This window comes from Nocardioides guangzhouensis (assembly GCF_004519545.1).
Classification (GTDB): Bacteria; Actinomycetota; Actinomycetes; order Propionibacteriales; family Nocardioidaceae; genus Nocardioides; species Nocardioides guangzhouensis.
This window is the reverse complement of sequence record NZ_SDKM01000040.1, coordinates 1-42,315: the sequence shown is the minus strand read 5'-3', so window position 1 is coordinate 42,315 and position 42,315 is coordinate 1. Positions and strand designations below refer to the sequence as shown.

General features: G+C 70.3%; 40 protein-coding genes and 3 tRNA genes. 7 read left to right on the top strand and 36 right to left on the bottom strand.

Annotated features, from left to right (window positions below; all coding sequences use genetic code 11):
* Window positions 1-125: 125 nt before the first annotated feature.
* Entirely contained in the window at window positions 126-1,202 is a 1,077-nt protein-coding gene (locus EKO23_RS20730) for an acyltransferase family protein (protein WP_134720280.1), read from the top strand.
* On the opposite strand, the gene EKO23_RS20725 is transcribed toward EKO23_RS20730, so the two are convergent.
* The 16 genes from EKO23_RS20725 to rplJ all read right to left on the bottom strand — a co-directional run bounded on the left by EKO23_RS20725 (window position 1,102) and on the right by rplJ (window position 22,638).
* Window positions 1,102-1,983 carry a lysophospholipid acyltransferase family protein gene (locus EKO23_RS20725; RefSeq protein ID WP_134720278.1) on the bottom strand — a complete coding sequence of 294 codons (882 nt, stop codon included), beginning with the start codon at window positions 1,981-1,983 and terminating at the stop codon, window positions 1,102-1,104. The genes EKO23_RS20730 and EKO23_RS20725 overlap by 101 nt on opposite strands.
* 198 nt (window positions 1,984-2,181) lie before the next feature.
* On the bottom strand, window positions 2,182-6,054 hold the full coding sequence (locus tag EKO23_RS20720; RefSeq protein ID WP_134720276.1) for a DNA-directed RNA polymerase subunit beta': 3,873 nt from the start codon (window positions 6,052-6,054) through the stop codon (window positions 2,182-2,184).
* 93 nt (window positions 6,055-6,147) lie between these two features.
* Complete coding sequence (gene rpoB / locus EKO23_RS20715; protein WP_134720274.1) at window positions 6,148-9,666, bottom strand: DNA-directed RNA polymerase subunit beta; 3,519 nt, start codon at window positions 9,664-9,666, stop codon at window positions 6,148-6,150.
* Between the two features lie 271 nt (window positions 9,667-9,937).
* The gene (locus tag EKO23_RS20710; protein ID WP_134720272.1) at window positions 9,938-10,894 is read right to left on the bottom strand and encodes a J domain-containing protein; all 957 of its coding nucleotides are present in this window, start codon (window positions 10,892-10,894) and stop codon (window positions 9,938-9,940) included.
* Complete coding sequence (locus tag EKO23_RS20705; RefSeq protein WP_134720270.1) at window positions 10,891-11,490, bottom strand: hypothetical protein; 600 nt, start codon at window positions 11,488-11,490, stop codon at window positions 10,891-10,893. Before EKO23_RS20705 ends, EKO23_RS20710 begins: the two co-directional genes overlap by 4 nt.
* Window positions 11,487-12,782 (bottom strand): MCE family protein, encoded by a 1,296-nt coding sequence (locus EKO23_RS20700; RefSeq protein ID WP_134720268.1) that lies wholly within the window; start codon window positions 12,780-12,782, stop codon window positions 11,487-11,489. The genes EKO23_RS20705 and EKO23_RS20700 overlap by 4 nt, the downstream gene beginning before the upstream one ends.
* A complete protein-coding gene (locus EKO23_RS20695; protein ID WP_134720266.1) occupies window positions 12,779-14,155 on the bottom strand; it encodes an MCE family protein in 1,377 nt (458 codons plus the stop codon). The genes EKO23_RS20700 and EKO23_RS20695 overlap by 4 nt, the downstream gene beginning before the upstream one ends.
* A complete protein-coding gene (locus tag EKO23_RS20690; RefSeq protein ID WP_134720264.1) occupies window positions 14,152-15,273 on the bottom strand; it encodes an MCE family protein in 1,122 nt (373 codons plus the stop codon). Before EKO23_RS20690 ends, EKO23_RS20695 begins: the two co-directional genes overlap by 4 nt.
* 3 nt (window positions 15,274-15,276) lie before the next feature.
* Window positions 15,277-16,245 carry an MCE family protein gene (locus EKO23_RS20685; protein ID WP_134720262.1) on the bottom strand — a complete coding sequence of 323 codons (969 nt, stop codon included), beginning with the start codon at window positions 16,243-16,245 and terminating at the stop codon, window positions 15,277-15,279.
* Window positions 16,242-17,279, bottom strand: coding sequence for an MCE family protein (locus EKO23_RS20680; protein WP_134720260.1), 1,038 nt, complete (start codon window positions 17,277-17,279; stop codon window positions 16,242-16,244). The genes EKO23_RS20685 and EKO23_RS20680 overlap by 4 nt, the downstream gene beginning before the upstream one ends.
* Window positions 17,276-18,571 carry an MCE family protein gene (locus tag EKO23_RS20675; protein ID WP_134720257.1) on the bottom strand — a complete coding sequence of 432 codons (1,296 nt, stop codon included), beginning with the start codon at window positions 18,569-18,571 and terminating at the stop codon, window positions 17,276-17,278. Before EKO23_RS20675 ends, EKO23_RS20680 begins: the two co-directional genes overlap by 4 nt.
* A 7-nt stretch (window positions 18,572-18,578) precedes the next feature.
* Window positions 18,579-19,409, bottom strand: a complete 831-nt coding sequence (locus EKO23_RS20670) for an MlaE family ABC transporter permease (protein WP_134720255.1) — start codon at window positions 19,407-19,409, stop codon at window positions 18,579-18,581.
* 4 nt (window positions 19,410-19,413) lie between these two features.
* Window positions 19,414-20,199, bottom strand: coding sequence for an MlaE family ABC transporter permease (locus EKO23_RS20665; RefSeq protein ID WP_134720253.1), 786 nt, complete (start codon window positions 20,197-20,199; stop codon window positions 19,414-19,416).
* Between the two features lie 7 nt (window positions 20,200-20,206).
* On the bottom strand, window positions 20,207-21,163 hold the full coding sequence (locus tag EKO23_RS20660; RefSeq protein ID WP_134720251.1) for an ABC transporter ATP-binding protein: 957 nt from the start codon (window positions 21,161-21,163) through the stop codon (window positions 20,207-20,209).
* A 356-nt stretch (window positions 21,164-21,519) separates the two neighbouring features.
* Window positions 21,520-21,915, bottom strand: a complete 396-nt coding sequence (gene rplL / locus EKO23_RS20655) for a 50S ribosomal protein L7/L12 (protein WP_134720249.1) — start codon at window positions 21,913-21,915, stop codon at window positions 21,520-21,522.
* A 72-nt stretch (window positions 21,916-21,987) separates the two neighbouring features.
* Window positions 21,988-22,638, bottom strand: a complete 651-nt coding sequence (rplJ, locus tag EKO23_RS20650) for a 50S ribosomal protein L10 (RefSeq protein ID WP_134720247.1) — start codon at window positions 22,636-22,638, stop codon at window positions 21,988-21,990.
* A gap of 332 nt (window positions 22,639-22,970) precedes the next feature.
* Here rplJ and EKO23_RS20645 point away from each other — a divergent pair, with 332 nt between their 5' ends.
* Window positions 22,971-23,972: a DnaB-like helicase C-terminal domain-containing protein gene (locus tag EKO23_RS20645; protein ID WP_134720245.1), complete on the top strand. Its 1,002-nt coding sequence runs from the start codon at window positions 22,971-22,973 to the stop codon at window positions 23,970-23,972.
* 133 nt (window positions 23,973-24,105) lie between these two features.
* On the opposite strand, the gene rplA is transcribed toward EKO23_RS20645, so the two are convergent.
* The 5 genes from rplA to EKO23_RS20620 form a co-directional block, all read right to left on the bottom strand.
* On the bottom strand, window positions 24,106-24,828 hold the full coding sequence (rplA, locus tag EKO23_RS20640) for a 50S ribosomal protein L1 (RefSeq protein WP_134720243.1): 723 nt from the start codon (window positions 24,826-24,828) through the stop codon (window positions 24,106-24,108).
* Between the two features lie 147 nt (window positions 24,829-24,975).
* A complete protein-coding gene (gene rplK, locus EKO23_RS20635; RefSeq protein ID WP_134720241.1) occupies window positions 24,976-25,404 on the bottom strand; it encodes a 50S ribosomal protein L11 in 429 nt (142 codons plus the stop codon).
* 260 nt (window positions 25,405-25,664) lie between these two features.
* Window positions 25,665-26,576, bottom strand: coding sequence for a transcription termination/antitermination protein NusG (gene nusG, locus EKO23_RS20630; RefSeq protein ID WP_134720239.1), 912 nt, complete (start codon window positions 26,574-26,576; stop codon window positions 25,665-25,667).
* A gap of 58 nt (window positions 26,577-26,634) precedes the next feature.
* Window positions 26,635-26,877 (bottom strand): preprotein translocase subunit SecE, encoded by a 243-nt coding sequence (secE, locus tag EKO23_RS20625; protein WP_167880576.1) that lies wholly within the window; start codon window positions 26,875-26,877, stop codon window positions 26,635-26,637.
* A gap of 35 nt (window positions 26,878-26,912) precedes the next feature.
* Window positions 26,913-26,985, bottom strand: a tRNA-Trp gene (locus EKO23_RS20620).
* A gap of 162 nt (window positions 26,986-27,147) precedes the next feature.
* On the opposite strand from EKO23_RS20620, the gene EKO23_RS20615 reads away from it, so the two are divergent.
* Together EKO23_RS20615 and EKO23_RS20610 are read left to right on the top strand one after the other, a co-directional pair.
* A complete protein-coding gene (locus EKO23_RS20615; protein ID WP_217702729.1) occupies window positions 27,148-28,362 on the top strand; it encodes a pyridoxal phosphate-dependent aminotransferase in 1,215 nt (404 codons plus the stop codon).
* A 1-nt stretch (window position 28,363) separates the two neighbouring features.
* Window positions 28,364-29,416, top strand: a complete 1,053-nt coding sequence (locus EKO23_RS20610; RefSeq protein WP_134720233.1) for an adenosine deaminase — start codon at window positions 28,364-28,366, stop codon at window positions 29,414-29,416.
* A gap of 66 nt (window positions 29,417-29,482) precedes the next feature.
* Here EKO23_RS20610 and EKO23_RS20605 read toward each other — a convergent pair whose 3' ends face one another.
* The 7 genes from EKO23_RS20605 to EKO23_RS20575 all read right to left on the bottom strand — a co-directional run bounded on the left by EKO23_RS20605 (window position 29,483) and on the right by EKO23_RS20575 (window position 32,327).
* On the bottom strand, window positions 29,483-30,550 hold the full coding sequence (locus EKO23_RS20605; RefSeq protein ID WP_134720231.1) for a UDP-N-acetylmuramate dehydrogenase: 1,068 nt from the start codon (window positions 30,548-30,550) through the stop codon (window positions 29,483-29,485).
* Entirely contained in the window at window positions 30,543-30,926 is a 384-nt protein-coding gene (locus tag EKO23_RS20600) for a MaoC/PaaZ C-terminal domain-containing protein (protein WP_134720229.1), read from the bottom strand. The genes EKO23_RS20605 and EKO23_RS20600 overlap by 8 nt, the downstream gene beginning before the upstream one ends.
* Complete coding sequence (locus EKO23_RS20595) at window positions 30,923-31,321, bottom strand: FAS1-like dehydratase domain-containing protein (protein WP_134720227.1); 399 nt, start codon at window positions 31,319-31,321, stop codon at window positions 30,923-30,925. The genes EKO23_RS20600 and EKO23_RS20595 overlap by 4 nt, the downstream gene beginning before the upstream one ends.
* 21 nt (window positions 31,322-31,342) lie before the next feature.
* A complete protein-coding gene (locus EKO23_RS20590) occupies window positions 31,343-31,822 on the bottom strand; it encodes a group II truncated hemoglobin (protein ID WP_134720225.1) in 480 nt (159 codons plus the stop codon).
* Window positions 31,823-31,927: 105 nt separating this feature from the next.
* Window positions 31,928-32,098 (bottom strand): 50S ribosomal protein L33, encoded by a 171-nt coding sequence (gene rpmG / locus EKO23_RS20585; RefSeq protein WP_134720223.1) that lies wholly within the window; start codon window positions 32,096-32,098, stop codon window positions 31,928-31,930.
* A 31-nt stretch (window positions 32,099-32,129) separates the two neighbouring features.
* Window positions 32,130-32,203 (bottom strand) — tRNA-Met (locus tag EKO23_RS20580).
* A gap of 51 nt (window positions 32,204-32,254) precedes the next feature.
* Window positions 32,255-32,327 (bottom strand) — tRNA-Thr (locus tag EKO23_RS20575).
* Between the two features lie 36 nt (window positions 32,328-32,363).
* Here EKO23_RS20575 and EKO23_RS20570 point away from each other — a divergent pair.
* Window positions 32,364-33,170: a thioesterase family protein gene (locus EKO23_RS20570; protein WP_134720221.1), complete on the top strand. Its 807-nt coding sequence runs from the start codon at window positions 32,364-32,366 to the stop codon at window positions 33,168-33,170.
* 6 nt (window positions 33,171-33,176) lie between these two features.
* Here the strand turns inward: EKO23_RS20570 and EKO23_RS20565 are convergent, their stop codons facing one another.
* From EKO23_RS20565 to EKO23_RS20555, 3 genes are read right to left on the bottom strand one after another with little or no spacing between them, the layout of a single operon-like run.
* Complete coding sequence (locus EKO23_RS20565) at window positions 33,177-33,881, bottom strand: class III extradiol ring-cleavage dioxygenase family protein (RefSeq protein ID WP_134720219.1); 705 nt, start codon at window positions 33,879-33,881, stop codon at window positions 33,177-33,179.
* Window positions 33,878-34,738, bottom strand: coding sequence for a dihydropteroate synthase (gene folP / locus EKO23_RS20560; protein ID WP_134720217.1), 861 nt, complete (start codon window positions 34,736-34,738; stop codon window positions 33,878-33,880). The genes EKO23_RS20565 and folP overlap by 4 nt, the downstream gene beginning before the upstream one ends.
* Window positions 34,738-36,141 carry an amidase gene (locus EKO23_RS20555; protein WP_134720215.1) on the bottom strand — a complete coding sequence of 468 codons (1,404 nt, stop codon included), beginning with the start codon at window positions 36,139-36,141 and terminating at the stop codon, window positions 34,738-34,740. The genes folP and EKO23_RS20555 overlap by 1 nt, the downstream gene beginning before the upstream one ends.
* A gap of 75 nt (window positions 36,142-36,216) precedes the next feature.
* On the opposite strand from EKO23_RS20555, the gene EKO23_RS20550 reads away from it, so the two are divergent.
* Complete coding sequence (locus EKO23_RS20550; protein WP_134720213.1) at window positions 36,217-37,584, top strand: FAD-binding oxidoreductase; 1,368 nt, start codon at window positions 36,217-36,219, stop codon at window positions 37,582-37,584.
* Window positions 37,585-37,594: 10 nt separating this feature from the next.
* A complete protein-coding gene (locus tag EKO23_RS20545; RefSeq protein WP_134720211.1) occupies window positions 37,595-38,701 on the top strand; it encodes a pyridoxal-phosphate-dependent aminotransferase family protein in 1,107 nt (368 codons plus the stop codon).
* Between the two features lie 162 nt (window positions 38,702-38,863).
* On the opposite strand, the gene EKO23_RS20540 is transcribed toward EKO23_RS20545, so the two are convergent.
* The 5 genes from EKO23_RS20540 to EKO23_RS20520 form a co-directional block, all read right to left on the bottom strand.
* Window positions 38,864-39,454 (bottom strand): DNA-3-methyladenine glycosylase I, encoded by a 591-nt coding sequence (locus tag EKO23_RS20540; protein ID WP_134720209.1) that lies wholly within the window; start codon window positions 39,452-39,454, stop codon window positions 38,864-38,866.
* 107 nt (window positions 39,455-39,561) lie between these two features.
* Window positions 39,562-40,278 (bottom strand): flavodoxin family protein, encoded by a 717-nt coding sequence (locus EKO23_RS20535; RefSeq protein ID WP_134720207.1) that lies wholly within the window; start codon window positions 40,276-40,278, stop codon window positions 39,562-39,564.
* A 10-nt stretch (window positions 40,279-40,288) separates the two neighbouring features.
* Window positions 40,289-40,477 (bottom strand): DUF1918 domain-containing protein, encoded by a 189-nt coding sequence (locus EKO23_RS20530; RefSeq protein WP_134720205.1) that lies wholly within the window; start codon window positions 40,475-40,477, stop codon window positions 40,289-40,291.
* A 59-nt stretch (window positions 40,478-40,536) separates the two neighbouring features.
* Window positions 40,537-41,550: a pirin family protein gene (locus EKO23_RS20525; RefSeq protein ID WP_134720203.1), complete on the bottom strand. Its 1,014-nt coding sequence runs from the start codon at window positions 41,548-41,550 to the stop codon at window positions 40,537-40,539.
* A 21-nt stretch (window positions 41,551-41,571) separates the two neighbouring features.
* Window positions 41,572-42,147: a hypothetical protein gene (locus tag EKO23_RS20520; RefSeq protein WP_134720202.1), complete on the bottom strand. Its 576-nt coding sequence runs from the start codon at window positions 42,145-42,147 to the stop codon at window positions 41,572-41,574.
* Window positions 42,148-42,315 lie beyond the last annotated feature (168 nt).

The following is a 42,315-nucleotide window of genomic DNA, read 5'->3' as shown; positions in this document are numbered from 1 at the left end:
GATCGGATGCGAAAGTCCGCGCAGCAGGCGCCGACGTGGGCGACGTGCCCTTGAGCCCTCGGCACTGGTTGCCCGGTTGTCCGACGATTGGAGCCGCCGCGTGGCGTCTCGTTAACGTCGTTCGAATGCCCCGTGACCCCTGGCTCGACAACGTGAAGATGGTGCTGGTCACCTTCGTGGTGATCGGGCATGCCCTCGTGATGGTGCCGGACGACGGTCCCAACGGGCAGGTCTACGACTTCATCTACGCCTGGCACATCCCCGCGTTCGTGCTGGTGACGGGCTTCCTGTCGCGGGGCTTCGAGTGGAACCGCCGCTACCTCTGGTCGCTGTTCTGCACGATCGCGGTCCCCTACGTCCTCTTCGAGCTCCTGATGATGACGTACCGCACCTACCGCGGCGGCGAGGAGATCGGCGCCCCGATGTGGCTGAACCCGCACTGGCCCATGTGGTACCTCGCGGCGGTGTTCCTGTGGCGGCTGGCGACCCCGCTGCTCAAGCGGCACTGGGTCTCGATCCCGATCACCGTCGCGCTGAGCCTGGTCTTCCCGACCATCGGTGCGCACTGGACGTGGTACCTCGACCTCAACCGGACCGTCGGCTTCCTGCCGTTCTTCACCCTTGGCCTGTTCCTCTCCCCGGCAGTGCTCCGCGAGCTGCGCTCGCGCGGCGCAGCGGTCGCCGGGGCGGTCGTGCTGCTCGGCCTGTGGTGGCTGGTCGGCCACACCGACGCCTGGATCTCGTCGCGGTGGCTCTACTACTCCTTCCCCTACGACTCGGTGGACGCATCGCCCGAGCAGGGCACCGGCGTCCGCCTGGCGCTGATCGCGGTGAGCGCGGTCGCGGCGCTGGCGGTGCTCGCGGTGGTCCCGCGCCGTCGCACCCGGTTCACCGACATGGGCGCGGCCACCATGGTCGTCTACCTCGTCCACGGATTCGCGATCCGCGAGCTCGGCTACCTCGGGTACGACGAGTGGGCACGGTCCGCTGGCTGGTGGACGATCGTGCCGACGGTCGCGCTGGCGGTGCTGATCGCCGTGCTGCTCGCCTGGCAGCCGGTCGCGAACCGGCTCACCTGGCTGGTCGACCCGATCGGATCGGTCACGAGGCTGCGCCGGGCCCGGGCCGCGCGTCGTACGGCGGCGGAGGCTGCTCAGGACGCGGAGGCTGCGGAGCGCCCGCTCGAGAAGGTCCCGGCCTGACCCACGGCCCCCAGCTCGGCGGCACCGCACGGCGCGGAACGTCGTCCAGGGTGCGGGCCTCCGCGACGTCCGGGGCGTGGCCGCCGAGGTGCTGCGGGTACCACGGCGCCCGCTCCCCCGCCCGCGGCCGGTGCTCGGGCAGCCGCTGCACGTCCTCGAGCATCGCGGTCAGGACCTCCCCCAGCGAGCGGGTCCACGCGGTCAGGTCGTCGTCGGCCGCGACCTGCAGCGGGGCCCCGAACCGTACGTCGACCAGCCGGCCGCGGCGCAGGCTCGGCCAAGGTTCCCTCCCCGACTCGGTGCGCCCCACCGTCCAGATCCGCTGCCCTCCCCACATCGCCACCGGCAGCACCGGCACGCCCGTGTCCCGGGCCAGCGCCGCGACGCCGCGCATGAGCGGGCGCACGGCGTACGACCAGGAGATGCCGGCCTCCGGGAAGACCCCGACCGCCTCGCCCGACCGCAGCAGCCGGCGCGCGTGCAGGTAGGCGCCCGCCGGGGCCTCCCGGTCGACCGGCACGTGGCCCATCCGGTCCATCAGCCATCCGACACCGGGCGCCTGCCAGGCGTCGTGACGGCACAGGAACCGCACGTGGCGGTCCCGCTCGACGGCGGCCCGCGCGAGCAGCACGAAGTCGGCGTACGACGCGTGGTTGGCGGCGAGGAGCACCGGACCGTCGGTCGGCAGGTGACCAGAGCCCGCGACCCGGACCCGCACGTCAAGCACGCGCAGCACGCCCCGGCCGACCACGGTGGCGGCGCGGTAGACCCGGTCGCTCATGATGCCCGCACCCTCTCACGACGAAGGGCCCCTGCCGGCTGGCAGGGGCCCTTCATCTTCTACGTGTTCGTCTTCTACGTCTTCGTCAGTCGTGAACGACTCGGTTTCGAGACGCGTCGCGGGTCCCGCGCTCCGCGCGGGTTCCCGCCGACGCTCCTCAACCCGGTTCTTCCACCAGAACTGCGCGCTGGCGCGCGCTCAGTTCTGGTACGAACCGAAGTCGAAGTCGTCCAGGGCGACGGCCTGGCCGCCGGTGCTGCCGAAGTCGTAGTCGTAGGAGTCGTAACCGGTGACGGAGTACGCCGCGGCACGGGCCTCCTCGGTCGGCTCCACCCGGATGTTGCGGTACCGCTCGAGGCCGGTACCCGCCGGGATCAGCTTTCCGATGATCACGTTCTCCTTCAGACCGCGCAGGGAGTCGCTGCGGCCGTGGATCGCCGCGTCGGTGAGCACCCGGGTGGTCTCCTGGAAGGAGGCCGCCGAGAGCCACGACTCGGTCGCCAGCGAGGCCTTGGTGATGCCCATGAGCTCCGGACGACCCGAGGCCGGCCTGCCACCCTCGGAGAGCACCCGGCGGTTCTCCTCCTCGAAGAGGACCCGGTCCACCAGGTCGGACGGCAGCAGGTTGGTGTCGCCCGACTCGATCACGGTCACCCGGCGCAGCATCTGCCGCACGATGATCTCGATGTGCTTGTCGTGGATCGACACGCCCTGGCTGCGGTACACGGCCTGGACCTCGTCGACGAGGTGCTGCTGGGCACGGCGGACACCCAGGATGCGCAGGACCTCCTTGGGGTCCTCCGTGCCCTGCGTGAACTTGTCGCCCACGTCGACGTGGTCGCCGTCGGCGACCACCAGCCGCGAGCGGCGGCTGACGGGGTACTCCTTGACCTCGGAGCCGTCGTCCGGGGTGACCAGGATCTTCCGGGCCTTGTCGCCCTCCTCGATCTCCACCCGGCCGGCGACCTCCGAGATCGGCGCCAGACCCTTGGGCGAGCGGGCCTCGAAGAGCTCGACCACGCGGGGCAGACCCTGCGTGATGTCGTCCGCGGAGGCCACACCACCGGTGTGGAAGGTACGCATCGTCAGCTGCGTGCCGGGCTCACCGATGGACTGGGCGGCGATGATGCCGACCGCCTCACCGATGTCGACCAGCTTGCCGGTGGCCAGCGAGCGGCCGTAGCACTTGGCACAGGTGCCGGTGCGGGCGTCGCAGGTCAGCACGGAGCGGACCTTCACCTCGGTCACGCCGGAGGCGACCAGCTCGGCGATCTTGACGTCGCCGAGGTCCTCCCCCGCGGTGGCCAGCACCTCGCCGGTCTCCGGGTGGGTGACCTCGGTCGCCGCCGAGCGGGCGTACGCCGCGGTCTCGGCGTTGTCGTGCTTGACGACGGTGCCGTCCTCACGACGCTCACCGATGGTCTTCGGCAGGCCGCGCTCGGTGCCACAGTCGTCCTCACGGATGATGACGTCCTGCGACACGTCGACGAGACGACGGGTCAGGTAACCGGAGTCCGCGGTGCGGAGCGCGGTGTCGGCGAGACCCTTGCGGGCACCGTGCGTGGAGATGAAGTACTCCAGCACGGAGAGGCCCTCGCGGAAGTTCGCCTTGATCGGCCGCGGGATGATGTCGCCCTTCGGGTTCGCCACCAGACCACGCATGGCCGCGACCTGACGGATCTGCATCATGTTTCCGGAGGCACCCGAGTCGACCATCATGAAGATCGGGTTCGACTTGTCGAACGTCCCCTCCATGGCCTTGGCGACCTCGTTGGAGGCCTGCGTCCAGATCTCGATGAGCTCCTGGCGACGCTCGTCGTCGGTGACCAGACCGCGCTCGAACTGCTTCTGGACCTTCGCCGCCTGGGCCTCGTAGCCCGAGAGGATCTCGGCCTTCTCACCCGGGGTGACGACGTCCTCGATGGAGACCGTCACACCGGAGCGGGTCGCCCAGTGGAAGCCGGTGTCCTTGAGCGCGTCCAGCGACGCCGCGACCTCGACCTTGGTGTAGCGCTCGGCGAGGTTGTTGACGATCGTGCCGAGCTGCTTCTTGCCCACCTCGTAGTTGACGTACGGGTAGTTGGCGGGAAGCGTCTCGTTGAAGATCGCGCGGCCCAGCGTGGTCTCGACCACGAGGTCGTCGCCCTCGGCGTACCCCTCGGGCAGCGGGCCCTGGTCCAGCTTGCCGGGGATGCGCAGCGTGATCCGGCTCTGCAGCGAGATCTCGCCGTGGTCGAAGGCCATGATCGCCTCGGCCGGCGACGCGAACGCCCGGCCCTCGCCCGGCTCGCCCTCACGGTCGGTGGTGAGGAAGAACAGGCCGATGATCATGTCCTGCGACGGCATCGTCACCGGACGGCCGTCCGACGGCTTGAGGATGTTGTTCGTCGACAGCATCAGGATCCGCGCCTCGGCCTGGGCCTCGGCGGACAGCGGCAGGTGCACCGCCATCTGGTCTCCGTCGAAGTCGGCGTTGAACGCGCCGCAGACGAGCGGGTGGATCTGGATGGCCTTGCCCTCGATCAGCTGCGGCTCGAAGGCCTGGATGCCGAGGCGGTGCAGCGTGGGGGCACGGTTGAGCAGCACCGGGTGCTCGGTGATGACCTCTTCGAGGACGTCCCACACGACCGGGCGGGCGCGCTCCACCATCCGCTTCGCGGACTTGATGTTCTGCGCGTGCGACAGGTCGACGAGGCGCTTCATCACGAACGGCTTGAAGAGCTCCAGGGCCATCTGCTTGGGCAGACCGCACTGGTGCAGCTTCAGCTGCGGGCCGGACACGATGACCGAGCGGCCGGAGTAGTCCACGCGCTTGCCGAGGAGGTTCTGGCGGAAGCGGCCCTGCTTGCCCTTGAGCATGTCGGACAGGGACTTCAGCGGCCGGTTGCCCGGGCCGGTGACCGGGCGACCGCGGCGGCCGTTGTCGAACAGCGAGTCCACGGCCTCCTGGAGCATCCGCTTCTCGTTGTTGACGATGATCTCCGGGGCACCGAGGTCGAGCAGGCGCTTGAGCCGGTTGTTCCGGTTGATCACGCGGCGGTAGAGGTCGTTCAGGTCCGAGGTCGCGAACCGGCCACCGTCGAGCTGCACCATCGGGCGCAGGTCCGGCGGGATCACCGGGACCGCGTCGAGGACCATGCCCAGCGGGCTGTTGTTGGTCTTGCGGAACGCGTCGACGACCTTGAGGCGCTTGAGCGCGCGGACCTTGCGCTGGCCCTTGCCGGTGGCGATGGTCTCGCGCAGTGACTCGACCTCGGCCTCGATGTCGAAGGTCTCGAGGCGCTTCTGGATCGCCGTGGCGCCCATGTGGCCCTCGAAGTACTTGCCGAACCAGTTCTTCATCTCGCGGTAGAGCAGCTCGTCGCCCATGAGGTCCTGGACCTTGAGGCTCTTGAACGTCGACCAGACCTCCTCGAGGCGGTCGAGCTCGCGCTGCGCGCGGTCACGGAGCTGCTTCATCTCGCGCTCCGCGCCGTCCTTGACCTTGCGCTTCTGGTCGGACTTGGCACCCTCGGCCTCGAGCGTCTCCAGGTCCTCCTCGAGCTTGCGGGCGCGGTCCTCGATGGAGGTGTCGCGCCGGCCCTCGAGGCGCTTGCGCTCCAGGTCGACCTTCCCCTCGAGCGAGGACAGGTCGCGGTGGCGGGCGTCCTCGTCGACAGCGGTGATCATGTACGCCGCGAAGTAGATGACCTTCTCGAGGTCCTTCGGGGCGAGGTCGAGCAGGTAGCCCAGGCGCGACGGGACACCCTTGAAGTACCAGATGTGGGTGACCGGGGCGGCGAGCTCGATGTGGCCCATGCGTTCACGGCGCACCTTGGAGCGGGTGACCTCCACGCCACACCGCTCGCAGATGATCCCCTTGAAGCGCACGCGCTTGTACTTGCCGCAGTAGCACTCCCAGTCCCGGGTGGGACCGAAGATCTTCTCGCAGAAGAGGCCGTCACGCTCGGGCTTGAGCGTGCGGTAGTTGATGGTTTCCGGCTTCTTGACCTCGCCGTGGCTCCAGGTGCGGATGTCGTCCGCGGTGGCCAGGCCGATCTGAAGCTGGTCGAAGAAGTTGACGTCGAGCACTTGGCTGCTTCCCTCGATTGATTCGAATTCTTGGTGTCTGGTGGGGGCGGAGGCGGCGCCCGGCCTGCTCAGTGGCGGGCCGGGCGCCGGCGCTCACACCTCTTCGACCGAGCTGGGCTCGCGGCGGGACAGGTCGATGCCGAGCTCCTCTGCGGCGCGGAAGACATCCTCCTCCGCGTCGCGCATCTCGATGGTGGAGCCGTCCTGCGACAGCACCTCCACGTTGAGGCAGAGCGACTGCATCTCCTTGACGAGCACCTTGAACGACTCGGGGATGCCGGAGTCGGGGATGTTCTCGCCCTTGACGATGGCCTCGTAGACCTTGACGCGCCCGGGGACGTCGTCCGACTTGATCGTGAGCAGCTCCTGGAGGGCGTATGCGGCGCCGTACGCCTCCATCGCCCAGACCTCCATCTCGCCGAACCGCTGGCCACCGAACTGGGCCTTACCGCCCAGCGGCTGCTGCGTGATCATCGAGTAGGGGCCGGTCGAGCGCGCGTGGATCTTGTCGTCCACGAGGTGGTGCAGCTTCAGGATGTACATGTAGCCGACCGAGACCGGGTCCGGGAACGGCTCGCCGGAGCGGCCGTCGAACAGCGACGCCTTGCCGTTCTCCTTGACGGTGCGGACACCGTCGCGGTTCGGGATGGTCGCGCCGAGCAGACCGGTGATCTCGTCCTCGCGGGCACCGTCGAACACCGGCGTCGCCACCTTGGTGTCCGGCTCGGCCTTGTCCGCGTGGATGTCGATCAGCCGCTGCTTCCAGTCGGCCTTGCCCTTGTCCTCGTGCAGATCGATGTCCCAGCCCTGCTTGGCCAGCCAGCCCAGGTGCAGCTCGAGGATCTGGCCGATGTTCATGCGTCGCGGCACGCCCAGCGGGTTGAGGATCACGTCGACCGGGGTGCCGTCCTCCATGAACGGCATGTCCTCGATCGGCAGGATCTTCGCGATCACGCCCTTGTTGCCGTGGCGGCCGGCGAGCTTGTCACCGACGGAGATCTTGCGCTTCTGGGCGACGTAGACCCGCACCAGCTGGTTGACCCCCGGGGGCAGCTCGTCGCCGTCCTCGCGGTCGAACACGCGGACCCCGATGACCGTGCCGGACTCACCGTGCGGCACCTTCATCGAGGTGTCGCGGACCTCGCGCGCCTTCTCGCCGAAGATCGCGCGGAGCAGGCGCTCCTCGGGGGTCAGCTCGGTCTCGCCCTTCGGGGTGACCTTGCCGACGAGGATGTCACCGGTGGTGACCTCGGCGCCGATGCGGATGATGCCGCGCTCGTCGAGGTCGGCCAGCATCTCCTCGGAGACGTTCGGGATGTCCCGAGTGATCTCCTCGGGGCCGAGCTTGGTGTCGCGGGCGTCGACCTCGTGCTCCTCGATGTGGATCGAGGTGAGGATGTCCTCCTGCACCAGGCGCTGGCTGAGGATGATCGCGTCCTCGTAGTTGTGGCCCTGCCACGGCATGAACGCCACCAGCAGGTTGGTGCCCAGGGCGATCTCGGCGTCGTCCGTGCACGGACCGTCGGCGATCGGGCCGCCGGCCTCGACCCGGTCACCCTCGGCGACCAGCGGGCGCTGGTTGATGCAGGTGCCCTGGTTGGAGCGGCGGAACTTCGCCATGCGGTACGACGAGTAGGTGCCGTCGTCGTTCATCACCTCGACGAGGTCGGCGGACACGTCCTTGACCACACCGGCCTTGGTGGCGACGACCACGTCACCCGCGTCGACCGCGGCGCGGTACTCGATGCCGGTGCCCACCAGCGGCGAGTCGCTCTTGATGAGCGGCACGGCCTGGCGCTGCATGTTGGCACCCATGAGCGCGCGGTTGGCGTCGTCGTGCTCGAGGAACGGGATCAGGGCGGTCGCGACCGACACCATCTGGCGCGGCGAGACGTCCATGTAGTCGACCTCGCCGGCCAGGATCTCGGAGACCTCGCCGTGGCGCTGGCGGACAAGCACCCGCTCCTCGACGAACTTGTTGTTCTTGTCGAGGGCGGCGTTCGCCTGGGCGATGACGTACTTGTCCTCGTCGTCCGCGGTGAGGTAGTCGATCTTGTCGGTGACCTTGCCGTTCTCGACCTTGCGGTACGGCGTCTCGATGAAGCCGAACGGGTTGATCCGGCCGAACGACGCGAGCGAGCCGATCAGACCGATGTTCGGGCCTTCCGGCGTCTCGATCGGGCACATGCGGCCGTAGTGCGACGGGTGGACGTCGCGGACCTCCATGCCGGCGCGGTCACGGGACAGACCGCCGGGGCCGAGCGCGTTGAGGCGACGCTTGTGCGTCAGGCCCGCGATCGGGTTGGTCTGGTCCATGAACTGCGAGAGCTGCGAGGTGCCGAAGAACTCCTTCAGCGCCGCGACGACCGGGCGGATGTTGATCAGGGACTGCGGCGTGATCGCCTCGACGTCCTGGGTGGTCATCCGCTCGCGGACCACGCGCTCCATGCGGGCCAGGCCGGTGCGGAGCTGGTTCTGGATCAGCTCGCCCACGGTCCGCATGCGGCGGTTGCCGAAGTGGTCGATGTCGTCCTCGCGGACCTCGGTCTCCTTGCCGTCCGCGTCGATGACGACCTCGCCGGACGCGTCGACCAGCTTCTCGTCGCCGTTGTGCAGGCGGACGATGTAGCGGATCGCGGCGACGATGTCGGCGATGGTGAGCGTCTGGTGGTCGAACGCCTCGTGCAGGCCGAGCTTCTTGTTCACCTTGTAGCGGCCGACCTTGGCGAGGTCGTAGCGCTTCGGGTTGAAGTAGTAGTTGTTGAGCAGCGTCTGCGCGGCCTCACGCGTCGGCGGCTCGCCCGGGCGCAGCTTGCGGTAGATGTCGAGCAGGGCGTCGTCCTGGCCCTGGGTGTTGTCCTTCTCCTCGGTCAGGACGATCGACTCGTACTGGCGCAGCTCGGCCATCGTGGCCTCGTAGTCGTAGTCCTCGCCGGTGACCTCGGCGACGGCCTGCAGGGCCTTGAGGAGGACCGTGACGTTCTGCTTGCGCTTCCGGTCGAGCCGCACGCCGACCGTGTCGCGCTTGTCGATCTCGAACTCGAGCCAGGCGCCGCGCGACGGGATCACCTTCGCGGTGAAGATGTCCTTGTCGGAGGTCTTGTCGGCGGTGCGCTCGAAGTAGACGCCCGGGGACCGGACGAGCTGGGACACGACGACCCGCTCGGTGCCGTTGATGATGAAGGTGCCCTTGTCGGTCATGAGCGGGAACTCGCCCATGAAGACGGTCTGGCCCTTGATCTCACCGGTGTCGTTGTTGGTGAACTCGGCGGAGACGTAGAGGGGGGCGGAGTAGGTGAAGTCCTTCTCCTTGCACTCCTCCACGGTGTACTTCGGGTCGTAGAAGAGGGGGTTCTCGAACGAGAGCGACATCGTCTCGGAGAAGTCCTCGATCGGGGAGATCTCCTCGAAGATCTCGGTCAGACCGGACTTGGTGGAGACGTCCTCGCCGGCCTCGGTCCGACGCTGCACGTCGGACTGCCACTTCTCGTTGCCGACCAGCCAGTCGAAGCTGTCGGTCTGGAGAGCCAGGAGCTGGGGAACCTCGAGAGGTTCGTTGATCTTTGCGAAGCTGATGCGACGGGTGTTGCCAGAGGTGCTGCGCGCGGCCAAGAGTGTGTCCTTCTGGAGGTTCGCTCTGGGGAGGGCGCCCGCCAACCACTTACCGGCCACCGGACAGGCAGGAAGCATTTGAGGGCAGACGCAAAGAGGAAGCCTAACGCAGAACGCGCGGCAGCACAAACACGCGGCTGAGAATCTCGGGCATCGCGGTCAGTCGCTGGCGAAGATCATCACCCCCGGGGCCGCCGAGGTCAAGCAGAACCGCCGGAACGGCCGCCGGTCGCGCCCGGTCCCGGTGGTGACCGGGCGCGTCCGGGACGGTTCAGTCCGCCGCGCAGTCGGAGGCGCCGGAGGCGTCCGAGCCGTCCTCGGGGGCCGCCGTGGAGGTGTCTCCGGACGGGGTCTGACCGTCGGCCGCGGCCGAGATCTCGCGGGGGTCCCAGCCGTCGATCTTCTCGATCAGCCAGTCGCCCTCCCTCTGCACCATGGTCGCGGTGAAGGAGAGGGTGAGCTTCTGGGTCTGCTTGACGTTGCCGGCCTCGCTGTCGAGCACCACCAGCACGCCGACCCGCTGCCCGTCGTCGGAGACGCACGCGACCCCGGCGGTCGAGGACGTGGTCTTCGCGTAGCCCTTGGACTTCTCAAGGTTGGGTCCGATGGCCTTGGACCAGAGCTCGTCGTACTGCGCCTTCAGGTCACCGGTGAGCACGCGCAGCGCCCGGTCCTTGTCGCGGTCGGGATAGCGGTAGTCGTAGGTGAACACCAGCGGCACCGACGTCCGGGCCGCCGCGGTGGCCTCGTCGGCGGCATCGTCGGCGGCGACCGCGTCACTGCCGGTGACCTGGAGGTACGCCGCGGTGAGGGTCACCAGCAGAACCATCACCGCCAGGCCGGCCAGCAGCCAGCCCGGGACCCAGGGCAGGGTCCGCCCGGCCCCGGCGGTCGCCGGTACCCTCGCCGGCTCCGTCGCCGCGTCGTCGGCGGGCTCGTCCCCGCAGTCGTCGGCCTGCCCGGTGGCCGCCGCGTCTGCCGCGCTCGGGGACGTCGCGGCGGCCTCGGTCCGGGCCTCGTCGTCGCCCGAGACGCCGGCCGCGGCCAGCTCCGCGTCGTACGCCGTGCGGCGCTCGTCGTCGAGCAGCACCTCGGCCGCCTCGTTGTAGAGGCGGAACCGGCGGTCGCCCGGGTCCAGGTCGGCGATGGACTCCCGCCACGCCGTCCGGATCTGCTCCGTCGTCGCGGTCTCCTCGACCCCGAGGACGTCGTACCAGGTCGCGCTCATCGGCTGAACCTCGAGTCCACGTCGTTGCACTTCGCGACCTGCCACGAGCCGTCGATCCTCTGGAGGTCGACGAGCATCTGGAAGTCGCGCGGCTCGACCGCCTTGCCGTCGCGGCCGCCCGCGACCTGCCCGGACAGCACGACCACGGCCGAGTCGTCGTCGAGGGACTCCACGCCGGTGCGCTCGACCGAGGTGGTCATCGTGAACTTCTGCGCCGCGACCTGCCGGTCGAGGGCGGAGGCGTACTCCTCGAAGGTGACGCCGCCGCAGGTGAACCCGGTGGCGATCAGGGGTTCCACGCGCTGGCGGTACGCCGTGAGCACCTGCTTGCCGTCCAGGTCCTCCGGGGAGTAGCTCCCGAAGGCGGTCATCCACTCCTTGGCCCGGACCATGACGGTCTCGCGGACGCTCTGGTTGTTCGCGGCGGCACCACCGTCGCGGCCGGTCGCCGCGACCGCGAGCCAGACGACCGAGGCGACCAGGGCCACGGCCAGGACGCCGGCCAGGGCCAGGCGGAACCGGGGCGAGCCGGTGGGGCGGGCGCCGGTGTCATGGGCGGGGGTGGCGTTCTCGGAGGTCGGGTCCTCGGGGGTCACCTCGTCGTCCCGACGAGCGGCTGTAGCAGCAACCACTTCCACGCCTCCTCTCCAGTTGCGCGTGCCTCGGAGGTGGGAGTCACGCTGTCGGGGGTGGACGATCCGGACAGGCCGGACGCCCACGTGAACTTCTGGGTCTGCGGGTCGTAGTACCCGGCCACCGGGGCCCGGTAACCAGCCGGCGCCCGCGGGGCGTTCTGGGCCCCGCGCGCGTTGGACTGCGACGGCGGCTCGCTGCAGCGGGTGCCGACCTTCATCGGCCGGTTGCTGCCGTCGTCCGGCTCGCGCCGGTCGGTGCCCTCGTAGCCGCGGTGGCACAGGGTGTGGTCGGTCATCACCATGCCGAAGTGGGCGTCGTACTTGTGGGTGACCGGGTCCTTGGACACGACGCTGAAGCCGCCCTCGACGACGTACGGGTAGAGCACGAGGATCTGCTCGACCCCGTCGAGGTGCTTGACCACGACCTCGCCCGTGGTCACCAGGTTGTTGATCAGCGAGGAGAGGTCGACCTCGTTGTCCTCGATGAACCGGCGCAGCTCGTTGGCGGTGACCGACCCGGAGTCGATGACCTTGCGGAGGTCGGGGTCGGAGGCGGCCAGGGTCCCGCTGAACTTCGCCAGGTCGCGGGTGAAGCTGCGGATCGACGAGGCGGTGTCGAGCTGGGTGCGCAGCACCGTGTTGCTCTCGTGGATCAGGTCGGTGGTCATCTCGAAGTTGTCGTTGGCGGTCTGGATGAACGAGTTCGAGGTGTCGATGATCTGCCCGAGGTCGTCACCGGTGCCGTCGAAGGCGAGGCCCATCTCGGTGACGACCTTCTTCAGAGACTCCCGGTCGACCGACGACGTGGTCGTCGAGAGGTCCTCGAGCAGCGTGGCGGTCGGGAGCGGCGTCGTCGTGTCCTCGCGGGCGATCTCCGAGCCGTCCTGGAGGAACGGGCCCTCGGCGGTGCGGGGCTGGAGCTCGACGTACTGCTCGCCGACCGCGGACCGGTTGCCGACCACGGCCTCGGTGTCGCTGGGGATGTCGTCCCACCCGTTGTCGATCGCGAGCAGCACGTCGACCCCGTCGTCGGTGACCTGGAGCTTCTCGACCTCGCCCACGGTGACGCCGCGGTAGGACACCTCCGCGCCGGCGAAGATGCCGCCGGAGTCCTGGTAGTGGGCCACCACGGTGTAGTGGTCGTCGAAGAACACGCGGTCGAGGCGGGCGTAGCGGGCACCGACGTAGGTGCAGCCGAGCAGCGTGATGATCACGAAGACCACCAGCTGGACCTTGGTACGGCGGGTGATCACTGCGCCACCCCCGGCATCAGCAGGGCCACCAGTATCGGGTTCCAGGTGTCCATCATCCGGCTCATCGAGACGTTGCCGTCGCCGAGCGCGGCCGGGCGGCTGAGGCCCAGGCCGAGGTCGGGCAGCGAGGTGGGCAGCGGCAGCGGGTTGTCGCCGCCCCCGCCACCACCGGGGCACAGCCCGGGCAGCGGGACGCTCTTGCAGACCCGGTCGACGACGACGTCGGGCAGTCCCCGGCAGTTCTCGACCGTCGGGTCGTCCAGGCACTTCTGGATCGCCTTGACCGCCCCGTCGCAGAGCTTGTCGAGCGGGGGCAGCGGGCCGTCGTCGGGGATCTGGCCGAGCGGGATGCAGGCCTCGCTCGGGTCGGGGATCGGTCCGGCCTGCTTCCCGACGTCGATGTCGAGCTTGATCGAGAGGTTGGTGTAGTCGCCCATGTGCAGGTTGCGGGCCACCTCCGGGTCGCGACCGACCACCTCGTCGACGAAGGGGTAGGTCAGGAACACGTTGAACGACTTGGCGAAGTCGTCGCCGGTGGCGGCGAGGTTCGTCAGCACCGGCTGGAGCTGGGTGAGCGCGTCGATCGTGGCGGTCTTCGACGCCCGGATCACGCGGGTGCCGACGTTGCCGAGCTTGCCGAGCGCCTTCAGCATCTTGATGAGGTCCGCGCGCTGGCTGTCGAGCGAGTCCAGGGCACCCGGCAGGTCGTCGAGCGCGGAGGTGATCGCCGGCTTCTGCGCGTTCGCGGCCCTGGCCAACCGGTCCAGCGACTCGATCGCGGTGACGATGTCGGCCTTGTTGTCGTCGAGCTGCCGGGTGAAGACCCGCAGCTGGGTGAGCACCGAGCGGGCGCTGCCCTCACGTCCCTCGAGCGCCTTGTTGAGCTCGCTCGAGATCGTCTTCAGCTGGGCGACGCCGCCGCCGTTGAGCAGCAGGCTGAGCGCGCCGAGCACCTCCTCGACCTCGGGGTTCCGGTTGGTCGAGGACAGCGCGATGTCGTCACCGTCGGACAGCTTGTTGGAGCTGGGGTTCTCGGGCGCCTTCAGCGACACGAACTTCTCGCCGAGCAGGCTGGTCTGGCGGATCTCGGCCTCGGCGTTGTCGGGCAGGTCGACGTCGTTGCGCAGGCTCAGGGTGACGTTCGCGACGTACCCGTCGAGGGTGATGTCGGTGACCTTGCCGACCGTCACGTCGTTGACCCGGACGGTCGACTGCGGCACCAGGTCGAGCACGTCGGGGAACGTGACGTGGACGGTCATCGGGTTGTCGCCGACGTCGGCGCCACCGGGCAGCGGAGCCTTGCTGATCGAGAAGTCGCAGCCGCTGAGCAGCAGCGCGACCACGAGGACCAGCACCAGCTTCAGGCGGTTCATCGGGCCACCTCCAGCAGCCGGGCGAACGTCGGGTCCGCGACCGCGCGGTTGCCGAGCAGGCCGGGCCGCGGGTAGATGGACTTGATCACGTTGCAGGCGGCGCCGGACGGGTCGGCCTGGTCGACGGCCGTGCACAGGAACACGGCGGGGTCGGCCGAGATCTCGTGCGGCAGGTTGCCGAAGTTGGCCGCGGTGTCGAGCGTGCCCGACTGCGGGTTGTAGGTCAGGGCGAGGTTGTTGAGCGCGAGCGGCGCGACGTGGAGGATCTCGTCGAGCTCGCCGCGGCGCTTGACCAGGGTCTTGGAGACCCGGTTGAGCCCCTTGACGTTCTTGCTGAGCAGCGACCTGTTGTCGCGGACGAACGTCTTGACCTCGCCCAGTGCGGTGCCGAGGTTCCTCAGGGAGGCGGCGAGCTCCCGGCGCTCGCTCGAGAGCATCTCGGAGACCGACGCCATCGAGGCGTTGAAGTCACGCACCACCTTGTCGTTCTTCGACAGGGCCCTGACGAACCGCTCGATCTCGGCGGCGCTGCCGAACAGCTCCTCCTTGTTGTTCTCGAGGGTGCCGGTGAACTTGCCGAGGTTGCGAATGGTCTGGTTGACGTTCGCGCCCTGGCCGTCGAAGTTCTTCGCTGTGGTGTCGAGCAGGTCGCTCAGCGCGCCCTTGCTGTTGGCTCCGTTGGGCCCGAGCGCGACGGTCAGGTCGTCGAGCGACTGGTAGACCTCGTCGAGCTCGAGCGGGGTCGAGGTCTTGTCGGTGTCGAGCACCGCACCGTCCGCGAGCTTCTCGCCGCCGTCGTACGCCGGGGTCAGCTGCACGAAGCGGTCGCCCACCACGCTCGGCGCGATGATCACCGCCTCCGCGTTCGCGGGCACCTGGACCTCGGCGTCGTAGTACATCTTGACGTTGACCACGTCGCCGGCCGGCTCGACCGACTCGACCTTGCCCACGGGGACGCCGAGCACGCGGACGTCGGAGCCCTCGTAGATCGAGACGGTGCGCGGGAACGCAGCGGTGAGCTGCTTGCGGTCCTCGCCGCCGCGGAACATGGTCAGTGCGGCCGCCGCGAGCAGGGCGACGATGACCAGGGGCACGATGAGCTTCTTCACGGTCTCCATGGGTCAGCCACCCGCCTGCGTGACCGGGGGCATGTTGTAGATGAAGGTGTCGAACCACGGGCCGTTTCCCAGGGTGTTCGCGAACACGCGGTAGAACGGCGCCATCAGGCGCAGCGTCTCGTCGAGGTTGTCCTGGTTCTTCAGCAGCACCTTGACGACCGTGTCGAGGTGGGTGAGGGCCGGCTTCAGGTCCGCGCGCGAGTCGCGGATCAGGCCGGTCAGCTCCTCGGACATGGACGAGGTCGACACCAGCAGGTTGTGGATCGCCTGCCGACGCGCCACCAGCGCCCTGAACAGGACGTCGGCGTCCTTCATCAGCGTCACCACGTCGCCGGAGCGGTCGCCGAGCACACCCGAGACCTTCTGGAGGTGCACCAGCAGGCTGTTGATCTGCTCGTCCCGCGCCGCGAGGTTCGCCGACAGCGCCGAGACGCCCTTCAGCGCCGCCTGGAACTCCTCGGGGGTGTTGCGCCCGAGGTCGCTCAGCGTGGTCAGGGACTTGGCCAGGCGGTCGGTGTCGATGCGCTCGGAGGTCTCGGCCAGCCCGGAGAACGCCTCGACCACGTCGTACGGCGACTGGGTGCGCTCGACCGGGATGGTGTGGCCCTCGTCCATCTGGCCGGGCCCGGCCGGCTCGAGCGCGAGGAACATCGCGCCGAGGATCGTCTTGACCTTGATCGCGGCGCCGGAGTCCTTGCCGAAGTCGACCCCGCGGTCGACCTTGAAGGTGACCTTGACGTGGTCGCCGTCGAGGGCGACGGACTCGACCTTGCCGACGCGGACACCGGCCACCCGGACCTCGTCGTTGGCCTTGAGCCCGCCGGCCTCGCTGAACGCGGCGTAGTAGGTGTCGCCTCCGCCGATCAGCGGCAGGTCGTCGGCACGGAACGCGGCCAGCACCATCGCGGCCAGCACGGCGAGGCTCACCGCGCCGACCACCACGGGGTTGCGCTCACGGAAGGGAGTACTCATGGCAGCGAACACCTGTCCGAGTTGGTCGGGTAGTCGACCTTGAGGGGCTTGCCCGCGACCTTCACCTGACCAGTGAAGTTGCACAGGTAGAAGTTGAACCACGAGCCGTAGATCGCGGTACGGCCGACCTTGTTGAGCTTGATCGGGAGCACCTGCATGGTCCGGTCGAGCTCGGCGCGGTTCTTCGCCAGGTTGCCGGCGGTGCCGCGCAGGCCCTTGATGTCGGTGACCAGCGGCTTGCGGATCCCCCGGATCAGGTCGGCCGTCTCGACGGAGAGCGACGAGATCGAGTCCAGCGAGCCGAGCAGGGCGTCCTTGTCCGTCGCCAGCCCGCTGACCAGGGTCTTGAGGTTGACGATCAGGGAGGAGAACTCCTCGTCCCGGTTGCCGATGGTCACGAGCGTCTCGTTGAGGTTGTCGATCAGGTCGCCGATGACCTGGTCGCGCTCGGCGAGCGTCTGGGTGACCGACGCGGTGTGGCTGAGCAGGCCCTCGACCGTGCCCCCCTCGCCCTGGAAGACCTGGACGATCTCGTAGGACAGCTGGTTGATGTCCTGCGGGGAGAGCGCCTGGAAGAGCGGCTTGAAGCCGTTGAACAGCACCGTGAGGTCGAGCGCCGGCGCCGTCTTCGACACCGGGATCGTGGTGCCCTCGTCGAGGCGGTCGCCGTTGTCGGCGCCCTGCTGGCTCAGCGAGATGTAGCGCTGGCCGACCAGGTTGCGGTAGCGGATCTGCGCGTGCGTGGCGGAGGTGAGCTCCGCGCTGTCCTGCACGGTGAACGTGACCAGCGCCCGTGAGCGGTCCTTGATCTCGATGCCCTTGACGGTGCCGACCTTGACCCCGGCAATGCGGATGTCGTCGCCCTTGGTCACGCCGGTCGCGTCGACGAACTCGGCCCGGTACTGGCGGGACCCGCCGAAGGTGATGTTGCCGATGAGGACCACGAGCATGCCGGTCGCCAGCGTCGTGATCACCATGAAGGTGACCAGCTTCCAGGCGTCGGAGGCGGTCTTCTTGTCGAGGAACCGGCTCATCGCATCGACACCTCCGTCCCGCGGACGAGGGGGGCGAACAGCATCACGCTCAGGTCGGACACCTCCGAGGAGTCGCGCCCCAACGACGCCGCGAGCAGCGACCGCACGAAGGCCGCCTCGTCGGCGCTGCCGGCATACGCGTCGGTCTCGGCCCAGGCCAGCGGCGACCGCATGGTCCCCTTGCCGGTGGGTTCGTCGACGCCGTCGTCGGCGTTCCCGGGGGACGGGGCGATGTTCTTCTGGTTGTACGGCGAGTCGGGCAGGCTGCCGCAGTAGGGCCCCCGCTTGTCGCCGTACCGCGGCTTGTCCTGGGGCCCGTAGGCACGTGGCTGGTGGGGCAGCATCTCGAGGTTGATGTGCAGGGTGAAGCCGCGGAACGCCTGGGCCTGGAGCTTGCCTGCCTTCACGATGCCGCTGGTCAGGCAGGGGAACTCGGGGGCGTACTTGCCGAGCACCTCGAACTGTGCGTCGGCGAGCTCGTTGACCCGGATGATGTTGTCCTCGTTCTCGTCGAGGAAGCCGCGGGTGGTGTCGGAGAACGCGCTGACGTCGTCGAAGAGCCTGTTCAGCTTCTTCTCGCGCTGCACGAGCGTGTTCCCGGTGGTCACCGAGCTGCGCAGCGTCGTGGCGATGTCGGGGAAGACCTCGGTGTAGAGGTCGGAGGTCTTCGCCAGCAGCCGGAGGTCCTCGACCACGTCGGGCAGCTGCGGGTTGACCCGCTGGAGGTAGGAGTCCAGGGTCTCGAGGTTCTCGCCGATCTTCTCGCCGCGGCCCTCGAGCGCGGTCGCCAGCGCGTTGAGCGTCGTGTTGATCTCGGCCGGCTGGACCGTGCGCAGCAGCGGGTAGAGGTCGTTGAGGGTCTCCTCGACCTCGTGCGCGAGCACGGTCTGGGTGATCGTGTCCCCCGCCTCGATGTGCGCTCCGTCCGGGGACTCGGGGATCTGGAGCGCGACGTACTTCTCGCCGAACAGCGTCTTGGGCTCGATCCGGGCGGTGACGTTGCGCGGGATGGTGTCGACCTGGTCGGGGTAGAGCCCGAGCGTGAGCTCGGCACCGTCCGAGCTCGCGGACTGCTGCAGCACCTCCCCCACGATCACGCCGCGCAGCTTGACGTCGGCGCGGGCGGGCAGGTTGAGGCCGGCCCTGGAGGTCTCGAGCGAGACCTCGTCGTAGTCGGTGAACTTCTTGGTGAACACCGCGTACGTCGACCAGACCCCGGCCGCGATCAGCGCGATGAAGAGCAGCCCGATCAGCTTCGTGTTGCGCAGGATGTTCGTCTCCCGACTCGTCATCGCCCGCTCACCCCGCCAGCCGCACGGTCGTCGAGGCACCCCAGATGGCCATGGACAGGAACAGGTCGATCACGTTGATGGCGACGATCGAGGTGCGGACCGCCTTGCCGACGGCGACGCCGACGCCGGCCGGGCCGCCGCTGGCGTTGTAGCCGTGGTAGCAGTGGATGAGGATCACCGCGACCGCGAACACCAGCACCTTGCCGAAGGACCACAGCACGTCGCCGGGGGGCAGGAACTGGTTGAAGTAGTGGTCGTAGGTGCCGGTGCTCTGGCCGAAGAACGCGGTGACCGTCAGCCGGGTCGCGAAGTACGACGACAGCAGGCCGACGACGTACAGCGGGATGATCGCGATCAGGCCGCCGATGATCCGCGTGGTCACCAGGAACGGCAGCGACGGGATCGCCATCACCTCGAGGGCGTCGATCTCCTCGGAGATGCGCATGGCGCCGAGCTGTGCGGTGAACCCGCAGCCCACGGTCGCGGCCAGCGCGATGCCGGCGACCAGCGGCGCGATCTCGCGCGTGTTGAAGTACGCCGAGACGAAGCCGGAGAACGCCGCGGTGCCGAGCTGGTTGAGCGCGGCGTAACCCTGGAGGCCGACCTCGGTGCCGGTGAAGAAGCACATCGCGGTGATCACGCCGACCGTGCCGCCGATGACCGCCAGCGAGCCGGAGCCCAGCGTCACCTCCGCGAGGATCCGCATGACCTCCTTCTTGTAGCGGCGGATGGTCCGCGGCGTCCACGCGAGCGCGCGGAGGTAGAAGGCCAGCTCCTGGCCGAGCTTGTCGAGCGCGCGACCGGGGCGCGCCACCGTGTCCCTGAACGAGTTGGCCATGGCGTCAACCCGTCTTCGGTGGGACGAGCTGGAAGTAGATCGCGCTCATCACGAAGTTGACGACGAACAGGAGCATGAAGGTGATGACGACGGACTCGTTCACGGCGTCACCGACGCCCTTCGGTCCGCCCGCGGCGTTCATGCCCTTGTAGGAGGCGACGATCGCGGCGATCAGTCCGAACACGAGGGCCTTGGCCATGCCTTGCCAGAGGTCCGGCAGCTGGGCCAGGGCGGTGAAGCTGGCGAGATAGGCGCCCGGTGTGCCGTCCTGCAGGACGACGTTGAAGACGTAGCCGCCGGCGACACCGACCACCGAGACGAGCCCGTTGAGGAAGACCGAGACCAGCATGCAGGCCAGCACCCGCGGCACCACGAGGCGCTGGATGGGGTCGATGCCCAGCACCATCATCGCGTCGAGCTCCTCGCGGATCTTGCGGGCGCCGAGGTCGGCCGCGATCGCCGACCCGCCGGCGCCGGCGATCAGCAGCGACGTCGCGATCGGGCCCGCCTCGCGCACCACGGCCAGCACCGCCGCGGAGCCGGTGAAGGACTGGGCGCCGAACTGCTTGATGAGGCCGCCCACCTGGAGCGCGATCACGGCTCCGAACGGGATCGCGACAAGAGCGGTCGGGATGATCGTGACCGAGGCGATGAACCAGGCCTGCTGGAGGAACTCGCGGGTCTGGAAGGGCCGTCTGAACAGGTTGCGGCCGACGTCGAGACCGAAGGCGAACAGCTTGCCTGCGGTCCCGATCGGCGCCAGCGCCCGGGTAGCGGTGAGGGAGGCCATCTGTCGCTCAGACCCCCGCTGCCACGTCGGCGTTGGCGGACTCGAACGAGCCGGGCGGCGGGGTCACGCCGTTCTCGCGGCACCACTCGCCGGCGGGACGCTGGCTGCGTCGCGGGATGCCGTTGGACGGGTCGAGCTGGAGCGGGATCGGCGGCAGCGGCGGGAGCTCCTGGTCCTTCTCGGCCTCGAGCTCGTCGGCGTCCTTCTCCTCGGACATGCCGATCGGTCCGACCCGCTGGGCGTTGAGGAACTGGCGGACCACCGGCTCCTCGGAGCTGAGCAGCATCTCGCGCGGACCGAACATCGCCAGGTGGCGGTGGTAGAGCAGCCCGATGTTGTCCGGCACGGTCCGGGCGGTGTTGATGTCGTGGGTGACGATCAGGAACGTGGCGTCGATCTGCGCGTTCAGGTCGACGATCAGCTGGTTGAGGAACGCCGTGCGGACCGGGTCGAGACCGGAGTCCGGCTCGTCGAACAGCACGATCTCGGGGTCGAGGACCAGCGCGCGGGCCAGTCCGGCGCGCTTGCGCATGCCGCCGGAGATCTCGCCCGGGAGCTTGTCCTCGGCGCCGAGCAGGCCGACGAGGTCCATCTTCTCCATGACGATGTCGCGGATCTCGGACTCGGACTTGCGGGTGTGCTCGCGCAGCGGGAAGGCCACGTTGTCGTAGAGGTTCATCGAGCCGAACATGGCGCCGTCCTGGAACAGCACGCCGAACAGCTTGCGGATCTCGTAGAGCTCCTTCTCGGAGCAGGTGGCGATGTCGGTGCCCTCGATGACGATCGAGCCCTTGTCGGGCTTGAGCAGGCCGATGAGAGTCTTGAGGAAGACGGACTTGCCGGTGCCGGACGGCCCGAGCATCACGCAGATCTCGCCGGGCGGAACGGTCAGGGTGACATCACCCCAGATCAGCTGCTTGCCGAACGACTTGGACAGGTCGTCGACCTCGATCGCAACACCCATGCCGGACCCTTTCCTCCCTCTTCGGAACTGCGCACGCGGCCACCGCCGGTGGGCAGACCTCCCGTACCCCCACCCGAGACAACGGCCACGGTCTCGATTGGTTACGCGTCAATTTCGGGGACGGTCACGCCGCGGTGACCGGAGGGATACTGGCGCGTAACAAAGGAGACGTCCAGACCAGTGCGACCTTTGTCACGTCCGGCACGTACCCATTTCGCCGGGGTTGCGCACGGCCGTCCGCGCCAGCGACCCGCCCGGGTCCGCGCCGGAAATGCACGAGGGGCGGACGAGCATTGCTCGTCCGCCCCACGTGTGGGTTGCGGTGCCGGGTCACCCGAGGGCGACCCGGTCGCGGGTCACTTGACGGTGACGGTGGCGCCGGCGCCCTCGAGGGCCTCCTTGGCCTTCTCCGCGGCGTCCTTGGCGACCTTCTCCAGGACCGCCTTCGGGGCGGCCTCGACCAGCTCCTTGGCCTCCTTCAGGCCGAGGCTGGTGAGCGCGCGCACCTCCTTGATGACGTTGATCTTCTTGTCACCGGCGGCCTCGAGGACGACGTCGAACTCGTCCTGCTCGGCGGCGGCCTCGGCGCCACCGGCGGCCGCGCCACCGGCCGCGGGAGCGGCGGCAACGGCGACCGGAGCGGCGGCGGTCACGCCGAAGGTCTCCTCGAACTGCTTCACGAACTCGGAGAGCTCGATGAGGGTCATTTCCTTGAACGCGTCGAGCAGCTCGTCAGTGCTGAGCTTCGCCATGATGGCGTGTCCTTCCGTTTGGTGGCCCGTCCGGGATCGGTCGGCGGGCCGGGTTTTCAGGTGGTGCCTGGATCAGGCTTCGGGGGCCTCGTCGGCGGCCTCCGCGGCGGGAGCCTCGTCGGCCTCCGCAGCGGGAGCCTCGTCAGCGGCTACCGGGGCTTCCTCGGCAGGAGCCGGCGTACCGGCACCACCCGCGAGGATCGTGGGGTCCTGCTCCGCCTTGGCCTGCAGGGCGCCGGCGAGCCGGGCAGCCTGCGAGATCGGGGCGTTGAGCAGGTAGACGGCCTGGGAGAGCGAGGCCAGCATCGCGCCGGCCAGCTTGCCCAGCAGCACCTCGCGCGACTCGAGGTCGGCCAGCCTGGCGACCTCCTTCGCGTCGAGGAGCCCGCCGTCGAGGACGCCACCCTTGATGACAAGGGCAGGGTTCGCCTTGGCAAAGTCACGCAGACCCTTGGCCGCCTCGACCACGTCGCCGTTGATGAAGGCGATGGCGGTCGGGCCGGTCAGCAGGTCGTCGAACCCGTCGATCCCCGCCTCCTTGGCGGCGATCTGGGCGAGCGTGTTCTTGACCACGGCGTAGTTGGCGTTCTCGCCGAGGGAGCGCCGCAGGTCCTGCAGCTGCTTCACGGTGAGACCGCGGTACTCGGTCAGCACAGCGCCCGCGGCGTTGTTGAACGAGTCAACGACCTCCGCGACGGCTGCTGCCTTGTCTGGCCGCGCCATGGGTCTCCTTCTTTCGTCTGGTGAGGCCACCGCACCGGCCCGCAAATGACGAACGCCCCGGCGCAGGCCAGGGCGTGGACGACCCGTAGGGTCGGAGCTCTGTCACCTGCGCAGGCCGTCCGCGTCTCCGCGGCACCTTCGGTCACGCTGCTGGGCAGCACGACGACCGGCGGTCTCTGGTTACGGTCGGGAAGTCTAGGCGGAGTCCGGACGGCGGACCAAATCCGCGTCGTCCCGGACCGGGTGGCCGATCGGTCGGAGGTCTGACCCGTCCGGGCGATTTCGGACCATTTCGGTCACCTCGGCTCCCCAGTTCTGCTGCCATATGACGCGTGGACCTCCAGATGCAGTCGCTGAGCGACGTACTCACCCGCGCGGAGAACCGCCTGCGCGGCAGCGCTCACGCCCCCGCGCGCATCTGGCCGACCGGGTTCGACCCGCTCGACCACCACCTGATGGGTGGATTCCGCGCCGGGGAGCTGATCCTGATCGCGGGGCCCCAGGGCCTCGGCAAGACCACCTGGGCGCTCCAGGTCGGCCGCAACATCGCCCGGGACGGGCGCCCCGTCGCCTACTTCTGCTTCGAGCACGACCCGCAGTCGCTGCTCGAGCGACTGGTCGCGCTGGAGGCCGGTGAGGCGGGCGGCTTCGACGCCCCTGACCTGCGCCGGATCCGCTCCGCGTTCGAGCCCGGCGACCACCGCAACGGCACCGTCGGCGACCGGCTCTCGGACAAGCGGGGCGGCGCCGAGGCCGTCGAGCGGGTCGCGGTGTACGCCGACCGCTACCACCTGCACCGGTCCAGCGGCCGCTCCACCAGCCTCGACGTGATCCGCGACGCTGTCGAGCAGATCGGTCGCGACTGCGGCCAGCTGCCGTTCGTGGTCGTGGACTACCTCCAGAAGGCGCACGTGCCCGGCGGACCGCCGCTGGAGGAGGACCGGATCACGATCGTGGTCGAGGGCCTCAAGGACATGGCGCTGGACCTCGACATCCCGATCCTCGCGGTCGCCGCCGGCGACAAGCAGGGCATCTCCTCGGGTCGCCGGATGCGCGCCGCGCACCTGCGCGGCTCCTCGGCACTGGCCTACGAGGCGGACGCGCTGCTGATCCTCAACAACAAGTTCGACGTCGTCGCCCGGCACCACCTGGTCTACGACCTCGGCAACGCCGAGCGGTTCAAGTCCTGGGCGGTGCTCAGCATCGAGAAGAACCGCAGCGGCGTGGACAAGGTCGACATGGAGTTCCGGACCCGTCTCGACCAGAGCCGCTTCGAGCAGCAGGGCGGCATGGTCGGGGAGCAGCTCGTCGACGAGCGCCTGTTCGTCGACTGACCACGACGTACGCCGGTCGGGAGGGCCCGGCGTACGTCGGCGCGGGAGGAGATGAGCTGGGCCTCGTGCCCCGCCGACCGGCGGGGGCACGAGGCCCAACTCATGTCCGGGCTCGGCCCGGCTCGTCAGTGCATCACTCGTTCGACGTGTCGTCCTCGGCCGCGAGGTTGCGGGTGCGGTTCGGGTCGACCTGGACGCCGGGGCCCATGGTCGTCGAGAGGGTGACCTTCTTGATGTAGCGGCCCTTGGAGCTGGACGGCTTGAGCCGCAGCACCTCCTCGAGGGCGGCCGCGTAGTTCTCCGCCAGCGCGACCTCGGAGAACGAGGCCTTGCCGATGATGAAGTGGAGGTTCGCGTGCCGGTCGACGCGGAACTCGATCTTGCCGCCCTTGATGTCGGAGACGGCCTTCGCCACGTCGGGGGTGACGGTGCCGGTCTTCGGGTTCGGCATGAGTCCGCGCGGGCCGAGCACGCGGCCGAGGCGGCCGACCTTGCCCATCATGTCCGGGGTGGCGACCACGGCGTCGAAGTCGATCCAGCCGCCGGCCACCTTGTCGATGAGCTCGTCGCCACCGACGATGTCGGCGCCTGCCTCGCGGGCGGCGTCGGCCTTCTCGGCGTTCGCGAAGACGAGCACGCGGGCGGTCTTGCCGGTGCCGTGCGGCAGGTTGACCGTGCCGCGGACCATCTGGTCGGCCTTGCGGGGGTCGACGCCGAGGCGCATGACGACGTCCACGGTCTCGTCGAACTTCTTCTTGCTGGCGGCCTTGGCGATCTTGATCGCGGCCAGCGGGGCGAAGATCTCGTTCTTGTCGAACGACTCCGTCGCCGCGCGGTAGGTCTTGCTGCGCTGCATGGTGTTCCTACTTTCGGAAGATGTGGTGAGCGGACCAGCGCGGTCCTTCCACGGGTGGGTCGGTCGGTGGTGACGCCGCACCCCCGGCACCCGCCGGGAGTGGTCAGTCGGTGGTGACGCCGCACCCCCGGCACCCGCCGGGAGTGGTCAGTCGGTGGTGACGCCCATCGACCGGGCGGTGCCCTCGACGATCTTCATCGCCGCGTCGATGTCGTTGGCGTTCAGGTCGGGGAGCTTGGTCGTCGCGATCTCGCGGACCTGGTCCTTGGTCAGCTTGCCGACCTTCTCCTTGTGCGGGACCGACGAGCCCTTCTGCAGACCGGCAGCCTTCTTGATCAGCTCGGCGGCCGGCGGGGTCTTGGTGATGAACGTGAACGAGCGGTCCTCGTAGATGGTGATCTCGACCGGGATCACGTTGCCGCGCATCGACTCGGTCTGCGCGTTGTAGGCCTTGCAGAACTCCATGATGTTCACGCCGTGGGGACCGAGGGCGGTACCCACCGGCGGGGCCGGAGTCGCGGCGCCAGCCTGCAGCTGCACCTTGACCAGGGCAGCGATCTTCTTCTTGGGAGGCATCTTCGATGTTCTCTTTCTGTCTCGTGGTCATGACGAGGAGTACGGCGTACGCCTCTGCCACCTGCTGCTTGCCGGATCCGGGGACCGGGCAACCGAACCATTGTGCTGTGTGCTTCCGCGATCGCGAAATCCGAGCCATCGAGTTCCGCGACGTGCTGGGTTTCGAGACGCGTCACGCAGGCCCTCGCTACGCTCGGGACTGCGTCGACGCTCCTCAACCTCTTCGGCTCTCCTGGCCCTCGCAAGCTCGGGCCAGGGCCTCAGACCTTTTGAATCTGGGAGAAGCTGAGCTCGACCGGGGTCTCCCGGCCGAAGATCTCGACGAGGGCCTTGACCCTCTGGGACTCGGCGTTGATCTCGGTGATCGTCGCGTGGAGCGTGGCGAACGGCCCGTCGACCACCATGACCGAGTCGGACACGTCGAAGTCGGCGACCTCGACCGGCTTCTTGGCGGCGCCGGTCGCGGCAGCGGTGGGCGTGCCCGCAGCGGCCGCCTCGGCCTCGGCGGCGGCGACCACGGCGGGGGCCAGCATGTCCTCGACCTCGGACATGCTCAGCGGCACCGGCTGGTGGCTGTGGCCGACGAAGCCGGTGACGGACGGGGTGTGGCGGACCGCGGCCCAGGACTCGTCGGTGAGGTCCATGCGAACCAGGACGTAGCCCGGGAGCACGGTGCGCTTGACCAGCTTCCGCTGGCCGTTCTTGATCTCCGCGACCTCCTCGATGGGGACCACGATCTCGTGGATGTAGTCCTCCATGTTGAGGGAGATGATGCGGTTCTCGAGGTTCGCCTTCACCCGGTTCTCCATGCCGGAGTAGGTGTGCACGACGTACCAGTCGCCGGGCTTGGCCCACAGGGTGCGGCGGAACTCCTCGAGCGGGTCCTCGCCCTCGGCGGCCTCCTCGGTCGCGTCCTCGTCGGTCGCCTCCTCGGTGACCTCGTCCCCGTCGACGGCGACCTCGTCGTCCGTCGGGGTCTCGTCGGCGACCTCGTCGTCCGTCGGGGTCTCGGCGGCGTCCTCGTCCTCGTCGGCGACGTCGGCGGCGACCCGCTCGACGAGGGCGTCCTCGGGGGTGGTCCCGGCTGCGGGCTGGGTCTCGTCGACCGTCGACTCGCCCGTGGCCTCGGCCACTGTCTCGTCGTACTGCTCCGACACGTGTTGCTCCGTCATCTCGTCTGGCTGTCAAGGGCCCGGGCGCCGGTCCCGGCGGGACCGGTCGGGCGGTTCACTACTGGGTGTCGCGGCCGGCGAAGATCTGGAAGACCAGCTTGCCGAAGGCCAGGTCGAGCAGCGACACCAGCGTCATCATGACCACCACGAACACCATGACCACGAAGAAGTACGTGACCAGCTGCTCCTGAGTCGGCCAGACGACCTTGCGCAGCTCGGCGACGACCTGGCGGTAGAACGTGGCCGGGCTCGTGCGCTCGCGCTTGTCGCCCGAACGCCGAACCGAACTGCTGTCCGACACGTCCTTCACCTTCCGCTGGTCATCCGATCGTCTTGCAGGGCACGAGGGACTTGAACCCCCAACCTTCGGTTTTGGAGACCGATGCTCTGCCAGTTGAGCTAGTGCCCTCCGATGGCCTCGTCAGCCACCGCCGCCGCGCCGCTTTTCGAAACGTCGAGGGCAGGACTGAGCATCAGTGAGATCCACCAAGCGGGAAGTCTACGTCGAAGACCGAGACGGCGTCCAAACCGGGTCCGGGACGGCCCCGTCGGGGGTCCTAGGATGGGCCGCATGACTGAGACCGCCTCCCCCCGCTCCCGCCGAGTCTCCCAGCGGATCGGCTCCATCGCCGAGTCCGCGACGCTCAAGGTCGATGCGAAGGCGAAGGCGCTCAAGGCCGAGGGCCGCCCGGTGATCGGGTTCGGCGCGGGCGAGCCGGACTTCCCGACTCCGGGGTACGTCGTCGAGGCCGCCGTCGAGGCCTGCCGCGACCCGAAGAACCACCGCTACACCCCCGCCGGCGGGCTCCCCGAGCTCAAGAAGGCGATCGCCGAGAAGACCCGCCGCGACAGCGGGCTCGAGGTCGAGCCGACCCAAGTGCTGGTCACCAACGGCGGGAAGCAGGCGATCTACTCGGCGTTCGCGACGATGCTGGACCCGGGCGACGAGGTGATCGTCCCGGCGCCGTACTGGACGACGTACCCCGAGGCCATCCAGCTCGCGGGCGGTGTCACCGTCGAGGTGCTCGCCGACGAGACGCAGGACTACAAGGTCACCGTCGAGCAGCTCGAGGCCGCGCGCACCGAGCGCACCAAGGTGCTGCTGTTCGTGTCGCCGTCGAACCCCACCGGCGCCGTCTACACCGCCGAGGAGATCCGCGAGATCGGCGCCTGGGTGCACGAGCACGGCCTGTGGGTGCTGACCGACGAGATCTACGAGCACCTCGTCTACGACGGCGTGGAGACCGGCTCGCTGCCGGTGCTGTGCCCGGACGTCGCCGACTACTGCGTGGTCGTCAACGGGGTGGCGAAGACCTACGCGATGACCGGCTGGCGGGTGGGCTGGATGATCGGCCCGGCCGACCTGGTGAAGGCGGCCACCAACCTCCAATCGCACGCCACCTCCAACGTCAGCAACGTCGCGCAGCGGGCCGCGATCGCTGCCGTCACCGGCGACCTGACCGCGGTCGACGAGATGAAGGTGGCCTTCGACCGGCGCCGGCGGACCATCGTCTCGATGCTCAACGACATCGAGGGCGTGGTCTGCCCGACCCCGCTCGGCGCGTTCTACGCCTACCCGTCCGTGAAGGGCCTGCTCGGCCGGGAGTACGACGGCCGGCAGGTCGAGACCTCCGCCGAGCTCGCCGAGTACATCCTCGACGCCGCCGAGGTCGCCGTGGTCCCGGGCGAGGCGTTCGGGTCACCCGGCTACCTCCGGCTCTCCTACGCGCTCGGCGACGACGACCTGGTCGAGGGCGTGACGCGCCTCCAGAAGCTGTTCGCCTGAGGTGGCGCTCGGCGCTGGTCGGGAGGGCACGGCCCGTCGCGACCTGACGGACCTGCCCAAGGCGCACCTGCACCTGCACTTCACGGGGTCGATGCGTCACGCCACCCTGGTCGAGCTGGCCGCGCGGGACGGCGTGCACCTGCCCGACGCGCTGGTCGAGGACTGGCCGCCGCAGCTCTCGGCCGCGGACGAGAAGGGCTGGTTCCGGTTCCAGCGGCTCTACGACGTCGCGCGGTCGGTGCTCCGCACCGAGGACGACGTACGCCGGCTGGTGCTCGAGGCGGCCGAGGACGACGTCCGTGACGGTGGCCGGTGGCTGGAGATCCAGGTCGACCCCAGCGGGTACGGCGCCCGGTTCGGCGGGATCACGGCGTTCACCGACCTCGTCCTCGACTGTGTCCGCGACGCCTCCGAGCGGACCGGGCTGGGCATGGCCGTGCTGATCGCGGCCAACCGCACCCGGCACCCCCTGGACGCGCGCACCCTCGCCCGGCTGGCCGGCCAGTACGCCGGCCGCGGCGTGGTCGGGTTCGGCCTGTCCAACGACGAGCGGCGCGGCACCACGTCCGAGTTCGGCCCGGCGTTCGCGATCGCCGAGCGGGCCGGGCTGCTGCTGGCGCCGCACGGCGGCGAGCTGCGTGGGCCGGAGAACATCCGGGACGTCCTCGACCACCTGCACGCCGACCGGCTCGGCCACGGCATCCGGTCCGCGGAGGACCCGGCGCTGCTGGAGCGGGTCGTCGAGTCCGGGGTGGCCCTCGAGGTCTGCCCGGTCTCCAACGTGGCCCTGGGCGTCTACTCGGACCTGACGTCGGTGCCCCTGCCGCAGCTGATGGAGGCCGGCGCCACGATCGCGCTCGGCGCCGACGACCCGCTGCTGTTCGGCTCGCGGCTCGAAGGCCAGTACGCCACCATGCGGGCCGCCCACGAGCTCACCGACGCCCAGCTCGCTGAGCTCGCCCGGATGTCGTTCCGGGCGTCACGGGCGCCGTCCGACGTGGTGGAGCGGTCGCTGGCGGACATCGACGCCTGGTTGAAGGCCGAGCCCGTCTGAGCGCGCGCGGGACGTCATGCGATCCGGCCGCCCGGGGCGCCCGGGCGGCCAGCTCGGATGACGTCCTCAGAGCTCGCAGCCGACCAGCACCGGCTCGTTGACCAGCCGGACCCCGAACCTCTCGGCGACCCCGTCGCGGACCTCGCGGGCCAGCCGGAGCAGGTCCTCGGTGGTGGCGCCGCCGCGGTTGGAGAGCGCCAGGGTGTGCTTGGTGGAGAGGCTGGCGCGGCCGCCGTGCAGGTCGAGGCCGTAGCCCTTGCCGAAGCCGGCCCGCTCGATCAGCCAGGCGGCGCTGGTCTTCACCGTGCCGTCGGGCTGCGGGAACCGCGGGGCGTCGTCGGGCAGCTCCGCGGCCTGCTCCGCGGTGAGGAACGGGTTGGTGAAGAACGAGCCGGCGCTCCACGTGTCGTGGTCCTCGGGGTCCAGCACCATGCCCTTGCCGGCGCGCAGGCCCAGCACCGCGCGGCGTACCTGCGGGAGCGTGGCGCGCTCCCCCGGCTCGACGCCGAGCGCGCGGGCGAGCTCGGCGTACTTCACCGGCGCGCCGAGGTCGCCGGTGCGGAACTGGAAGGTCACCGACAGCACGACGTACCGGCTCGGGTCGGCCTTGAACCGACTGGTCCGGTAGCCGAAGCCGCAGTCGGCGGCCGGGATGGTGCGGACCTGCCGGTCCTCCCGGTCCCAGGTGCGGACCGAGGCGACGGTCTCGGAGACCTCCTGGCCGTAGGCCCCGACGTTCTGGATCGGGGTGGCGCCGACCGAGCCCGGGATGCCGGACAGGGCCTCGATCCCCACCCAGCCCGCGTTCACCGCGCGGGCGACCAGGTCGTCCCACACCTCGCCGGCGGCGACCGTGACCAGCACCCCCCCGCAGGTCGGGTCCCCTGTGTCCTCGACGTCGGCCCTGATCCCGCGGGTCGAGATCTGCACGACTGTCCCGTCGAAGCCCGCGTCGGCGACCACCAGGTTGCTGCCGCCGGCGACGAGGAGCACGTCGCGACCGGCGTCGTCCGCGGCGCTGACGGTGCCCACCACCTCGGCCTCGGACGTGGCGTCGACGAGGTGGGCGGCGGGGCCGCCGAGGCGCAGCGTCGTGAGCTCGGCCAGGCGTCGCCCGGGCCCGTGCTCAGACACGAACCACGGCCCTGGGTGCCCCGAGCACCTTCTCCCCGCCGCAGGTGACCTCGAGCGCGATCGTCGCCACGCCGTCGGAGGGGTCGCCCATCGTCCCGGCGACGGTGACCTCCGTGCCCGCGTCACCGGCCGGCACGACGACCGGCTTCGTGAACTTGCAGCCCAGCTCGACCACCCGGCCGGGGCCGGTCCAGGACTCGACGGCGCGGGCGACCAGGGCCATCGTGAACATGCCGTGGGCGATCACGCCGGGCAGGCCGACGCTCTTCGCCACGTCCTCGTCCTGGTGGATCGGGTTCTGGTCGCCGCTGGCGTTCGCGTAGGCGACCAGGTCGGCCCGGGTGACCGTGAACGTGCGGGGCTCGAGGGTGCTCATGCGGCACCTCCGCCGTGCACGAGGGTGGCCGCCGCGGTGCAGACCAGCGCGCCGCCGGCGTCGCGCACCTCGCTGGTGGTCCGGATGATGTCGGCCCCGCCGAGCGAACGGACCCCGGACACCCCGAGGGTGGCGGTGAGCACGTCGCCGACCTCGATCGGCCGCTCGTAGGTGAACTTCTGGTCGCCGTGCACGATCCGGTGCAGGTCGATCTGCTCGGCGTCGAGGAAGGCGAACATGGCGTCGAAGGTGAGCACGATGGGGTAGGTCGGCGGCACCTGGCCGGCGTACTCCCCGCCGGTGGCCTCGACGAACGCGCGTACGTGGTCCTCGGTCACCTCACGGGGCGCCGACGACGGGAACTCCCGGCCGACGAGGGACTGGTCGATGGGCATACGAGGAACGCTAGCAGCGCCTCAGGGGAGGTACGGCGGGGCGACTCCCCAGCCCCAGCGCGGGACCGGCGCCTCCTCGACCACCTCGGCGCCGGGCTGCGAGTTGTGCAGCGCGAGCCGGGTGCCCCACTCGACGTACCCGACGAACGCGGCGCGGAACTCCGGGTCGTCGGGCAGCCCGGCGTCGTCCGCGGCCAGGCTCATCAGCGAGGCGAACCGGGACCGCTGCTCCGGGGTGATCCCGAGCCCGCGGTGGTGGTCGAGCATCCGGCGGTAGCCGCCCAGCGTCGCGGTGTACGCCGGGTCGCCGCCGAAGACCTCGACCCACCAGGCCGTGACGTGCGCCCGGTGCTCCTCGGGGACGCCGCCGGGGAACAGGGGCGCGAGCAGGTCGTCGCGCTCGACCCGGTCGTAGAAGGCGTCGATCAGCCGCCGGAACGCGGTCGCCCCGCCTGCCCAGTCGTGCAGGGTCGGCACCGGCTCGGGCTCGTCGTGGGTCACCCGGTCATCGTGGCACCGCGGGTCCGGATGTGCGACGCGAAATGGCGCGAGGGCGGCACCCGACCGGGTCGGGTGCCGCCCTCGCGGACGATGAAGGGAAGAGCCTCAGCGGGTCTCGCGGTGCGCGGTGTGCTTGCGGCAGCGCGGGCAGAACTTCTGCAGCTCGAGGCGGTCGGGGTCGTTCCGACGGTTCTTCTTGGTGATGTAGTTGCGCTCCTTGCAGTCCACGCACGCGAGCGTGATCTTCGGGCGAACGTCAGAGCTCTTGCTGGCCACGGGAAGTCCTTCGTCGAATGGTTGATCTGAGTAGCGGGGGCGGGACTCGAACCCGCGACACCACGATTATGAGCCGTGTGCTCTAACCACCTGAGCTACCCCGCCACCGGGACGGGGCGCCCCGCCGGACTAGCGTACGGCGGGACCCCAACCCAGAGCCCCTTTACGGAATCGAACCGTAGACCTTCTCCTTACCATGGAGACGCTCTGCCGACTGAGCTAAAGGGGCAACGAGCGAGAAGAATACACACGCTGGCGGGAGAAGATGAAATCGGCTTCAGAGGGCTCGTTCTACCTCCCGACGGACGCTCCGGACGAGGTGCTCGCGACCCCGGCGACCGCCGGTCCGTGGAGCGCGACGGCCCAGCACGGGGGCCCTCCGTCGGGGCTGCTGACCCGGGCGCTCGAGGCGCTCCTGGAGCCTGGGCAGACGCTCTCCCGGATCTCGGTCGACCTGCTCGGACCGGTGCCGGTCGGGCGACTGCGAGTCGCCACGTCGGTCGAGCGGCCGGGACGGACCGTCGCCCTCCTCTCGGCCTCGCTGCACGACGTCGCGGCCGGTCGACCGTGCGCAGTGGCGCGGGCCTGGGTGGTCCCGGCGGCGGACGACGGCCCGGGGAAGGACGTGCCGCTCCCCCACGGTCCCGCGGACGGCGCCCCGGGTGACCTGCCCGCCTCCTGGGTCCGGGGGTACGTCGACCACGTGACCTGGTCCTGGGTCTCCGGCGCCGTGCTCTCACCGGGTGCTGCCACCGTATGGATGCGGCCGGCCGTCCCGCTGCTGCCGGGCGAGCCACTGACCGGACTGCCGATGCTGATGACCTGCGTCGACTCTGCGTCCGGCGTCTCGGCGGCGCTCGACCCGGCGGAGTGGTCGTTCATGAACACCGAGATCACCGTGCACCTGCTCCGGGAGCCGTTCGGCGACTGGGTGTGCGTGGACGCCACGAGCACGCTCGGCCCGGCCGCGACCGGCATCGCGACCGCGACGGTGCACGACGAGGCCGGGCTGGTCGCCCGGACCACCCAGTCGCTGCTGGTCACCCGGCGGCGGGACCGCCGGCCGGACTGAGCGTTCTCAGCGCCAGAGCGCGACGAACCAGCTGAGCCCGTAGGGGTCGTCGCGGTAGCGCAGCTCGGCGGACACCGGCGCCAGCACGGCCGCGGCGACCGGCCAGGTCAGCCGGCCGGTGGCGAGCAGCTCCGCGCCGAGGGCCTCGTCCAGCCCCGCCAGGGCACCCGTGTCGCCGGACCCGAGCGCCGCAGCGACCGCGTCGTCGTACGCGAAGGAGCGGTCGTCGATGTACCCCGGCGCACCGTCCCGTCGGCAGGCTGCACCGTCGCCGAGCACGAGCAGCGCGGTTCCCGGCTCGTTGAGTTGCGCCTCCCTGATCGGCGAGGCCCCAGCAAGGCGCGACTCGACGTCAGCGAGGCGCGACTCGACGTCAGCGGGGCGCGACTCGACGCCAGCGAGGCGCGACTCAACGGGGCCCGGGCACGCGACGTACGTCGCGGGGAGGGTGCAGCCCGCCAGCTCCAGCAGGTGCTCCCCGACCTGGCTGCCGAGCGGGCGGCCGCCGGCCACCCGGCCGGACGGGTCCCACCAGGCGGCCGGCGCCTCGCGGCCGTCGACCGGGACCAGCACGGTCACCGCCTCGGCCCCGTCCGTCGCGTCGTGCACCGCGGCGACCGCGGCCGCGCGCAGGTCTCCCGCCGCGTCCGCTCCGCCCGAGAGGTGGCGGAACAGCAGCGGCGTCATCGGGCAGAACGCCGCGGCGGTCATGCCAGCGCCCTGGTCGCCCGGGCCGGGGGCCGGTCGCCCCGGATCGCGGCGACCATGTCGAGCACCTGCTTCGTCTCGACCACCTCGTGCGCCCGGTACACCCGGGCGCCGTGCCAGGCACTGACCGCGGTCGCGGCGAGCGTGCCGGTCAGCCGCCGGTCGGTGGGCAGGTCGAGGGCCTCGCCGACGAAGTCCTTGTTGGACAGCGACACCAGCACCGGCCAGCCGGTCGCCACCATCTCGTCCAGCCGCCTCGTGATCTCCAGCGAGTGCCAGGTGGTCTTCTCGAAGTCGTGGGCCGGGTCGATCAGCACCGACTCCCGTGGCACCCCGACGGCCACGGCCCGCTCGGCCAGCGCGACCGTGTCGTCGATCGCGGACCGCACCACGTCGGCGTACGACGCCCGGTGCGGGGGCCTGCGCGGCTCGGCGCCGTTGGTGTGCGTGCAGACGTACGCCGCGCCGAACTCGGCGGCGACCTCGATCAGCCCCGGGTCGTGCCCGCCCCACGCGTCGTTCATCAGGTCCGCGCCCGCGGCGCACACCTCGCGGCCGACCGACGCGCGCCAGGTGTCGACCGAGATCACGAGGTCGGGGAACTCCTCCCGTACCCGCGCGACGAAGCCCACGGTCCGGCGGATCTCCTCGGTCTCGTCCACGGCGTCGCCCGGGCCGGCCTTCACGCCGCCGACGTCGACGATCGCGGCTCCCTCGTCGACGACCCGGCGGACCCGGTCGAGCGCGGCGTCCTCGGCGTACGTCGCGCCCCGGTCGTAGAACGAGTCGCGGGTGCGGTTGACGATCGCCATCACCAGCATCGCGGCGTCGTCGAACTCGTGCCGCCCCAGTCGCAGCATCAGACCGCCTGGATCCGGGCGAAGGGTGCCGCGGCCTCGAGCTCGTAGGCCAGCTCGAGCAGCATGGCCTCGCGGCCGGCACCGGCGGCGAACATCATGCCCTGCGGCAGCCCGGCGGCGGTGGTGGCCAGCGGAAGGGAGATGGCCGGCTCGCCGGTGGCGTTCTGAACCGGCGTGAACGCGACCCAGTCCATGAGCCGCTCGATGGTCTGCTCGTAGCCGCCCGCCGGGTCTAGGTGCCCGAGCAGCGGCGTGGCGGTGGCCACCGTCGGGGTCAGGCAGACGTCGTACTCCTCGAAGAAGCGGGCCGACCGCGCCTTCGACCGGGCCAGCCGGGAGATCGACAGCGGCAGCCGCCAGGCGTTGCGGCGGCAGTGCCGGGCCAGGCCGAGGGTCAGCTCGTCGAGCTTGGCCGCGTCCCACGAGCGGCCCTGGTTGAGCCGGCCGGCGCGGACGATCGCCATCGCAAGCATCGACCAGTAGAGGAGGAAGTCGTCGCGGAAGCTGTCGGGCACCGGCGCGTCGACCTCGGTGACCCGGTGCCCGAGCTCCTCGAGCAGCGCGGCCGTCTTCAGGGCCAGCTCGCGGACCTCCGGGGAGGCGCCACGGCCGAGCGACTCGGTGACCACGGCCACGGTGAGGCGGTGGTGGCCGGGCCGGGTGATGTCGCCGACCGGCGCCAGCGCCAGGTTGCGGTAGACCTTCTCCGCCTCGCGGTAGAACGCGGCGGTGTCGCGGACGGTGCGGGTGAGCACGCCGTCGGACACGATCCGCACCGGCATGTCGCGCATCATCTTGTCCTGGGCCAGCCGGCCGCGGGTGGGCTTGAGCCCGACCAGCCCGTTGACCGACGCGGGGATCCGGATCGAGCCGCCGCCGTCGTTGGCGTGGGCCAGCGGTACGGCGCCCGCGGCGACCAGCGCGGCCGACCCGGCGGAGGACGCCCCGGCGGTGTGGTCGCGGTGCCACGGCGAGCGGACCGAGCCCAGCCGGGCGTGCTCGGCGGATGCGCTGAACCCGAACTCCGAGAGCTGGGTCTTGCCGAGCGGCAGCAGCCCGGTCGCGAGGTACATCCGCGCGAAGTCGCCGTCCTCCTTCGCCGGCCGCGCGACGTACGCGTCGGAGCCCTGCTGGGTCGGCATCCCGGCGACGTCGACGTTGTCCTTCACGAACGTCGGGATCCCGGCGAAGTAGCCGCCGTGCGGGTCGCGGGCGAGCACCCGGGCCCGGTCGAAGGCGCTCCAGGCGACCGCGTTGAGGTCGGGGTTCACCGCCTCGACCCGGGCGATCGCGGCGTCCACGACCTCCGGCACCGAGACCGTCCCGGACTGGATCCGCTCGACCAGCCCGACCGCGTCGAGGTCGTCGAGTACGTCGTCACCGAACGCGTGCAACGAGGTCATGCCGACACGCTACCCACCGGTTCGTGGCCCTCCGGCACGCAGACGCATCGTGGCGCGGGATGGTTGAGTGGACGCATGGACGAGCACGCCCTGGCCGAGCTGACCGACGTCCTGCCCGACGGCGTGGTGGTGACCGACCCGATCACCATGGAGAAGTACCGCTTCGACCGCTCCCAGGACACCGGCACCGGCACCCCGGCCCTCGTCGTCCGGGCCGAGGATGCCGCGCAGGTGCAGGCCGCCGTGCGCTGGGCGGCCCGGCACCGGGTGGCCTTGGTCCCGCGCGGCGCCGGCTCCGGGCTCTCCGGCGGGTCCAGCGCCGTCGACGGCGGCATGGTGCTCTCCCTGGAGCGGATGCGGTCGGTCGAGGTCGACGCCGACTGCCAGGTGGCCGTGGTCGAGCCCGGGGCGTTCAACGCCGAGGTCAAGGAGGCGGCCGCGGTGCACGGGCTGTGGTACCCGCCCGACCCCTCGTCGTACGAGTTCTGCTCGATCGGCGGCAACATCGCGACCAACGCCGGCGGCCTGTGCTGCGTGAAGTACGGCGTGACGACCGACTACGTGCTCGGCCTCGACGTGGTGCTGGCCGACGGCACCCTGGTCACGCTCGGCGGCAAGCGGATCAAGGACGTCGCCGGGCTGTCGCTGATGAAGCTGTTCATCGGCAGCGAGGGCACGCTCGGCGTGGTCACCCGCGCGGTGCTGCGGCTGGTGCCCGAGCAGGCGGCCCGCTCGACGATGGTCGCGACCTTCCCGACCGTCGACGCCGCCGCCCGGGCCGTCGTAGCGATGCGGCGCACGATGCGGCCGTCGATGCTGGAGCTGATGGACCAGGCGTCGATCAACGCCGTCGAGGACCACAGGCCGCGCGGGCTGGACCGCTCCGCCGGCGCGCTGCTGGTCGCCCAGTCCGATGCCCCCGGGACCGCGCGCACCGAGGAGGTCGCGCTGATGAGCGCCACCTGCGAGGCCGAGGGCGCGACCGAGGTGTTCGTCACCGACGAGGCCGAGGAGGGCGAGATGTTCGTCGAGGCGCGGCGGCTGGCGATCCCGGCGATCGAGGCACAGGCGGCGCTGATGCTGGAGGACGTCGGTGCCCCGGTGCCGCTGCTCCCCGACCTGCTGGCCGCGATCGGCGAGGTCGCGGCGGCGTACGACGTCCGGATCCCGGTGATCGCGCACGCCGGCGACGGCAACACCCACCCGATCGTGATGTACGACCCGACCGACGCGGAGTCCGAGAAGCGCGCGCTCGCGGCGTTCCGTGAGGTGATGCAGCGGGCGATCGACCTCGGCGGCACGATCACCGGCGAGCACGGCGTCGGCCGGATGAAGAAGGAGCTGCTGCCGGCCCAGCTCGGGCCGGACGTGATGGCGCTGACCCGGCGGGTCAAGGACGCCCTCGACCCGGAGGGGATCCTCAACCCGGGTGCGGTTCTGTAGGTTCGCAGGCATGGCTCTCGTCGACCGCAAGCTCTTCGGACCCGGCCCCGGCAACCCCTACCCCGAGGCCACCTCCGCCCTCGGCCAGCCGCTGCTCGGCCACCTCGACCCGGTCTTCCTGTCCCTCATGGACGAGACCTGCGACCGGCTGCGCACGGTGTGGGGCACCACCAACGCCCGTACCATCCCGCTCTCCGCGACCGGCTCGGCCGGCATGGAGGCGTCGTTCGTCAACACCGTCTCCGACGGCGACGTGGTCGTGGTCGCGGTCAACGGCCTGTTCGGTCAACGGATGTGCGACGTCGCGGCCCGCTGCGGCGCCGAGGTGGTGCCGGTCGAGCACGAGTGGGGCGCGCCGGTCGACGTCGACCGGGTGCTCTCCGCCCACCCCTCTCCCAAGGTCGTCGCGGCGGTGCACGCGGAGACCTCGACCGGGGTCCGCTCCGACATCGCCGCGCTCGGTGCCGGCAAGGGCGACGCGCTGCTGCTCGTCGACGCGGTCACCTCGATCGCCGGCATCGAGCTGCGGGCCGACGACTGGGGCATCGACGTGGGGTACGCCGGCACCCAGAAGTGCCTCGGCGTGGCCCCCGGCCTGGCGCCGTTCACGATCAACGACCGGGCGTTCGCGCGGCGGGTGGAGAAGCCGCAGTCGTGGTACCTCGACCTCGGCCTGCTCGGTGGGTACGTCGGCGAGGCCAGCGGCTCCGGCGGCCGGACCTACCACCACACCGCCCCGACCGCGATGGTGGCCAGCCTGCACGCCGGCCTCGGCCGGATCCTCGAGGAGGGGCTGGAGAACGTCTGGGCCCGGCACGCCGAGGCCGGCCGCCTCCTCCAGAGCGGCCTGCTGGAGATGGGGCTGGAGCTGTTCGCGCAGGAGGGCTCGCGACTGCCCGAGCTGACCACGGTCAAGGTGCCCGACGGCGTCGACTCGGCCGCCGTCCGCAAGATCCTGCTGGAGCGGCACGGCATCGAGATCGGTGCCGGCGCCGGCGCGTACGCCGCGACCGTGTGGCGGATCGGCCTGATGGGTCACAACGCCCGCCCCGACGCCGCGCTGCTGGCGCTGGCCGCGCTCGCCGACGCGCTCGCCGAGGTCGGCTGGAAGCCCTGACGCCGAGCCGTGCGACACGGCGGGCCGAACCGTGCGACATGGCGGGGCTCCTCAACCAGCGGCCATACGACAGGCCCCTCAACCAGCGGCTATCGGTGGTTGAGGAGGGCCGAGGAACCCGTCTCGAAACCACCGCCCAGCGGCCGGCACTTGCGGGGCTGGTCAGGCCTGGGACCAGATGCCGCTGATGCCGCGGCGGTGACAGCCGACCAGGTGGGCGTCGACGATGCCGATCGCCTCCATGAGGGCGAACATCGTGGTCGGCCCGACGAACGTGAAGCCCTTCTTCTTCAGGGCCTTCGACAACGCCAGCGACTCCGGGGAGCTGGTCGGCATCTGCTCGCTGGTCTCCGGCGCGGGGGTCTGCTCGGGCTTGAACGACCAGACGAAGTCCTCCAGCCCGCCGTCCCGACGCAGCTCGAGCGCGGCCCGGGCGTTGGTGCGCGCGGCGGCCACCTTCTGCCGGTTGCGGACGATGCCGGCATCCTCCATCAGGGCGGCCAGCCTCGCGTCGTCGTACGCCGCGACCTTCTCGACGTCGAACCCGTCGAACGCCGCCCGGAACGCCGGCCGCTTGCGCAGGATCGTCAGCCAGGACAGGCCGGACTGGAACGCCTCCAGGGTCAGGCGCTCGAAGACGGCGGCCTCGCCGTGGACCGGCCGTCCCCACTCCTCGTCGTGGTAGGGCAGGTTGTCGCCCACCGCCCACGGGCAGCGCGCGATCCCGTCGTCCCCGGTCACCGGTCCGGCCATGGGGCCATCCTGACCCATGCCACCGACAACCGGTCAGCGCGGCGCAACTCAACGCACAGCGCGGCGCAACTCAACGCACAGCGCGGCGCAACTCAACGAGACAGGGATCAGGAGCGGTACTCGGGGTTCTCGTAGTCGAAGCGGGCGCCGGCGTTCCACTCCGACCGCTGGTTGCCGTACGCCGGGACCCCGCCGGCGTCCTTGAGCAGCTGCGCGAGGTGCATGAGGTTCCAGGTCATGAACGTCGTGTTGCGGTTGGTGAAGTCGTTCTCGGGGCCACCGCTGCCGGGATCGAGGTACGACGGCCCGGGTCCGGCCTCGCCGATCCAGCCGGCGTCGGCGTTGGGCGGGATCGTGTAACCCACGTGCTGGAGGCTGTAGAGGATGTTCTGCGCGCAGTGCTTGATGCCGTCCTCGTTGCCGGTGATCAGGCAGCCGGCGACCCGGCCGTAGAAGAGGTACTGACCCTTGTCGTTGAGCTGCCCGCTCAGCGAGTAGATCCGCTCGATCACGCGCTTGGTGACGCTGGAGTTGTCGCCGAGCCAGATCGGGCCGGCGATGACGAGGATGTCCGCGGCCAGCAGCTGCGGGGTGACGTCCACCCAGGCGTCCCTCTCCCAGCCGTGCTCGCGCATGTCGGGGTAGACGCCGGTGGCGATGTCGAGGTCGACCGCGCGGATCTCCTCGACGGTGACGCCGTGCTTGAACATGATCGCCGAGCTGGCGTCGATCAGTCCCTGGGTGTGGCTCGGCTCGGGGCTCCGCTTCAGCGTGCAGTTGACGTAGAGCGCGGTCAGCCCGCTGAAGTCCCAGTCGTCGCTCATCGACGGCCGGTCATCGCTGCCGAGGGACGACGTGGGCGTCGGGCCCCGGGAACGTCAGCCCCTCGTGACCGTCGGACCAGCGGACGAGGTACGGCGGGGCGCCGTCCTGCCCGTGCACCTCGACGACCTCGCCCTCGCGGCGTCCGTCGTCCACCTTCCTGCCTTCGACGACCAGCCGGTCGCCCACCGTAGCCCGCATCTCGACCTCCTCCCTCCCACAGTGCCTCTCCCGGGACGTGCTGTCGAGGGCCGGTCGAGTCAGCGCCGCTCCCTGAGCCGGGCGTTCGGCAGGGCCGGTGCCGGAATCGGCGGCAGGTGCTCACCGACGACGACGCCGAACCGGCCGTCCGCGACCTCCTGGCCGTCGCCCACGACCACTCCGTCCCGGGTGACCTGGGCCTGCCACGCGTCGCGGTACCCGACGATCTCCTCGTGGCTGCGGCCGACGAAGTTCCACCACATCACGATCGACTCCCCGAACGGCTCGCCGCCGAGCAGCAGCACCCGTGCCTCGTCGTACGCCGTGAGCTCGAGCCGGTCGTGCCCCGGCGCGACGTAGGCCAGGTCGCCGGGCTTCGCGTCGGTCGCGGGCAGGTCGGGCGGGCAGCCGACGCCGACCAGTCCGGTGTCGACGAGGACGCCGTGCTCGTGGGCCGGGTCGATGTCGAGCGCGAGCGTCGCCCCCGGGGCGAGCACGACCTCGGCCCCGAGCAGGGGCGTGTGCGTGCGCACCGGCGAGGTCTCGCCGAGCAGCGACCCGAGGAAGACCCGCGCCTCCCAGCCGGGGCCACGTCGTGGCTGCGGGGCGTGGTGCTGGAAGCCGGGCTCGACGTCACGGGCACCGTCCGGCAGCGCGACCCACAGCTGGGCGCCGTGCAGCACCTCGGTGCCGGGTGTGGACACCTCGGAGTGGCTGATCCCGCGGCCGGCGGTCATCAGGTTGACCTCGCCGGGCCGCACCAGCGCGTGGTTGCCGGCACTGTCCCGGTGCTCGATCTCGCCGGTGAAGAGCCAGCTCACCGTCTGCAGACCGGTGTGCGGGTGCGGCGCCACGGACATGCCGCCGCTGTCGGCCACGTCGTCCGGCCCGTAGTGGTCGAGGAAGCACCAGGCCCCGACGAGGCTGCGGTGCCGCTGCGGCAGGGTCCGGCGCACGTGCATGGCGCGCGGCCCGCCGAGCGGCACCTCCCGCGGGGTGAGCAGCTCCACGCCGACGAGCTGGTCACCTTCCGTGCAGACGACCTCGCCCGGTTCCCGCTCCTGGTTGCTCATGCCTCCCAGTGTGCACGCGGGTCAGCTCAGCGCGGGCACGACGGCGGAGCAGAAGTCGTCGGAACGGCCGGTCGAACCGAGGATCAGCTCGGAGCTGATCTCCTCGTCGTCCTCGGGGTCCGCCGGGTCGTGCACGTCGATGACGACGTGGAAGCGGACCTGGCCCGGATTGCGGGCGATGGCCTTTCCGCTGCTGTCGTAGACCGTGGCGTTGCCGGTCCCGAACCAGACGATGTCGAGGAGGCCGCCGCCGAGGTCGACGACCTTCAGGTCCTTGGACATCGTCCTCTCATGCGAGGTCACGTAGGTCCCGTTGGCGACGTTGGTGATCCGGTTCCGGAACTCGGCGTGCTCGGCGTAGTACGCCAGCTGGGCTGCGCCCCGGGTCTTCCAGGTGTACGCGATGTGGACGGTCCCCTCGAAGGTGACGTCGAGGCCCGGGACATCGCAGAAGTCCTCGCCGGAGTCGCTGAACGATTCGTCGATCACGCCGCGCTCGACGACACGTGCGTCGGCGGGGCCGGTTAGGGCGGCCGCAACCACCGCGAGCATGCCGAGCACGGCCGGGAGGCGGAGGTGGAGGTGGAGGTGTCTCATGTCTGTCCCTTTCGTCCCGTGGGTCCGAATCGACCGAACGTAGCGACGCCCTCCGGGGCTACGACAGGCCCGAAATGACTGCACCACCCCCAGCACGCGGCTGGGGGTGGTGCAGACAGGTGGCTCAGGCGAGGACCGTGTCGAGCGGTACGGAGGCCATGGCGTGGG

Coding starts and splice junctions, on each gene's coding strand:
- EKO23_RS20675 (WP_134720257.1), bottom strand. CDS start 18,571: ATGACGAGTCGGGAGACGAACATCCTGCGCAACACGAAGCTGATCGGG.
- folP (WP_134720217.1), bottom strand. CDS start 34,738: ATGCTGCGACTGGGGCGGCACGAGTTCGACGACGCCGCGATGCTGGTG.
- EKO23_RS20615 (WP_217702729.1), top strand. CDS start 27,148: ATGACTGAGACCGCCTCCCCCCGCTCCCGCCGAGTCTCCCAGCGGATC.
- EKO23_RS20520 (WP_134720202.1), bottom strand. CDS start 42,147: ATGAGACACCTCCACCTCCACCTCCGCCTCCCGGCCGTGCTCGGCATG.
- EKO23_RS20565 (WP_134720219.1), bottom strand. CDS start 33,881: ATGACCGCCGCGGCGTTCTGCCCGATGACGCCGCTGCTGTTCCGCCAC.
- EKO23_RS20545 (WP_134720211.1), top strand. CDS start 37,595: ATGGCTCTCGTCGACCGCAAGCTCTTCGGACCCGGCCCCGGCAACCCC.
- rplK (WP_134720241.1), bottom strand. CDS start 25,404: ATGCCTCCCAAGAAGAAGATCGCTGCCCTGGTCAAGGTGCAGCTGCAG.
- EKO23_RS20710 (WP_134720272.1), bottom strand. CDS start 10,894: ATGAGCGCGACCTGGTACGACGTCCTCGGGGTCGAGGAGACCGCGACG.
- EKO23_RS20690 (WP_134720264.1), bottom strand. CDS start 15,273: ATGGAGACCGTGAAGAAGCTCATCGTGCCCCTGGTCATCGTCGCCCTG.
- EKO23_RS20525 (WP_134720203.1), bottom strand. CDS start 41,550: ATGAGCAACCAGGAGCGGGAACCGGGCGAGGTCGTCTGCACGGAAGGT.
- EKO23_RS20685 (WP_134720262.1), bottom strand. CDS start 16,245: ATGAGTACTCCCTTCCGTGAGCGCAACCCCGTGGTGGTCGGCGCGGTG.
- EKO23_RS20660 (WP_134720251.1), bottom strand. CDS start 21,163: ATGGGTGTTGCGATCGAGGTCGACGACCTGTCCAAGTCGTTCGGCAAG.
- nusG (WP_134720239.1), bottom strand. CDS start 26,576: ATGACGGAGCAACACGTGTCGGAGCAGTACGACGAGACAGTGGCCGAG.
- EKO23_RS20570 (WP_134720221.1), top strand. CDS start 32,364: ATGAAATCGGCTTCAGAGGGCTCGTTCTACCTCCCGACGGACGCTCCG.
- EKO23_RS20530 (WP_134720205.1), bottom strand. CDS start 40,477: ATGCGGGCTACGGTGGGCGACCGGCTGGTCGTCGAAGGCAGGAAGGTG.
- EKO23_RS20665 (WP_134720253.1), bottom strand. CDS start 20,199: ATGGCCTCCCTCACCGCTACCCGGGCGCTGGCGCCGATCGGGACCGCA.
- EKO23_RS20670 (WP_134720255.1), bottom strand. CDS start 19,409: ATGGCCAACTCGTTCAGGGACACGGTGGCGCGCCCCGGTCGCGCGCTC.
- EKO23_RS20540 (WP_134720209.1), bottom strand. CDS start 39,454: ATGGCCGGACCGGTGACCGGGGACGACGGGATCGCGCGCTGCCCGTGG.
- EKO23_RS20695 (WP_134720266.1), bottom strand. CDS start 14,155: ATGAACCGCCTGAAGCTGGTGCTGGTCCTCGTGGTCGCGCTGCTGCTC.
- EKO23_RS20600 (WP_134720229.1), bottom strand. CDS start 30,926: ATGAGCACCCTCGAGCCCCGCACGTTCACGGTCACCCGGGCCGACCTG.
- EKO23_RS20555 (WP_134720215.1), bottom strand. CDS start 36,141: ATGACCTCGTTGCACGCGTTCGGTGACGACGTACTCGACGACCTCGAC.
- EKO23_RS20730 (WP_134720280.1), top strand. CDS start 126: ATGCCCCGTGACCCCTGGCTCGACAACGTGAAGATGGTGCTGGTCACC.
- rplL (WP_134720249.1), bottom strand. CDS start 21,915: ATGGCGAAGCTCAGCACTGACGAGCTGCTCGACGCGTTCAAGGAAATG.
- EKO23_RS20550 (WP_134720213.1), top strand. CDS start 36,217: ATGGACGAGCACGCCCTGGCCGAGCTGACCGACGTCCTGCCCGACGGC.
- rplJ (WP_134720247.1), bottom strand. CDS start 22,638: ATGGCGCGGCCAGACAAGGCAGCAGCCGTCGCGGAGGTCGTTGACTCG.
- EKO23_RS20725 (WP_134720278.1), bottom strand. CDS start 1,983: ATGAGCGACCGGGTCTACCGCGCCGCCACCGTGGTCGGCCGGGGCGTG.
- EKO23_RS20535 (WP_134720207.1), bottom strand. CDS start 40,278: ATGAGCGACGACTGGGACTTCAGCGGGCTGACCGCGCTCTACGTCAAC.
- EKO23_RS20680 (WP_134720260.1), bottom strand. CDS start 17,279: ATGAGCCGGTTCCTCGACAAGAAGACCGCCTCCGACGCCTGGAAGCTG.
- EKO23_RS20595 (WP_134720227.1), bottom strand. CDS start 31,321: ATGCCCATCGACCAGTCCCTCGTCGGCCGGGAGTTCCCGTCGTCGGCG.
- rplA (WP_134720243.1), bottom strand. CDS start 24,828: ATGCAGCGCAGCAAGACCTACCGCGCGGCGACGGAGTCGTTCGACAAG.